This is a genomic window from uncultured Tenacibaculum sp., from assembly GCF_947499065.1.
Taxonomy (GTDB): domain Bacteria; phylum Bacteroidota; class Bacteroidia; order Flavobacteriales; family Flavobacteriaceae; genus Polaribacter.
Window position 1 is genome coordinate 1 of sequence record NZ_CANMMT010000006.1, and the last position, 57671, is coordinate 57671.

48 protein-coding genes and 5 tRNA genes (1 of these 53 running past the window's edge) are annotated in these 57671 nt (G+C 31.3%); 41 read left to right on the plus strand and 12 right to left on the minus strand.

The window, feature by feature from the left end:
* Nucleotides 1–309 precede the first annotated feature (309 nt).
* Both Q0958_RS12615 and Q0958_RS12620 read right to left on the minus strand, forming a co-directional pair.
* The gene (locus Q0958_RS12615) at nucleotides 310–3027 is read right to left on the minus strand and encodes a CHAT domain-containing protein (protein ID WP_299124024.1); all 2718 of its coding nucleotides are present in this window, start codon (nucleotides 3025–3027) and stop codon (nucleotides 310–312) included.
* Nucleotides 2990–3469: a hypothetical protein gene (locus Q0958_RS12620; protein WP_299123625.1), complete on the minus strand. Its 480-nt coding sequence runs from the start codon at nucleotides 3467–3469 to the stop codon at nucleotides 2990–2992. Before Q0958_RS12620 ends, Q0958_RS12615 begins: the two co-directional genes overlap by 38 nt.
* Nucleotides 3470–3575: 106 nt before the next feature.
* Here Q0958_RS12620 and Q0958_RS12625 point away from each other — a divergent pair, with 106 nt between their 5' ends.
* Both Q0958_RS12625 and Q0958_RS12630 read left to right on the plus strand, forming a co-directional pair.
* The gene (locus Q0958_RS12625; protein ID WP_299123629.1) at nucleotides 3576–4133 is read left to right on the plus strand and encodes a sigma-70 family RNA polymerase sigma factor; all 558 of its coding nucleotides are present in this window, start codon (nucleotides 3576–3578) and stop codon (nucleotides 4131–4133) included.
* Nucleotides 4130–4924 carry a hypothetical protein gene (locus Q0958_RS12630; RefSeq protein ID WP_299123631.1) on the plus strand — a complete coding sequence of 265 codons (795 nt, stop codon included), beginning with the start codon at nucleotides 4130–4132 and terminating at the stop codon, nucleotides 4922–4924. Before Q0958_RS12625 ends, Q0958_RS12630 begins: the two co-directional genes overlap by 4 nt.
* Before the next feature lie 4 nt (nucleotides 4925–4928).
* Here Q0958_RS12630 and uvrA read toward each other — a convergent pair whose 3' ends face one another.
* Nucleotides 4929–7751, minus strand: coding sequence for an excinuclease ABC subunit UvrA (uvrA, locus tag Q0958_RS12635; protein ID WP_299123633.1), 2823 nt, complete (start codon nucleotides 7749–7751; stop codon nucleotides 4929–4931).
* Between the two features lie 110 nt (nucleotides 7752–7861).
* Between uvrA and Q0958_RS12640 the strand changes: the two genes are divergently transcribed.
* The 24 genes from Q0958_RS12640 (at nucleotide 7862) to Q0958_RS12755 (ending at nucleotide 30038) form a co-directional block, all read left to right on the plus strand.
* The gene (locus Q0958_RS12640) at nucleotides 7862–8089 is read left to right on the plus strand and encodes a PspC domain-containing protein (RefSeq protein WP_272150231.1); all 228 of its coding nucleotides are present in this window, start codon (nucleotides 7862–7864) and stop codon (nucleotides 8087–8089) included.
* Nucleotides 8086–9090: a potassium channel protein gene (locus Q0958_RS12645; protein WP_272150232.1), complete on the plus strand. Its 1005-nt coding sequence runs from the start codon at nucleotides 8086–8088 to the stop codon at nucleotides 9088–9090. Before Q0958_RS12640 ends, Q0958_RS12645 begins: the two co-directional genes overlap by 4 nt.
* 158 nt (nucleotides 9091–9248) lie before the next feature.
* Complete coding sequence (locus Q0958_RS12650) at nucleotides 9249–10847, plus strand: alanine/glycine:cation symporter family protein (RefSeq protein ID WP_272150233.1); 1599 nt, start codon at nucleotides 9249–9251, stop codon at nucleotides 10845–10847.
* A gap of 12 nt (nucleotides 10848–10859) precedes the next feature.
* Nucleotides 10860–11771: a helix-hairpin-helix domain-containing protein gene (locus Q0958_RS12655; RefSeq protein WP_299123642.1), complete on the plus strand. Its 912-nt coding sequence runs from the start codon at nucleotides 10860–10862 to the stop codon at nucleotides 11769–11771.
* Between the two features lie 17 nt (nucleotides 11772–11788).
* The gene (locus Q0958_RS12660) at nucleotides 11789–12955 is read left to right on the plus strand and encodes an acyl-CoA dehydrogenase family protein (RefSeq protein ID WP_299124025.1); all 1167 of its coding nucleotides are present in this window, start codon (nucleotides 11789–11791) and stop codon (nucleotides 12953–12955) included.
* A 406-nt stretch (nucleotides 12956–13361) separates the two neighbouring features.
* Nucleotides 13362–14744, plus strand: coding sequence for an alpha-amylase (locus Q0958_RS12665; RefSeq protein WP_299123644.1), 1383 nt, complete (start codon nucleotides 13362–13364; stop codon nucleotides 14742–14744).
* Between the two features lie 95 nt (nucleotides 14745–14839).
* Nucleotides 14840–15037, plus strand: a complete 198-nt coding sequence (gene rpsU / locus Q0958_RS12670) for a 30S ribosomal protein S21 (protein ID WP_150900580.1) — start codon at nucleotides 14840–14842, stop codon at nucleotides 15035–15037.
* Between the two features lie 82 nt (nucleotides 15038–15119).
* A complete protein-coding gene (locus Q0958_RS12675; protein WP_299123647.1) occupies nucleotides 15120–16007 on the plus strand; it encodes a tyrosine-type recombinase/integrase in 888 nt (295 codons plus the stop codon).
* Nucleotides 16008–16019: 12 nt separating this feature from the next.
* The gene (locus Q0958_RS12680; protein ID WP_272150237.1) at nucleotides 16020–16328 is read left to right on the plus strand and encodes an HPF/RaiA family ribosome-associated protein; all 309 of its coding nucleotides are present in this window, start codon (nucleotides 16020–16022) and stop codon (nucleotides 16326–16328) included.
* 97 nt (nucleotides 16329–16425) lie between these two features.
* Nucleotides 16426–16499 (plus strand) — tRNA-Thr (locus Q0958_RS12685).
* A 43-nt stretch (nucleotides 16500–16542) separates the two neighbouring features.
* Nucleotides 16543–16625 (plus strand) — tRNA-Tyr (locus Q0958_RS12690).
* Nucleotides 16626–16692: 67 nt separating this feature from the next.
* A tRNA-Gly gene (locus Q0958_RS12695) sits at nucleotides 16693–16765 on the plus strand.
* Nucleotides 16766–16777: 12 nt separating this feature from the next.
* Nucleotides 16778–16850, plus strand: a tRNA-Thr gene (locus Q0958_RS12700).
* Between the two features lie 77 nt (nucleotides 16851–16927).
* A complete protein-coding gene (gene tuf, locus Q0958_RS12705) occupies nucleotides 16928–18115 on the plus strand; it encodes an elongation factor Tu (protein WP_150900585.1) in 1188 nt (395 codons plus the stop codon).
* Between the two features lie 68 nt (nucleotides 18116–18183).
* A tRNA-Trp gene (locus Q0958_RS12710) sits at nucleotides 18184–18256 on the plus strand.
* Between the two features lie 56 nt (nucleotides 18257–18312).
* Nucleotides 18313–18507: a preprotein translocase subunit SecE gene (secE, locus tag Q0958_RS12715; RefSeq protein WP_272150239.1), complete on the plus strand. Its 195-nt coding sequence runs from the start codon at nucleotides 18313–18315 to the stop codon at nucleotides 18505–18507.
* Between the two features lie 16 nt (nucleotides 18508–18523).
* On the plus strand, nucleotides 18524–19078 hold the full coding sequence (gene nusG, locus Q0958_RS12720; RefSeq protein WP_150900588.1) for a transcription termination/antitermination protein NusG: 555 nt from the start codon (nucleotides 18524–18526) through the stop codon (nucleotides 19076–19078).
* A 66-nt stretch (nucleotides 19079–19144) separates the two neighbouring features.
* Entirely contained in the window at nucleotides 19145–19582 is a 438-nt protein-coding gene (rplK, locus tag Q0958_RS12725; protein ID WP_150900589.1) for a 50S ribosomal protein L11, read from the plus strand.
* Nucleotides 19583–19602: 20 nt separating this feature from the next.
* Nucleotides 19603–20292: a 50S ribosomal protein L1 gene (gene rplA, locus Q0958_RS12730; RefSeq protein ID WP_272150240.1), complete on the plus strand. Its 690-nt coding sequence runs from the start codon at nucleotides 19603–19605 to the stop codon at nucleotides 20290–20292.
* 21 nt (nucleotides 20293–20313) lie between these two features.
* Nucleotides 20314–20829, plus strand: a complete 516-nt coding sequence (rplJ, locus tag Q0958_RS12735) for a 50S ribosomal protein L10 (RefSeq protein ID WP_272150241.1) — start codon at nucleotides 20314–20316, stop codon at nucleotides 20827–20829.
* Between the two features lie 50 nt (nucleotides 20830–20879).
* Nucleotides 20880–21251, plus strand: coding sequence for a 50S ribosomal protein L7/L12 (rplL, locus tag Q0958_RS12740; protein WP_150900595.1), 372 nt, complete (start codon nucleotides 20880–20882; stop codon nucleotides 21249–21251).
* 235 nt (nucleotides 21252–21486) lie between these two features.
* Nucleotides 21487–25299 carry a DNA-directed RNA polymerase subunit beta gene (gene rpoB / locus Q0958_RS12745; protein WP_272150242.1) on the plus strand — a complete coding sequence of 1271 codons (3813 nt, stop codon included), beginning with the start codon at nucleotides 21487–21489 and terminating at the stop codon, nucleotides 25297–25299.
* 105 nt (nucleotides 25300–25404) lie between these two features.
* Nucleotides 25405–29676, plus strand: coding sequence for a DNA-directed RNA polymerase subunit beta' (gene rpoC, locus Q0958_RS12750; protein ID WP_299123653.1), 4272 nt, complete (start codon nucleotides 25405–25407; stop codon nucleotides 29674–29676).
* A 53-nt stretch (nucleotides 29677–29729) separates the two neighbouring features.
* Nucleotides 29730–30038 carry a DUF3467 domain-containing protein gene (locus Q0958_RS12755; protein WP_150900598.1) on the plus strand — a complete coding sequence of 103 codons (309 nt, stop codon included), beginning with the start codon at nucleotides 29730–29732 and terminating at the stop codon, nucleotides 30036–30038.
* 56 nt (nucleotides 30039–30094) lie between these two features.
* Here Q0958_RS12755 and Q0958_RS12760 read toward each other — a convergent pair whose 3' ends face one another.
* Complete coding sequence (locus tag Q0958_RS12760; RefSeq protein WP_299123656.1) at nucleotides 30095–30802, minus strand: Crp/Fnr family transcriptional regulator; 708 nt, start codon at nucleotides 30800–30802, stop codon at nucleotides 30095–30097.
* An 83-nt stretch (nucleotides 30803–30885) separates the two neighbouring features.
* Between Q0958_RS12760 and Q0958_RS12765 the strand changes: the two genes are divergently transcribed.
* The 4 genes from Q0958_RS12765 to hemN all read left to right on the plus strand — a co-directional run bounded on the left by Q0958_RS12765 (nucleotide 30886) and on the right by hemN (nucleotide 36083).
* Nucleotides 30886–33258 carry a heavy metal translocating P-type ATPase metal-binding domain-containing protein gene (locus Q0958_RS12765; RefSeq protein ID WP_299123658.1) on the plus strand — a complete coding sequence of 791 codons (2373 nt, stop codon included), beginning with the start codon at nucleotides 30886–30888 and terminating at the stop codon, nucleotides 33256–33258.
* A gap of 95 nt (nucleotides 33259–33353) precedes the next feature.
* The gene (gene deoC, locus Q0958_RS12770) at nucleotides 33354–34019 is read left to right on the plus strand and encodes a deoxyribose-phosphate aldolase (protein WP_299123660.1); all 666 of its coding nucleotides are present in this window, start codon (nucleotides 33354–33356) and stop codon (nucleotides 34017–34019) included.
* A gap of 1 nt (nucleotide 34020) precedes the next feature.
* The gene (gene deoD, locus Q0958_RS12775; protein WP_299123662.1) at nucleotides 34021–34719 is read left to right on the plus strand and encodes a purine-nucleoside phosphorylase; all 699 of its coding nucleotides are present in this window, start codon (nucleotides 34021–34023) and stop codon (nucleotides 34717–34719) included.
* A complete protein-coding gene (gene hemN / locus Q0958_RS12780) occupies nucleotides 34719–36083 on the plus strand; it encodes an oxygen-independent coproporphyrinogen III oxidase (protein WP_299123665.1) in 1365 nt (454 codons plus the stop codon). Before deoD ends, hemN begins: the two co-directional genes overlap by 1 nt.
* Here hemN and Q0958_RS12785 read toward each other — a convergent pair.
* Nucleotides 36080–36781 carry a DUF3667 domain-containing protein gene (locus tag Q0958_RS12785; protein ID WP_299123667.1) on the minus strand — a complete coding sequence of 234 codons (702 nt, stop codon included), beginning with the start codon at nucleotides 36779–36781 and terminating at the stop codon, nucleotides 36080–36082. The two genes, hemN and Q0958_RS12785, sit on opposite strands and share 4 nt — an antisense overlap.
* A 209-nt stretch (nucleotides 36782–36990) precedes the next feature.
* On the opposite strand from Q0958_RS12785, the gene ccoS reads away from it, so the two are divergent.
* From ccoS to Q0958_RS12825, 8 genes are all read left to right on the plus strand, one after another.
* Nucleotides 36991–37152 carry a cbb3-type cytochrome oxidase assembly protein CcoS gene (gene ccoS / locus Q0958_RS12790; protein WP_150900605.1) on the plus strand — a complete coding sequence of 54 codons (162 nt, stop codon included), beginning with the start codon at nucleotides 36991–36993 and terminating at the stop codon, nucleotides 37150–37152.
* Nucleotides 37153–37185: 33 nt separating this feature from the next.
* A complete protein-coding gene (ccoN, locus tag Q0958_RS12795) occupies nucleotides 37186–39387 on the plus strand; it encodes a cytochrome-c oxidase, cbb3-type subunit I (RefSeq protein WP_299123669.1) in 2202 nt (733 codons plus the stop codon).
* 5 nt (nucleotides 39388–39392) lie between these two features.
* Entirely contained in the window at nucleotides 39393–39560 is a 168-nt protein-coding gene (locus Q0958_RS12800; RefSeq protein WP_150900607.1) for a CcoQ/FixQ family Cbb3-type cytochrome c oxidase assembly chaperone, read from the plus strand.
* A gap of 11 nt (nucleotides 39561–39571) precedes the next feature.
* Entirely contained in the window at nucleotides 39572–40489 is a 918-nt protein-coding gene (locus Q0958_RS12805) for a cbb3-type cytochrome c oxidase N-terminal domain-containing protein (RefSeq protein WP_299123671.1), read from the plus strand.
* Nucleotides 40490–40531: 42 nt separating this feature from the next.
* Complete coding sequence (ccoG, locus tag Q0958_RS12810) at nucleotides 40532–41953, plus strand: cytochrome c oxidase accessory protein CcoG (protein ID WP_299123673.1); 1422 nt, start codon at nucleotides 40532–40534, stop codon at nucleotides 41951–41953.
* Nucleotides 41954–41994: 41 nt separating this feature from the next.
* The gene (locus Q0958_RS12815; protein WP_299123675.1) at nucleotides 41995–42441 is read left to right on the plus strand and encodes a FixH family protein; all 447 of its coding nucleotides are present in this window, start codon (nucleotides 41995–41997) and stop codon (nucleotides 42439–42441) included.
* A complete protein-coding gene (locus tag Q0958_RS12820) occupies nucleotides 42441–43139 on the plus strand; it encodes a sulfite exporter TauE/SafE family protein (RefSeq protein WP_299123677.1) in 699 nt (232 codons plus the stop codon). The genes Q0958_RS12815 and Q0958_RS12820 overlap by 1 nt, the downstream gene beginning before the upstream one ends.
* Nucleotides 43140–43222: 83 nt before the next feature.
* Entirely contained in the window at nucleotides 43223–44056 is an 834-nt protein-coding gene (locus Q0958_RS12825) for a universal stress protein (protein ID WP_299123679.1), read from the plus strand.
* Nucleotides 44057–44104: 48 nt separating this feature from the next.
* Here the strand turns inward: Q0958_RS12825 and Q0958_RS12830 are convergent, their stop codons facing one another.
* Nucleotides 44105–46477 carry an outer membrane beta-barrel family protein gene (locus Q0958_RS12830; RefSeq protein ID WP_299123681.1) on the minus strand — a complete coding sequence of 791 codons (2373 nt, stop codon included), beginning with the start codon at nucleotides 46475–46477 and terminating at the stop codon, nucleotides 44105–44107.
* Nucleotides 46478–46674: 197 nt separating this feature from the next.
* Between Q0958_RS12830 and Q0958_RS12835 the strand changes: the two genes are divergently transcribed.
* The 3 genes from Q0958_RS12835 to Q0958_RS12845 are packed head-to-tail and all read left to right on the plus strand — an operon-like array spanning nucleotide 46675 to nucleotide 50285.
* On the plus strand, nucleotides 46675–47694 hold the full coding sequence (locus Q0958_RS12835) for a histidine kinase (RefSeq protein ID WP_299123684.1): 1020 nt from the start codon (nucleotides 46675–46677) through the stop codon (nucleotides 47692–47694).
* 3 nt (nucleotides 47695–47697) lie between these two features.
* Complete coding sequence (locus tag Q0958_RS12840; RefSeq protein ID WP_299123687.1) at nucleotides 47698–48405, plus strand: LytTR family DNA-binding domain-containing protein; 708 nt, start codon at nucleotides 47698–47700, stop codon at nucleotides 48403–48405.
* 53 nt (nucleotides 48406–48458) lie between these two features.
* Complete coding sequence (locus Q0958_RS12845) at nucleotides 48459–50285, plus strand: DUF885 family protein (protein ID WP_299123688.1); 1827 nt, start codon at nucleotides 48459–48461, stop codon at nucleotides 50283–50285.
* A gap of 74 nt (nucleotides 50286–50359) precedes the next feature.
* On the opposite strand, the gene Q0958_RS12850 is transcribed toward Q0958_RS12845, so the two are convergent.
* The 6 genes from Q0958_RS12850 to Q0958_RS12875 all read right to left on the minus strand — a co-directional run.
* Nucleotides 50360–51064, minus strand: a complete 705-nt coding sequence (locus Q0958_RS12850; RefSeq protein WP_299123690.1) for a DUF4369 domain-containing protein — start codon at nucleotides 51062–51064, stop codon at nucleotides 50360–50362.
* Nucleotides 51065–51176: 112 nt separating this feature from the next.
* Nucleotides 51177–52487, minus strand: a complete 1311-nt coding sequence (locus Q0958_RS12855) for a DUF819 family protein (protein ID WP_299123693.1) — start codon at nucleotides 52485–52487, stop codon at nucleotides 51177–51179.
* Between the two features lie 36 nt (nucleotides 52488–52523).
* On the minus strand, nucleotides 52524–53189 hold the full coding sequence (locus Q0958_RS12860; protein ID WP_299123694.1) for a DUF2490 domain-containing protein: 666 nt from the start codon (nucleotides 53187–53189) through the stop codon (nucleotides 52524–52526).
* A gap of 149 nt (nucleotides 53190–53338) precedes the next feature.
* On the minus strand, nucleotides 53339–56533 hold the full coding sequence (locus Q0958_RS12865; protein WP_299123696.1) for a hypothetical protein: 3195 nt from the start codon (nucleotides 56531–56533) through the stop codon (nucleotides 53339–53341).
* Nucleotides 56534–56622: 89 nt separating this feature from the next.
* Nucleotides 56623–56790 (minus strand): Arc family DNA-binding protein, encoded by a 168-nt coding sequence (locus tag Q0958_RS12870; RefSeq protein ID WP_150900622.1) that lies wholly within the window; start codon nucleotides 56788–56790, stop codon nucleotides 56623–56625.
* A gap of 5 nt (nucleotides 56791–56795) precedes the next feature.
* A protein-coding gene (locus Q0958_RS12875) for an alpha/beta hydrolase (protein WP_299123701.1) crosses the window boundary here: on the minus strand, nucleotides 56796–57671 show its 3' portion. 54 nt of this gene lie beyond the right edge of the window; the window shows 876 of its 930 coding nt (coding positions 55–930); the start codon falls outside the window, past its right edge; its stop codon occupies nucleotides 56796–56798.

A 57671-nucleotide genomic window follows, 5' to 3' on the forward strand; every position in this document is an offset into this window, starting at 1 on the left:
TGTCAAAGGATATGCGATTTTTTCGTAATAATCTTTGTACTAAATTGATTAATGTGTCTTTCAAAAGTTATATTTTTATATGTTAAAGCAAAATTATATAGCCTGTAGTATCACTAAAAAAGATATGGTAGTCTTTTTTAGTAATCTTTAATTTTTTTGAACTAAAACGAAATTGAATTATTTAATTTAAGGTTTTGTTTTTCATAGCAATTTTTTTCAAATTTCTTTCATAGTAATATTCCCAATATATAACGATGTTTTTCTTTTCTTAAGTGTTATTTTCAATACTGTTCATCGTTTTTAAATTTGTTACCCCCTTTTTTTTAAAAAAAATAAAATTAATAGTAAAACTAAGATAGTAGGGACTATGTAGTAAAAATAATGATTGCTAAAAGTTTCAGTAGTATCGCCAATTAAAATAAATGAAGCCCAATAATAAGGAGACTTTTCAGATAAGGTATGTGTTTGTAAATAAGATCTTTTAGCATTATTTAATGCAAGAACTTTAGATTGTCCTTTGTTCAGGTTAGCGTAAAATTTTTCCATTAAGAAAGAGGTAGAAGAGTCATTAACATTCCAAAGAGACGAAATAACAGAGTTAGCTCCTGAATAAAAGAAGCCTCTAGCTAAACTTAGTACGCCTTCACCTTCTTTGATTTCTCCTAAACTAGTTTCGCAAGCACTTAAAACAACTAAGTCAGCATTATTTTTATAAGTATATAACTCATGTAATTGAATAGAATCCTTTCTAAAAAAAATACTAGGGTTATAAGATGATTTAGCATGGGTTGCTAGATGGATGATTTTTGATTTAGAAGAGGTTTTTAAGAAATGTTCTTTAGTGGCTTCTTCATCAAAAAAAGGTTCTCCTTTAAGTATTTTATTAATCTCTGTTAGTTCATTTTTAGAATATTTAAGAGGAGATAAATTATTGGTGAAAGTAACTGGAGCATAACCGGTAAAATTTATTTCTTGTTCTCTTTTAACTGAATTATTAAAATTTAAAAAAGATAAAGAATAAACATAACTAATATTATTTTTTTCAATAAGGTAGTTTAAATTTTCTTTGGAGGTGTTTAGTGCTTCAAAAGGTATGTTTTGAATAATCCCATCTGTAGTTATTATAAGATCTTTATGTGTAGTAAGTTTTTTTATTTCTTCTGTAGCAAATAATAGATTGTATAATTGATATGAGTAAGATTGGAATTTTTTAAAATCAGAGGCTTTTGTTAAAGGTTGAGAAATAAACTTCGTATAATTTTTTATAATATCAAGGTGTTGGTTGGTTAATAACGAGTTATGAGAAATAACAGTGTCTTTTGAAATTACTAATGCCGATATTTTTGTGTTGTCACTTGCGATATTATAGGATAATATAACGGAGTTTTTTGCTAAATTAACTTGAGCTTGTTTAAGAGTTATAAGCTCAATATTATTCCTGTTTTCAAAATATTCTGGAGAGGTAATAAGTAAAGAGTCTCTAAATTTATTATAGGAAAACTTTAAATCCAGTAGAGAATCATTTAACGTAGTGTTTTTAGATTTTAATACAGTTTCTAAAGCATAAATTTTTTTACGGAACTTAATATCTCTGTCTGAAACTTTTTTAGATAAAGATGCACTTTTATTATTACTTGTAATGTCTTGTGTTAAAATAAAAGCCCTATCACTTTCAATAAATTTGAAGATTGATTTTTTGTCGTTTAAAATTTCAGCAATTTCAATTCCCAAATCTAAAGTTTCAGCAACTTCTTTTCTCCAAAGAAATTTTGTGTTTGAAGCAAAGTGAGAATGTAAAATTGTATTTATTATTTTGTTAGATAAATGAATGTTGGTTATCCCTTTTTTTAGAAAATCAATATTCTTTGTTTGGTGATAGAAGTTTAAAAGAATTTTACTTTTTAGTTTAAGAGCACTGAATAATGACCTCTTATCTTGTGATAAAATTGTACTATATTGATTTGAATCATCAACCTCATTAAGACTATCAATTTTTAAATTATTAATAATTGATAGATTAATGTTTTTTAATGCTTTTTTATAGTTTCTTTTATTGTTATAATATCTAGCAATGTTTCTATAAACTTCAGCATAATTTATTTTATCAAATTGATCATAATTAATACTCTTTCTTAAATAAAAAAGACAGCTGTCAGCTTTTTTGTTTAGGTAAAGTTCACCAATATTTAGGTAAGTATAACTTAAAGAAAAAGAATCTTTTTCTTTAAGAGCATTAGTTAGATTTTGTTTATAATAAAAGTTGGCTTTTTTGAAATCGAATTGATGTTTTAAAGAGTATAAATTAGCAAGTCCATTATTAACAGCATAAACATACCGATTATGAATTTTTTTTTCAGAATTCTTAATTATACTGTCACCTTTATGTAAGTATTTTAAACCTAAATGAGTAGCATATTCATTATTCATTTTGTTACAGTTGTTTGAAAACCTTACATATTGAACAATTTTACTTACATCTAGATTGGTTTTCTCAATTATAGGAATACCTCGAGTATAATATTCAATAGATTTGAAAAAGTCACCTTTCCTAAAATAACATTCGCCTATTTGACAATAAGATTGAGCAATTTTGAGAGGGAAAATATTAGTTTGTATAGCCTTGTTATAATACTCAATAGCCTTATTATAATTTTCATTTTCATGATAAAACCGTCCCATATTATATAAGGCATTGGTGTATTCTTTTGTGAAAATATTTTCTTTAGTTAATATGTCTATTTCAATAGCTCCATATTTAATGGCTAAATCATATTTTTTTTTATTTCTATATAAGTAAAATGAAAAGTTATGGGCAACTTTAGCATATGTTTTAGGTTCAGAAATAGTATTTAATATACTATCAATCTTTTGTTCATTGAAATTGATTGTTTTAGCAAGAGAGACTATTTTTTTATAACTAAACTGAGCTCTAATCTTATGTGAAGATAGGATTAGAGCTAGAAATAATAAGGGTGATAAATATTTTAATTTAGAACCCACCACCAATTTGAAATTGACTAAATCCATCACAATCAACAAATATAGAAGCGGTATTTATACCACATTCATTAGCTTTCACTTCTAAATCAATAGAGCTAATAAATTGGGAGTTAAAAACACTACCTTCATTAGGGTCATTAACATTTGCTCCGTTGGTAGGACGTAAAATTATAACTCCAGAAAATCTAACTAACTCTGCATTTGGATTTGAACTACATTGTTCTAGTACAGTAACGCTTGATTTAAAATTACTAAGTTTATTAGCTAAACAATTTCTTCTATTTTTTTTTTCTGCTGCTGTTAAACCAAAAGGGTAAACTAATAAGGCAATTGAAGTTCCTGCTGTACTTTTAATATTTGTTTTTGTAACGTTACTTTTAGGTTTTTCGTGGTTATAAGTAGTAAAACTGAATATTAAAATACTTAAAGAGATTAAAATAATTAATTGTGTAAGTTTTTTACTTTTCATAATTTGTTATATTTTGTTTTCTTACCTCTCTGTTCCTAAGAACAAAAAATGTTACCCGTTTCAAATATAAAAGTTTATTTTAGCCTATCAATAATTATTTAAAATAATGGGAGACGTTTTTTTAAAAGCACTTGTTGATGGGGACTCTAAAAAAATAATTGTTATTTATCAAGAGAATTTTACTTCTGTAAAAAAGTTTGTGCTTCAAAATAAAGGAGGAGTTGCAGATGCTGAAGATATTTTTCAGAAAGCATTACTCCAAATTGCTGTTAGATATAAGAAAGAGAAATTTGAAATAAAATCTAGTTTTAATGCGTATTTGTATACCGTATGTAAAAATTTATGGCGTAGAGAGCTAAATAAACATAAAAATAAGGTAACAAATGATGAAGTTATTGAACTAGCAAGTGAAGAACGAGATAATTCATTAGCATACTTAGAATTGAAAAGGCAAGAGTTGTTTATAGAAAAGTTAAATATGATTTCGGAAAATTGTAGAAAAATATTATCTTATTTTTTTGCAAAAGTCCCTTATTCTGAAATAGTAGAGAGCACAGATTATAACTCTGAAACTGTAGTAAGGCAGCGAGTTTTTAAATGTAAAAAAAAGCTTACAGAGTTAATTAAAAATGATATTAGATATAATTCATTAATAGAATTATGAGTTTAGAGGAAGACATATTAGTAGAGAAGTACTTAAAAAATGAACTTTCTGATTCTGAAAGAAAAAGTTTTTTAGAAAGAATGTCTAGAGATTTGACTTTTAAAGAGAAAGTGGTTTTTGAAAAACAACTTTTTGAAACATTAAATGAAAACGATTGGAGTTTTTCTGAAAATGTAAATTTAGATGAATTTGAAGAGGTTGAGAGTATTTTTAGAAGTGATGAAATAAACAAGATTAAAGAGTCAATATCAATAGCTCATAATGAGTATAAGAAGCCTAGTAGAAATACAGTAAAGTTAGTTTATTTTGCGGCTGCCAGTATAGCGCTGCTTTTTGTGGGGTATAGCTTGTTTTTTACGGTTAAATCTACACCAAATGAGTTGTATACGGAGTATATTCAGCAAAATGAAATATATTCAACTGTAACCAGAGGAGAAGAAGAATCTGTTAAAAGGTTAGTAGAAGCTGAAGCTTATTTTAAAGGGAAAAAGTATACTGAAGCTTTACCTATTTTTATAAAAGAATTAGCAAGTAACAAAAATACCGCATCTATTTATTTATATACAGCTGTTTGTCAAATAGAAGTTCAAAAATTTCAAGAAGCAGAAGAAACTTTGAATAGTTTAATAAATGGTGATTTATTAGATGCTCAAAAAGGATATTGGTATAAAAGCTTGTTATTTATAAAAGCGAACCAATTAAATAAAGCTAAAAAAGAGTTGAAATTCATTATAGAAAACAACTATTTTAAACATAAAGAAGCGAAAGAATTATTAACTAAACTAGATTAACAATCTAGTTTAGTTCTTTCTTTAAAAACTTGGCGGTATAACTAGTTTTATGTTTTGCTACTTTTTCAGGAGAACCTGTGGTTAAAATTTGTCCACCACCTTTACCACCTTCCATACCAACATCAATAATATGATCGGCAAGTTTAATAACATCAAGGTTATGCTCAATAATTAAAACAGTATTTCCTTTGTCGGTTAATCGGTTTAATACATCCATTAAAACACGAATATCTTCAAAATGTAAACCAGTTGTTGGTTCGTCTAGAATATAGAAGGTATTACCTGTATCTCTTTTAGATAATTCAGTAGCTAGTTTTATACGTTGTGCTTCTCCACCAGAAAGTGTAGTAGATTGTTGTCCTAGTGTAATATAGCCTAAACCAACATCTTTAATAGTTTTTAATTTTCTGAATATTTTAGGAATGTGTTCGAAAAACTCAGTAGCTTCATTAATGGTCATCTCTAAAACATCAGAAATAGATTTTCCTTTATATCTAATTTCTAAAGTTTCTCTATTAAAACGTTTTCCTTGACAAGTTTCGCATTCTACATGAACATCTGGTAAAAAGTTCATTTCAATAACACGTACTCCACCACCTTGACAAGTTTCACAACGACCACCTTTTACATTAAAACTAAAGCGACCAGGTTTATAACCTCTAATTGAAGCTTCAGGAGTTTTTGCAAACAAACTTCTAATTTCTCCAAAAGTACCTGTATAAGTGGCGGGGTTAGACCTTGGGGTTCTTCCAATTGGTGATTGGTCAATATCAATAACTTTATCAATATGCTCTAAACCTTCAATCTTTTTATAAGGCATAGGTTTTTTTACACCACGATAAATATGAGCATTTAAAATAGGATAAAGGGTTTCGTTGATTAAGGTAGATTTTCCACTACCAGAAACACCTGTAACACAAATCATTTGTCCAAGAGGAAAAGTAACACTAACATTTTTTAAGTTATTACCCGTAGCTCCTGTAAGCTTGATAAAGTTCCCGTTTCCTTTTCTTCTTTCTTTAGGAACAGCGATTTCTTTTCTTTCAGTCAAATAATCTGCAGTTAAAGTACTATGAGATTTTAAATCGTCAAAAGTTCCTTCACTAACAATTTCACCTCCATGACGTCCGGCACCAGGGCCTATGTCTAATACGAAGTCGGCTTGTTCAATCATGTCTTTGTCGTGTTCTACAACTAAAACAGAATTTCCAACATCTCTTAATTTTATAAGAGATTGAATTAACTTTTCGTTATCTCGTTGATGTAACCCAATACTAGGTTCATCTAAAATATATAATACACCTACAAGTTGAGAACCAATTTGCGTTGCTAAACGAATACGTTGCGCTTCGCCACCAGATAATGATTTAGATGTTCTGTCAATGGTTAAATAATCAAGACCAACATCCAATAAAAACTGAACTCTAGTTCTAATTTCTTTTAAAATTTCTGATGCGATGGTTAGTTGTTTTTCTGTTAACTTATCTTCTATGGTAGAAAACCAATTCGCTAATTCAACAACATCCATTTGTGCTAAATCACTAATGCTTTTATCAGTAATTTTAAAGTGAAGGGCTTCTTTTTTTAATCGCTTACCTTCACAAGTTGAACATTTAACTTCGTCCATAAAGCCTTTAGCCCATCTTTTTATAGTTGAACTTTCAGCGTTTTTATATTGATTTTGGATAAAAGAAATAATCCCTTCAAAATCAATTTCATATTTTCTAGTAACCCCAGCAGCTTTAGATTTTATTTCAAATTTTTCCTTGCCACCATTTAAAATAATTTCCATGGCCTCTTTAGGAATTTTATTAATAGGGTCGCTTAATTTGAACTTATATCGTTCAGCAATACTTTGTAGTTGCTTAAAAATCCAACTATTTTTTTGTTCTCCTAAAGGAATAATTCCACCATTCTTTATTGAAATGCTAGCATCTGGAATTATTTTTAATTGATTGATTTCATTCGTAATTCCTAGTCCATTACAATGAGAACAAGCTCCTTTTGGTGAGTTAAAAGAAAATGTGTTTGGTTCTGGGTTTGGGTAAGCAATTCCAGATGTAGGACACATCAACTCTCTACTAAAATAACGAGGCTTTTCATCATCAACATCAATAACCATTAAAATATTATTACCAGTATATAATGCTGTTTTAATAGTTTCTTCAAGTCTTTTATCGGCAGAAGGATTAACAACTAATCGATCAATAACTACTTCAATATCGTGAGTTTTGTACCGATCTAGTTTCATTCCTTTTTCAATTTCTCTAATTTCACCATCAACGCGAACACGAACAAAACCTTGTTTAGAAATTTGTTCAAATAACTCACGATAATGTCCTTTTCTAGATTTAATTAAAGGAGCAAGAATAGCAATACGTTTATCGGCAAAATCTTTAAGAATCAGATCTTTTATTTGTTGGTCAGAATAACTCACCATTTTTTCTCCAGTATTGTAAGAATAGGCATCGGCAGCACGAGAGAAAAGTAAACGTAAAAAATCGTAAATTTCAGTAATAGTACCTACAGTAGAACGAGGACTTTTGTTAGTAGTTTTTTGTTCAATCGAAATAACAGGAGAAAGACCATCTATTTTATCTACATCAGGTCTTTCTAATCCGCCCAAGAATTGACGAGCATAAGCAGAAAAAGTTTCAATGTATCTACGTTGGCCTTCAGCATAAATAGTGTCAAATGCTAAAGAAGATTTACCACTACCACTCAAGCCAGTAATAACAACTAGCTTTTCACGTGGTATTTTTACGTCGATGTTTTTTAAGTTGTGAGCCCTAGCTCCGTATACCTCAATATATTCTTGTTCTTTCAAAGTGCCTATTTTTCAGAAAAAAGCAAAGTTACCAAAACCAAACTTATTTTAATACCGATGTTATTAACAAATCGCTGTAAATTGGTATCTTGCCATAAAAACGGATTAATATGAAATTAATTGACTCGGTACGTCATTTTTTTGAACGACATGGTTTTGCTGTATCTTCAAGGTTTGCAGATCGTTTAGGAATCAGAACGAGTAATGTACGTTTGTTTTTTATTTATATGTCTTTTGTAACAATAGGATTGTCTTTTGGAGTCTATTTAATTCTAGCATTTTTATTAAGATTAAAAGATATGATTTATACAAAAAGAACTTCGGTATTTGATTTATGATAAAAAGGGTATTTCGGTCAAGGTTATATAAAGCCATCTTTTTCTCAATACTAATTTTAGCAATTGGTGTAGTTGGGTATACTTTGTTGTTTAATTACTCTTTTATTGATGCTTTGTATATGACTGTAATAACCATAACTACCATTGGTTTTGGTGAAGTACATCCATTTGGAACAGGAGAAAAGGTTTTTACAATAGGATTAATATTATCGAGTCTTTTTATTTTCGGATATGCGGTATCGTCATTTTCAGAATATTTAATAAGTGGGCAATTTTTTCACCGTTTAAAAATAAAAAAAGTGCAAAAAAAAATAGAAAAATTACAAGGGCATACAATAGTTTGTGGTTTTGGAAGAAATGGAAAACAAGCAATTTCAAAACTAAATAGTTATAAGAAGGATTTTGTAGTAGTAGAGAAGGATGAGAGTATAATTAAATTACTTGATGAAAAAGGAGTCTTGAATATTGAAGGAGATGCAACTACAGATGAAACGCTAATACGAGCAGGAATTTTAAATGCTAGTAACTTAATTACGGCTTTGCCTTCGGATGCAGATAACTTATTTGTTGTGTTAACTGCAAATCAACTAAATAAAAATTGTAAAATAATAAGTAGAGCTTCTAAGGAAACCTCTTACAATAAACTTAAGATAGCTGGGGCAGATAATGTAATTATGCCAGATAAGTTAGGCGGAGCACATATGGCTTCTTTGGTAGTTACTCCAGATGTTATTGAGTTTGTAGACAGGCTAACAATAGAAGGAGATACTACAGCGAATTTAGAAGAAATAGCTATTGATAATTTACCTCATGAATATTTAGATAAGACTATTTTAGATTTAGATTTACGAAAAAAAACAGGTTGTACTGTGATAGGGTACAGGACTTTAGAGAAAGAATATATTATTAACCCAGAAGCTTCTGTAAGATTAACAGCAGGAGCAAATTTGATTGTATTAGGCCGTCCAGAACAAATTATAAAACTTAGAGAGTTGTTCTAGTAAATTGATATGAGTTTTCTTAAAAATAAATAAATAAAAACCGTTAAAATTTTAAATAAATCTTAAGTAAAAATTACATTTAACGATTAAAACTTGTTGAAAGTACATTTTTTTAAGATATTGCGGGCTACTAATTCAAAAAAACCAACACAAAAATCATGAATAAAAAACTTCTCACGTTACTACTAATGATAGTACCGATGTTAACATTTGCACAAGAAAAAGGTTTAGACCAACAAATTGATGAAGCGTTTCAACCAATTGCTGATACTTTTTTTAACGCTATTTTCTTTCAAGTTTTTGGAATTCCTTTTGTATTAATATTACTAGTAGGAAGTGCGTTATTTTTTACAATATATTTTAAATTTCCAAATATCCTTCACTTTAAAACAGCTATTAATGTTGTAAGAGGAAAATATGATGAAGTAGATCATGCAGTAGTAGAACCAGCTTATGGGGATGTTACTCCAGGTGGAGATTCAATTGAAACAATTAGAGATGAGAGTGAAGAAGGAGAGGTTTCGCATTTCCAAGCACTAGCAACAGCAGTTTCAGGTACAGTAGGAAACGGAAATATAGCAGGAGTTGCTTTAGCAATTGCTTTAGGAGGGCCTGGAGCTACATTTTGGATGATTGTTTGTGGATTATTAGGAATGTCTACAAAATTTGTAGAGTGTACTTTAGGAGTTCAATATAGAGATGTAGGTAGTGATGGTACTGTATATGGAGGACCAATGTACTATATAAGTAAAGGTTTAAAAGAGAGAGGTTTCGAAATGTTAGGAAAGGTAGCAGCTATATTTTTTGCTATTTTCTGTATTGGAGGTTCTTTTGGTGGTGGTAATGCAGCACAGTCAAATCAAGCTACAATTGTTTTAAAAGAATTATTAGGGTTAGAAAGTACTAGTGCTGGAGCTATCATTGGAGTAGTTTTAGCTGTTTTAGTAGGTATTATTATTATTGGAGGTATCAAAAGAATTGCTTCAGTAACAGAGAAGGTTGTACCTTTTATGGCAGTAATGTACTTAATAGCTTGTTTATATATTATATTAAGTAACTTTAGTTTTATCGATGATGCTTTTGGATTAATTTTTAAAGAAGCATTCAGTCCTACTGCAATGGGAGTAGGTACTATAATGGGAGTGTTATTAGTAGGATTCCAAAGAGCTGCATTTTCGAATGAGGCAGGAGCTGGTTCGGCTTCAATTGCACACTCTGCTGTAAAAACTAAGTATTCTGCTTCAGAAGGATTAGTAGCATTATTAGAGCCATTTATTGATACTGTTGTTATTTGTACTATGACAGCTTTAGTAATTATTATCTTTAACTTCGGAGGTGGAGATGGTGCTGTATTTCAATATGGAGGAAACGGTTCTGGAGCAGTATTAATTGATGGAGTAGCATATGAAGGAGCAGGAATTACATCAAAAGCTTTTGCTCAATATATACCTTATTCTAATGTGTTCTTAACAATAGCAGTAGTGTTATTTGCGGTTTCTACAATGATTTCTTGGTCTTACTATGGATTACAATCTTGGAAATTCTTATTTGGTAGAGGTAAGGCTGCAGATTTAACATATAAAGTATTGTTCTTAATTTTTGTAATTATTGGAGCAGCAGCAAGTATGGGATCTATCTGGAAATTCTCAGATGCAATGATTTTTGCGATGATTTTCCCTAATATGGTAGGATTATATTTCTTATTCCCAATTGTAAAAAAACAATTAAAACGTTATCTTGATGCGATAAAAAGCTAAAAAAGAAAAACGATGAAAAATATTAAATCCCATTTCTGGTATAACAAACGCCAAAGAAATGGGATTTTCTTTTTAATAATACTTATAGTTGTATTGCAAAGTATTTATTTGTTTGTAGACTTTTCTTCAAGCAATATAATTAACGATGATACAGAGGAGTTATTAGTTTTTAAAAATAAGATTGACAGCTTAAAAAGAGTAGCTATAGAAAAAAGAAAGTTTAAGTTATACCCTTTCAATCCAAATTACATTACCGATTACAAAGGATATCAGTTGGGAATGTCTATAGAAGAAATAGGTAGGTTACATGCTTATAGAGGTTTAAATAGGTATGTGAATTCAAAAAAAGAGTTCCAAAAAGTAACTGAGGTGTCCGATAGTCTGTTAAATAAGATAGCTCCATACTTTAAATTTCCAGATTGGGTTATTAATAGAAATAAACGGGGAAAAGAAAAGAAAGCTTTGTTTGTTAATAGAAGTAAGATAGAATCTAATATTATTGAAAATAAAGTGAAATTAGTTTCAACTAATGATATAAATAAAGCAACAAAAAAAGATTTTGAAACAGTAAATGGAGTTGGTGAGATTATTGCTGAACGTATTTTAAAATATAGAAAGAAAATACAAGGCTATACTTATAAAGAGCAATTGAATGAAGTTTGGGGGTTAGATAAAGAAATAATCAATGATATTTTATCAAAGTTTAAAATAGATAGAAAACCCACTATTGAAAAAATAAATGTAAATACGGCTACGTTTAAAGAAGTGCTTAAAAACCCATATATAGATTACGATTTATGTAAAAAGATTTTTGAATACAGAGATGAAGTAGCAGAATTACAAGATATATCAGAATTAAAAAATATAGATGGATTCCCAGTAGAGAAATACGAGAGAATAGTTTTATATTTGGAAGCAAAATAAACAAACAACAACAAAATATATACAGTATGTATTTTACTGAAGAACACGAGGCGTTTCGTCAAAGCTTTAAGGAGTTTTTACAAAAGGAGGTTTCTCCTTATATAGATAAATGGGAAAAAGAAGGAACAGTTGAACGTTTTATTTGGAAGAAATTCGGAGAAATGGGATACTTTGGTTTAAATCAACCAGAAGAATATGGAGGATTAAACCTTGATCTTTTTTATACCGTAATCTTTTTAGAAGAGCTGCAAAAAATAAACTCAGGAGGTTTTGCAGCAAATATGTGGGCGCATGCATATTTGGCAATGACACATTTAAATAAAGAGGGAGATGATAGAATTAAGAGAGAATATTTAACTCCAAGTATAGATGGAGAAAAAATAGGATGTTTATGTATATCAGAACCATTTGGAGGAAGTGATGTGGCAGGAATGAGAACTACAGCCATAAAAGATGGAGATACTTATGTAATAAATGGATCAAAAACGTTTATTACAAATGGGGTGTATTCAGATTACTTAGTTGTGGCTGCAAAAACAAATCCAGAAGATAAGCATAAAGGGATGAGTATTTTTGTTGTAGATAGAGATACACCAGGGATATCATCAACAAAATTAGATAAATTAGGATGGAGAGCATCAGATACAGCAGAAATAGCTTTTGATAATGTAGTGATACCAGCAGAAAATTTAATGGGAGAAGAAGGAAAAGGTTTTCCTTACATTATGCAGCACTTTGCTTTAGAACGTCTAGTAATGGGAGTTAATGCTCATGCAAGAGCAGAGTATGCTTTAGATTATGTAGTGCAGTATATGAGCGAAAGAGAAGCTTTTGGAAAAACATTAGATAAGTTCCAAGCATTACGTCATAAAGTTGCAGAGATGGCAAGTAGAATAGATATGTGTAAAGAATATAACTATTCAATTACAAAGAGGCTTAATGATGGTAATTATGTGGTAAAGGAAGCTAGTATGAGTAAATTATTATCGACTAAAATGGCTGACGAAGTAATTTATGATGCATTACAATTGTTAGGAGGTTACGGTTATATGGAAGAATATCCTTTAGCACGTTTGTTAAGAGATAGCCGATTAGGACCAATAGGAGGTGGTACCTCTGAAATCTTAAAAGAGATTATCGCAAAAATGGTAATCGATAAGAAAGAATATAAGCCAGCGACTTAAAACTGTTTTTAGATTGACTTTTTTGCGAAAATACTTTCGGTATCGCAAAAATGGTAATCGATAAGAAAGAATATAAACCAGCGACTTAACACTGTTTTTAGATTAGCTTTTTGCGAAAATACTTTCGGTATCGCAAAAATGATAATCGATAAGAAAGAGTATAAGCCAGCGACTTAATTGTTTTTTTATAGAGTCGATTGATTTTGAAAATATAGCCTTTGAAACGAAAAAGGTAAAAAATAATAACCACTCATTTATTGAGTGGTTTTTTATGGAATTAACTTTTTGAGAGGTAAAAAAATTAAAAGTCAATAAGTTTTCAACACGAAAACGATTTCGGAGCTATAACGATTTCGCGGTCTGAAATTCAATGTATAACTTGAAACCAAATTTAAAAATATATTAAATGAAAACTCTTCAAAAAAAGCATTGGTTTCTTGTGCCAATCATAACAGTTTTCTTAGGATGTTCAGGAGAATTATCAGAAGAATTAGATGTAAAATCACAAGAAAAAGAAATAATACAAGCATCAGCAAGACCAGGGTTAAAACCAATAGGTACTGGAGTAATGATGCAAGCATTTTATTGGGATGTACCAGCAGGAGGGAACTGGTGGAATACCGTTAAAGGTAAAGTACAAGACTGGAGTAATGCAGGAATGGATGCAATTTGGTTACCACCAGCAACAAAAGCGCAAAATGGGGCTTTGTCTATGGGATATGATCCATTTGATTATTTTGATTTTGGAAAGTATAATCAAATGGGAAGTGTTGAAACAAGGTTTGGTTCAGAAGATGAATTAAAGAGTTTGATTTCAACTGCACATGGGGCACAGTTAAGTGTAATAGCGGATATTGTTATTAATCATAACAGTGGAGGGCAAAGTGAACATAATCCAGTGAATAACCAAAGCTATTGGACAAAGTTTACACCGCTTTCAGGAAAATTTCATCGAACGTATAATGACTTTCATCCAAATCATAACCATACAAGTGATACAGGAGTATTTGGAGGTTTTCCAGATTTATGCCATCACCAAGTAAGGGTTCAAAATGAATTATGGAAAAACCCAGAGTCAGTTGCTAAATATTATAAGAATGTAATGGGATTTGATGGTTGGCGTTTTGATTATGTAAAAGGTTTTGAACCATGGGTTGTAAAAGATTGGAAAAATGAAGTAGGAGGATTTACAGTTGGAGAATATTGGGATGGAAATGCAGGTACTTTAGACTGGTGGTCAGGACAAGCAGAAGCAAGCGCATTCGATTTTGCATGTTATTATAGAATGAAAGATGCATTTGATGGTAATAACTTAAATAAGTTAAACGAAGATATGTTATGGAAGAGAAACGCTAGTAAAGCAGTAACATTTGTAACAAATCATGATACCAATGAAATTTATGGAGGTAAAATGTTAGCCTATGCATATATATTAACGCATGAAGGATATCCAACAATGTTTTATAGAGATTATGAAGAATGGTTAAATAAAGAAAGGTTAAATAATTTAATTTGGATACATAATAACTTAGCAGGTGGAAGTACTACAAACTTATATACTGACAATGATGAGTACATTGCAAGAAGAAATGGACACAATAATGCAGGTTTAGTAGTGTATATTAACAATGCAAATCATTGGCAAGAGCGTTGGATAGAAACCAATTGGTCAAATACTCGAATTAAAGATTATACTGGGCATTCTTCATGGGAGCCAGTAACACAAGGAGGAAAGTGGGTTAAAATACAAGTGCCACCAAAAAGTTACTCAGTTTGGGCTCCAAAATAAAATAATTTTTTTGCAGGTTAATTAAAAAATACTCAGTATCTTTGCAGTCCTAAAATAATAAATTTAGAGACTACAATGAAAGGAGGTGCTAACAAATGTTAATTATTCCAGTAAAAGAAGGAGAGAATATCGATAGAGCGTTAAAACGTTATAAGCGTAAATTTAGTAACACTAAAACGTTAAAACAATTACGTGACAGAAAGCAGTTTAATAAGCCATCTGTTGTAAAGCGTGCTCAGAAGATAAAAGCATCTTACGTTCAGAGTTTAAGAACAAAAGAAGAAATAGGTTAGTAATAAGCTATTTTAAAGATATAAAACCTGTGTTGATTTCAATACAGGTTTTTTTGTACATTTATTTTAAATAAACTTACCAATGTTATTAGAAGCTTTTCTAGAATACTTAACTCATGAGAAAAAGTATTCAAAACATACAATTCAAGCATATAAAACTGATTTAATTGCTTTTAGAGATTTTTGTGTGGTTGAATATGAAGAAGAAGAACTAACAGAAATTCATTATAATCAAATTAGACCTTGGATGGTGAGTTTGATAAATGAAGGTATTTCAAATAGGAGTGTGAATAGAAAAATGAGCTCTTTAAAAACGTTCTATACTTTTTTACAAAAAATAGGAGAGGTTAAAATAAATCCTTTGGCAAAGCACAAAGCATTAAAGATTCAAAAAAAAATACAAGTACCTTTTGATCAAAAGGAGGTGGGAGAAGTTTTAGATATTATGAAGGAAGGTGTCGATTTTGAATCGGTAAGAGACCGCTTAATAGTAGAATTGTTATATTCAACAGGGATAAGAAGAACAGAGTTGATAAATATAAAAGAGAAAGATGTTGATTTTGTTAAGAAAGTTATAAAGGTTTTAGGAAAAAGAAATAAAGAAAGATATATAATGTTGTTGCCAACGGTGTTAGATACTTTGAATCAGTATATTGGTCTAAAAAAAGACTATGAGTTGGAAAATGTAACTGAACTTTTGATAACTAAAAAGGGAGTTAAAATTTATGAAACTCTTGTTTACCGAATAATAAATACGTACTTTAGTAGGGTGTCAACTAAAGCAAAAAAAAGCCCACATATCTTGAGGCATGCTTTTGCTACACATTTACTTAATAATGGTGCGTCATTAGATTCGGTTAAAGAATTACTAGGGCATTCAAGTTTAGCCTCCACTCAAGTTTATACGCATAATAGCTTGGAGCAAATAAAGAAAGTATATAACAGTGCTCACCCTAGGGAGCCTAATTAAAGATTGAAAATTATGAAAGTATTCACGCAGTCAGTAAACTTTACAGCAGATAAAAAGTTGATAGATTACATTGAAAAGAAAGTAGGAGGTTTAGAAAGGTTTCATGATAAGATAGTAGATGTAGAAGTTTTTTTAAAAGTTCAAAATACTAGTGAAAAAGAAAATAAAATATCAGAAATTAAAATTAACATCCCAGGAAATGAATTGATGGTAAAAAAACAAACAAAAACCTTTGAAGAGGGTGTCAGTATTGCGATTGAATCATTAAAAAGAAGCCTGAAAAAATCAAAAGAAAAACATAGAGATTCGTTGGTTTCATAAAAAGATAAAAAATATTTCAAAAAAGTTTTAAAAATTAAAAATTACTTTATACATTTGCAGTCCGTTAGAAATAGCGGATTGTTTTTTTATAACAATTGCCGATGTAGCTCAGCTGGCTAGAGCAGCTGATTTGTAATCAGCAGGTCGGGGGTTCGAGTCCCTTCATCGGCTCAAGTTCTTAAACAAAAACGGATAAGATTTTATTGAAAATCTTGGGGAGATTCCAGAGCGGCCAAATGGGACGGACTGTAACTCCGTTGTCTTACGACTTCGCAGGTTCGAATCCTGCTCTCCCCACTTTTTTAAAATTGAAAATTTGATTTTTAAATCTAGGTTTAATTGTTAAATTAGCGGTTTTAAATAGGCGAGAGTAGCTCAGTTGGTAGAGCGTCAGCCTTCCAAGCTGAATGTCGCCGGTTCGAACCCGGTCTCTCGCTCTAAAATTCCAAGCCGGTGTAGCTCAGTTGGTAGAGCGCATCCTTGGTAGGGATGAGGTCACCGGTTCAAATCCGGTCATTGGCTCTTTTTTAGTGAAAAGAGTTTAAAAGAGTTTTAAAATAACACTAAATATATTTAACTAAGAATTAAAATTAATAATCATGGCAAAAGGAACTTATGATCGTTCGAAACCGCATTTAAATGTTGGTACTATTGGTCACGTAGATCACGGTAAAACTACTTTAACTGCTGCAATTACTAAAGTATTAGCTGATGCAGGATTTTCTGAACAAAGAGCTTTTGATCAAATCGATAACGCTCCAGAAGAAAAAGAAAGAGGTATAACAATTAACTCTTCTCACGTAGAGTATGCAACTGCAAACCGTCACTACGCGCACGTAGATTGTCCAGGTCACGCCGATTATGTAAAGAACATGGTAACTGGTGCTGCTCAAATGGATGGAGCTATCTTAGTAGTAGCTGCAACAGATGGTCCAATGCCACAAACTCGTGAGCACATCTTATTAGGACGTCAGGTAGGTATTCCACGTATCGTTGTTTTCTTAAACAAAGTTGATATGGTTGATGATGAGGAGTTATTAGAGTTAGTAGAGATGGAAGTTAGAGATTTATTATCTTTCTACGAGTACGATGGAGATAATGGTCCTGTTGTTGCTGGTTCTGCTTTAGGAGCTTTAAATGGAGAGCAAAAGTGGGTTGATACAGTTTTAGAATTAATGGAAGCTGTTGATACTTGGATTGAAGAGCCACCAAGAGATACTGAAAAAGATTTCTTAATGCCAATCGAGGATGTATTCTCAATTACAGGTCGTGGTACTGTTGCTACTGGTCGTATTGAAACAGGAATCATCAACTCTGGAGATCCAGTAGAGATTATCGGTATGGGTTCTGAGAAGTTAACTTCTACAGTAACTGGTATTGAAATGTTCCGTCAAATCTTAGATAGAGGTGAGGCTGGAGATAACGCAGGTATCTTATTAAGAGGTATTGCTAAAGAAGATATTAAAAGAGGTATGGTAATCTGTAAGCCAGGTTCAGTAACTCCACACGCTAAATTTAAAGCTGAGGTATACGTTTTAAAGAAAGAAGAAGGTGGACGTCACACTCCATTCCATAATAACTACCGTCCACAATTCTACGTACGTACAACAGACGTAACTGGTAACATTAACTTACCTGATGGAGTAGAGATGGTAATGCCAGGAGATAACTTAACTATTACAGTTGATTTAATCCAACCAATCGCATTAAACATTGGTTTACAGTTCGCAATCCGTGAAGGAGGTAGAACAGTAGGTGCAGGTCAGGTAACTGAAATCTTAGACTAATTAATAATTAGTTTACAGCATAAAAAAAGGAGTCTCTTTAAATAGAGAGGCTCCTTTCAAAATGAAATACGGGTTTAGCTCAGTTGGTAGAGCACTGGTCTCCAAAACCAGGTGTCGGGGGTTCGAGTCCCTCAATCCGTGCAAAAATCAAAGCGAGTTACGGTTTAAATACTGTAGCTCGTTAAAAGGATAAAAACATGAATAAATTTATACAATACATCAAAGATTCTTTTGAAGAATTAAATACAAATATGACTTGGTCATCTCGTGAAGAAGCTCAAAAGTCAACTGTAGTGGTTGCTGCATTTACAATTGTTTTTGCATTAGCAGTAGCAGGTATTGATAAAGTTTTTCATACTGGATTAGACTGGTTTTTTAACCAATTTAACTAGATATAATTTTTAGATTATGGCGGCAGATAATTCAGTAATGAAGTGGTATGTTGTAAGAGCTGTTGGAGGTCAAGAGAATAAGGTTAAAACTTATATTGAGACTGAAATTGCTCGTTTTGGATTATCAGATTATGTTAATCAAGTAATAGTCCCAACAGAAAAAGTTATCCAAGTAAGAAACGGAAAGAAAATAAATAGAGAAAGAGTTTATTTTCCAGGATACGTAATGGTTGAAGCTAACCTAGCTGGAGAGGTTCCTCACGTAATTAAATCAGTAACCGGAGTTATTGGTTTTTTAGGTGAAACAAAAGGAGGAGAGCCTGTGCCAATGCGTAAATCGGAAGTAAACAGGATGTTAGGTAAAGTAGATGAACTTTCTGTGAGAGATGAAAATGTCGCAATTCCTTATTCAGTTGGAGAAACTGTAAAAGTAATCGACGGACCTTTTAATGGATTTGACGGAACAGTTGAAAAAGTTAATGAGGAAAAACGTAAATTAGAAGTGATGGTTAAGATTTTCGGAAGAAAAACACCATTAGAGCTAAATTACATGCAAGTAGAGAAAATATAATTGTTACACCTATATTTAGAGATATTTGAAGCTTCCAATTTAAATATCTTGATTAAATCTTAAACAATGGCAAAAGAAGTAAGTAAATTAGTTAAACTACAAGTTAGGGGAGGTGCTGCGAATCCGTCGCCACCAGTTGGACCCGCTTTAGGTGCTGCCGGGGTTAATATCATGGAGTTCTGTAAGCAGTTTAATGCTCGTACACAGGACAAGCAAGGTAAAGTATTACCTGTTGTGATTACAGTTTATACAGACAAATCTTTCGAGTTTGTTGTAAAAACACCACCAGCTGCAGTACAATTATTAGAAGCGGCCAAAATTAAGAAAGGTTCAGGAGAGCCTAATAGGAAAAAAGTAGCAAGTGTTTCTTGGGATCAGATTCGAGGAATTGCAGAAGACAAAATGCCTGATTTAAATGCATTTGAAGTTGAGTCTGCAATGAGAATGATTGCTGGAACTGCTCGTTCTATGGGATTAACAGTAACAGGTGATGCACCTGCTTAAACTTTAAAAGATATTTAGAAATGGCAATTACTAGAAAGCAAAAAGAAGCTCGTGCTAAGATAGATAGATCTAAAGTTTATAGCTTAGAAGATGCATCAGCTTTAGTTAAAGAAATTACAAATGTGAAATTTGACGCATCTGTAGATTTAGCAGTACGTTTAGGAGTAGATCCTCGTAAAGCAAATCAAATGGTACGTGGAGTTGTTACATTACCACACGGAACAGGAAAGGACGTAAAAGTATTAGCATTAGTTACTCCAGATAAAGAAGCAGAAGCTAAAGAAGCTGGCGCAGATTATGTTGGATTAGATGAGTACCTTCAAAAGATTAAAGGAGGTTGGACTGATGTTGACGTTATTATTACTATGCCTAGCGTTATGGGTAAATTAGGTCCTTTAGGTCGTGTTTTAGGACCAAGAGGTTTAATGCCTAACCCAAAGACAGGAACAGTAACTATGGATGTTGCAAAAGCAGTACAAGAAGTAAAAGCTGGTAAGATTGACTTTAAAGTTGATAAAACTGGTATTGTACACGCTGCAATTGGAAAAGTATCTTTTGATGCTAAGAAGATTGAAGAAAATGCAAATGAGTTATTACAAACATTAATTAAATTAAAGCCAACAGCGGCTAAAGGTGCTTATATTAAGAGTATTTTTATGTCTTCTACTATGAGTCCTAGTGTTGCTGTAGATGAAAAATCTGTATCATAAGGCAGTTAAAACTTTTTAATTATGACTAGAGAAGACAAATTACAAGTAATAGAAGATTTAACAGCACAATTAGGAGATACTAGTACTATCTATTTAGCAGATATTTCTGGATTAGATGCAGTAACTACATCTAACTTACGTAGAGCTTGTTTTAAGGCTAACGTTAAATTGGCTGTTGTAAAAAACACAATGCTTTCTAAAGCAATGGAGGCTTCAGATAAAGATTTTGGAGACTTACAAAGTGTTTTAAAAGGTAATACTTCTATAATGATTGCTGAAGCTGCTAATGCACCAGCAAAAGTTATAAAAGAGTTCAGAAAAAAATCAGATAAGCCTTTATTAAAAGGAGCTTTTGTTGAAGAGGCTGTTTACATTGGAGATGACCAATTAGACGCTCTTGTTAACATTAAGTCTAGAGAAGAGCTTATTGGAGATATCATTGGATTATTACAATCTCCAGCTAAAAATGTTGTTTCAGCTTTACAATCAAGTGGAAACAAACTTTCAGGTATTCTTACAACGTTATCTGAAAAATAATTACGCGCACTAATAAACTAAAATAAATAAAATTTCAAAAAACAATTAAAATGGCAGATTTAAAAGATTTCGCAGAACAATTAGTTAACTTAACAGTAAAAGAAGTTAATGATTTAGCTACTATCTTAAAAGAAGAGTATGGTATTGAGCCAGCAGCAGCAGCAGTAGCAGTAGCAGGTCCAGCAGCAGGAGGTGATGCAGCAGAGGAAAAAACTGAATTCGATGTGATCTTAAAAGCAGCAGGAGGTTCTAAATTAGCAGTTGTAAAGTTAGTTAAAGAATTAACTGGATTAGGATTAAAAGATGCTAAAGCAATCGTTGATAGCGCTCCAGCACCAATAAAAGAAGCAGTATCTAAAGATGAGGCAGAAGGTCTTAAGAAGTCTTTAGAAGAAGCAGGAGCTGAGGTAGAGCTTAAGTAAGCTATACTCCCGATTTAAAACGGGAAAAAACAATTAAGGTTTAGGTACTAGAAACTCATGTTTTTAGTCCTAAACCATTTTGTGTATATATTCGTTCTTTATTTATCACAATTCGAAATTGTGATTTTACGACTATAAAGTGTTGGTTTTTAACCATCAAAAGCAATTAAAATTGCATTATTGAAACAGATAAGTTTCAAAAAATAATATTTTTAATTTAAAAATAGCATCTCTTTTGGCAACGATAAACACTACTGAAAGAATTAACTTTGCATCATCGCAGTTAGGAACTGATTATCCAGATTTTCTAGATATTCAGGTAAAGTCTTTCCAAGACTTTTTCCAATTGCAAACCAAAGCCGATGAGCGAGGTGAAGAAGGTTTGTATAAAACCTTTATGGATAACTTTCCGATTACTGATACCCGTAATCAATTTGTATTAGAATTTTTAGACTACTTTGTAGATCCTCCAAGATATAGTATTCAAGAATGTATTGAAAGAGGTTTAACACATAGTGTACCTTTAAAAGCTAGGTTAAAGCTTTATTGTACCGATCCTGAACACGAAGATTTCGAAACTATAGTTCAAGATGTTTATTTAGGTACTATTCCTTATATGACTAATTCTGGAACTTTCATTATTAATGGAGCAGAAAGAGTTGTAGTGTCTCAATTACACCGTTCACCAGGGGTGTTCTTTGGACAATCTTTCCACGCAAACGGAACCAAGTTATACTCAGCAAGAGTTATTCCTTTTAAAGGGTCTTGGATAGAATTTGCTACAGATATCAATCAAGTAATGTATGCTTATATTGATAGAAAGAAAAAATTACCAGTAACAACGTTATTCAGAGCCATAGGTTTTGAAAGAGATAAAGATATATTAGAGATCTTTGATTTAGCTGAAGAAGTAAAAGTTTCTAAAGCAGGATTAAAGAAAGTATTAGGGCGTAAATTAGCAGCAAGAGTATTAAAAACTTGGCATGAAGATTTCGTAGATGAAGATACGGGAGAAGTAGTATCTATTGAACGTAACGAAATTGTTTTCGACCGTGATACAATTATAGAGAAAGAACACATTGATGAAATAATCGACGCAGGTACAAAAACTATCTTATTACATAAGGTAGATAATGACATGGCAGATTATGCAATCATTCATAATACATTACAAAAAGATCCTACAAACTCAGAGAAAGAGGCAGTAGAGCACGTATATAGACAATTACGTAATGCTGAACCGCCAGATGAGGAAACAGCAAGAGGAATTATTGAAAAATTATTTTTCTCAGAACAACGTTATAGTTTAGGAGAAGTAGGGCGTTTTAGAATGAATACCAAACTAGGTCTTAATGAAGATATAGATCAAAAGGTATTAACTAAAAACGATATTATTACAATTATCAAATACTTAATTGAGTTAATTAACTCAAAAGCAGAAGTAGATGATATTGATCACTTATCAAACCGTCGTGTAAGAACTGTAGGAGAGCAATTAGCAGGACAGTTCGGTGTTGGTCTAGCTCGTATGGCTCGTACAATTCGTGAAAGAATGAACGTACGTGATAACGAGGTATTTACTCCAATTGACTTAATTAATGCGAAGACATTATCTTCAGTAATTAATTCATTCTTTGGTACCAACCAATTATCTCAGTTCATGGATCAAACAAATCCATTAGCAGAGATTACTCATAAACGTCGTTTATCAGCTTTAGGACCTGGAGGTTTATCTAGAGAAAGAGCAGGATTCGAGGTTCGTGATGTTCACTATACACACTATGGTCGTTTATGTCCAATTGAAACTCCTGAGGGACCGAATATTGGATTAATTTCATCTTTAGCAGTATTTGCAAAAGTTAATAATCTTGGTTTTATTGAGACTCCTTATAAAAAAGTAGTTGATGGAAATATAGATTTAAAACAAGAGCATATATATTTAAGTGCTGAAGAAGAAGAAGGAATGAAATTTGCTCAATCTAATTTAAAAATTGATGAGCAAGGAGACTTTGTTGAAGATAAAGTAATTTCACGTGAAGGTGGAGATTTCCCAGTAGTTACTCCAAATGAAGTAGACTATATGGATGTTGCGCCAAACCAAATTGCATCTATATCAGCATCGTTAATTCCTTTCTTAGAGCATGATGATGCCAACCGTGCATTAATGGGATCGAATATGATGCGTCAAGCAGTTCCATTATTACGTCCAGAATCTCCAATTGTAGGTACAGGATTAGAGCGTAGAGTAGCAAAAGATTCTCGTATCTTAATCAATGCAGAAGGAGCTGGAGTTGTTGAGTATGTTGATGCAAATAAAATTACAATTAAGTATGATAGAACTGAAGAGGAGCAAATGGTAAGCTTCGATTCAGATGAAATTTCATATAACTTAATTAAGTTTAGAAAAACTAACCAGGGTACAAATATTAACTTAAAGCCAATTGTAAAAGTTGGAGATAGAGTTGAAGAAGGACAAGTACTTTGTGAAGGTTATGCAACACAAAAAGGAGAATTAGCTTTAGGAAGAAACATGAAAGTTGCCTTTATGCCTTGGAAAGGGTATAACTTTGAGGATGCGATTGTGATTTCTGAAAAAGTTGTTCGTGAAGATATCTTTACTTCTATACATATTGATGAATATTCATTAGATGTTCGTGATACTAAATTAGGAGCAGAAGAATTAACAAACGATATTCCAAATGTTTCAGAAGAGGCTACTAAAGACTTAGATGAAAATGGAATGATTCGTATTGGAGCAGAAGTTAACCCAGGAGATATCTTAATTGGTAAGATTACACCAAAAGGAGAATCTGATCCAACACCAGAAGAAAAGTTATTACGTGCTATTTTTGGAGATAAAGCAGGAGATGTAAAAGATGCATCATTAAAAGCTTCACCATCATTAAGAGGAGTAGTAATTAATAAAAAATTATTCAAACGTGCAGTAAAAGATAAGAATAAGCGTGCTAGAGATAAAGAGGCGATTGCAACTTTAGAAGCATCTTACGTATCTAAGTTTGAAGGATTAAAAGATAGATTAGTAGAGAAGTTATTTACTTTAATTACAGGTAAAACTTCACAAGGTGTATTTAACGATTTAGGAGAGGAAGTATTACCAAAAGGTAAGAAGTTTACTCAAAAAATGTTGAATTCAGTAGAAGATTTTACACATTTACATGGTACTTGGACTACAGATAAAGACTTAAACAAGTTAGTTGTAGAATTAGTACATAACTATAAGATTAAAGTAAACGATTTACAAGGAGTTTTACGTCGTGAGAAGTTTACAATTTCTGTAGGAGACGAGTTACCAGCAGGAATCTTAAAGCTTGCAAAAATTTACGTAGCTAAAAAACGTAAGTTAAAAGTAGGAGATAAGATGGCAGGACGTCACGGAAATAAAGGTATTGTAGCACGTATTGTACGTCAAGAAGATATGCCTTTCTTAGAAGACGGAACACCAGTAGATATAGTATTAAATCCATTAGGGGTACCATCTCGTATGAATATTGGTCAGATTTATGAAACAGTTCTTGGTTGGGCTGGAGAAAAATTAGGTCAAAAATATGCAACACCAATTTTTGATGGTGCAAATATTAACGAGATTAATGATTTAACAGATCAAGCAGGTATTCCTCGTTACGGACATACATACTTATATGATGGAGGTACAGGAAAACGTTTCGATCAGCCAGCAACAGTGGGTATAATTTATATGATTAAGTTAGGTCACATGATTGAAGATAAGATGCACGCGCGTTCTATTGGACCTTACTCATTAATTACACAACAACCATTAGGAGGTAAGGCACAATTTGGAGGTCAACGTTTCGGAGAGATGGAGGTTTGGGCACTTGAAGCATATGGTGCATCAAGTATCTTAAGAGAAATCTTAACTGTAAAATCGGATGACGTATTAGGTAGAGCTAAAACATACGAAAGTATTGTTAAGGGTGAATCTATGCCAGAACCAGGATTACCAGAATCATTTAATGTATTAATGCACGAACTGAAAGGTTTAGGATTAGACGTTAAATTAGAGGAATAATAAACAGTGAAATATCATTAGGTAGGATGTTTTCTACCTAATGATAAATCATTTTAAATATACGTCTTAAAGAGGCAAATTTTTAATTCGAATCCATTAGTTATTATGGCAAGAAAGAACGAAAAATACACTGTTAAAAAGTTTAACAAAATTTCAATTGGTTTAGCATCACCTGAATCTATTTTAGAGGCATCAAGAGGTGAGGTTTTAAAACCAGAAACTATTAACTACCGTACACACAAACCAGAAAGAGATGGTTTATTTTGTGAGCGTATTTTTGGTCCTGTAAAGGATTATGAGTGTGCGTGTGGAAAATATAAGCGAATCCGATATAAAGGAATCGTTTGTGATCGTTGTGGTGTTGAAGTTACTGAGAAAAAAGTACGTAGAGATAGAGTAGGTCACATTAATTTAGTAGTACCAGTTGCTCATATTTGGTACTTTAGATCATTACCTAACAAAATGGGATACCTTTTAGGGTTACCATCTAAAAAGTTAGATATGATTATTTACTACGAGCGTTACGTAGTAATTCAACCAGGAGAAGCTAAAAATGCAGAAGGAGAACCATTACAAAAAATGGACTTCTTAACGGAAGAAGAGTATTTAGATATTTTAGATACACTTCCACAGGAGAATATGTATTTAGATGATTCAGACCCAAACAAGTTTATCGCTAAAATGGGAGCTGAATGTTTAATTGATTTATTAGAAAGAATCGATTTAGACACGTTATCATTTGAATTACGTCATAAAGCAAATACAGAAACTTCTAAGCAACGTAAAAACGAAGCATTAAAGCGTTTAAATGTTGTTGAAGCATTTAGAGATTCTCAAAAGAACAGAGAAAACAACCCAGAGTGGATGATTATGAAAGCGGTTCCAGTTATACCGCCAGAGTTACGTCCATTAGTACCATTAGATGGAGGTCGTTTCGCTACTTCAGATTTAAATGATTTATACCGTCGTGTTATTATCCGTAACAACCGTTTAAAGCGTTTAATGGAGATTAAAGCTCCTGAAGTTATTTTACGTAACGAGAAACGTATGTTACAAGAATCAGTAGATTCATTATTTGATAACACACGTAAATCATCTGCAGTAAAAACAGAATCTAACCGTCCATTAAAATCATTATCTGATAGTTTAAAAGGTAAGCAAGGACGTTTCCGTCAAAACTTATTAGGTAAGCGTGTTGATTATTCTGCACGTTCTGTAATTGTTGTTGGACCAGAGTTAAGATTATTTGAATGTGGATTGCCAAAAGATATGGCAGCAGAATTATACAAGCCTTTCGTTATTCGTAAGTTAATCGAAAGAGGTATTGTAAAAACTGTAAAATCTGCAAAGAAAATTATAGATAGAAAAGAACCAGTTGTTTGGGATATCTTAGAAAACGTAATTAAAGGACACCCAGTTTTATTAAACCGTGCTCCAACGTTACACCGTTTAGGTATTCAAGCATTCCAACCAAAGTTAATTGAAGGAAAAGCAATACGTTTACATCCACTTGCTTGTTCTGCCTTCAATGCCGATTTTGATGGGGATCAGATGGCGGTTCACTTACCATTAGGACCAGAGGCTATTTTAGAAGCTCAGTTATTAATGTTAGGATCTCATAATATCTTAAACCCTGCAAATGGTGCACCTATTACGGTACCATCTCAGGATATGGTATTAGGATTATACTATATGACTAAAGAAAGAAAGTCAACTCCAGAAGTACCTATTAAAGGAGAAGGGTTAACTTTCTATTCACCAGAAGAGGTAATTATTGCCTTAAACGAAGAAAGAGTAGACTTAAATGCTGGAATCAAAGTTCGTACTAATGACGTAGAGGATGGAGAACCAGTTGTTAAGATTATACAAACAACTGTTGGTAGAGTTTTATTTAATGAAGTTGTACCAGAAGCAGCAGGATATATTAATGAAGTCTTAACAAAGAAATCATTAAGAGGAGTTATTAGTGGTATTTTAAAAGTTACTGATATTCCTGCAGTTGGAAAATTCTTAGATGAGATTAAAAATATGGGATATAAATACGCCTTCGAAGGTGGTTTATCATTCTCATTAGGAGATATCATTATACCAGAAGAAAAGCACTCTATGATTGCTGAAGCAAACAAAGAGGTAGATGGTATAATCATGAACTATAACATGGGTATGTTAACGCAGAAAGAGCGTTATAACCAGGTAATTGATGTTTGGGGATCTACAAACAACAGATTAACTGAATTATCGATGAAGCGTTTACGTGAAGACCAACAAGGATTTAACTCAGTATTTATGATGTTAGATTCTGGAGCGCGTGGGTCGAAAGAGCAGATTCGTCAGTTAACAGGTATGCGTGGATTAATGGCAAAGCCTAAGAAATCTACAGCAAGTGGTGGAGAAATTATTGAAAACCCGATTTTATCTAACTTTAAGGAAGGATTATCGATTTTAGAATACTTTATCTCAACGCACGGTGCTCGTAAAGGACTTGCCGATACCGCATTAAAAACAGCCGATGCAGGATACTTAACACGTCGTTTAGTAGATGTATCTCAGGATGTTATTGTAAATGAAGTAGATTGTGGTACATTAAGAGGATTAGAAATTACTCCATTAAAGAAAAATGATGAAATCGTTGAGCCTTTAAGTGAAAGAATTTCTGGTCGTACATCATTACATAATGTATACGCTCCAAAAACTGATGAATTATTAATTGAGTCAGGAGAGTTAATTACACCAATTATAGCTGAAAGTATTGAGGCTGCTGGAGTAGACAAAGTAGAAGTACGTTCAGCATTAACTTGTGAATCTGAAAGAGGTATTTGCGAGAAATGTTACGGACAATCTTTATCTACAGGAAAGAAAGTACAAAGAGGAGAAGCAGTAGGTGTAATTGCCGCACAATCAATTGGAGAGCCAGGTACACAGTTAACGTTACGTACATTCCACGTTGGAGGGGTAGCAGGAAACATTTCAGAGGAGAACAAGTTAATAGCTAAGTTTGATGGAAATGTTAAGATAGAAGATTTACGTACTGTTAAAGGTAAAGATAACGAAGGTAAAGAAGTAGATATCGTAATCTCTCGTACAGCTGAAATTAAAATTATTGATAAGAAGACTGATATAGTATTAAGTACTAATATTATTCCTTATGGTTCGATTATATTTGATAAAGATCTTAAATCAATCAAAAAAGGAGATGCAGTTTGTCAATGGGATCCATTTAATGGAGTTATTGTTTCAGAATTCAACGGAAAAGTTAAGTTTGACAATTTAGAGCAAGGTATTAACTATACTGTTGAAATTGATGAGCAAACAGGTTTCCAAGAAAAAGTAATGATTGATTCTAAAAATAAGAAAATTATTGCTTCATTAATTATTGAAGATGCAGATGGTAATGCTTTACGTTCGTACAGTTTACCAGTAGGTGCACACTTAATGGTAAATGATGGTGATAAAGTAGAATCAGGTCATACATTAGTTAAGATTCCACGTAAGTCTGGTAAAGCAGGGGATATTACAGGAGGTTTACCACGTGTAACAGAGTTATTCGAAGCACGTAATCCATCGAATCCAGCAGTAGTTGCTCAAATTGATGGAGTTGTATCTTTCGGTAAAATTAAGCGTGGTAATCGTGAGATTATTATTGAATCTAAAACAGGAGAGATTACTAAATACTTAGTGAAGTTATCTAACCAAATTTTAGTTCAAGAGAACGATTTCATTAAAGCAGGTATGCCTTTATCTGATGGAGCTATTACTCCAATAGATATCTTAAATATCAAAGGACCTTCTGCTGTACAAGAATACTTAGTAAACGAAATTCAAGAAGTATATCGTTTACAAGGGGTAAAAATTAACGACAAGCACTTCGAGGTAGTAGTACGTCAAATGATGCGTAAAGTTAGAGTTATTGATTCTGGAGATACTTTATTCTTAGAAAATCAATTAATTCACAAAAACGACTTTATCAAAGAAAATGACGCTATTTACGGAATGAAAGTTGTTGAGGATGCAGGAGATTCTGAGAACTTAAAACCAGGACAAATAGTTTCAGCTCGTCAATTAAGAGATGAGAATTCATTATTACGTAGAGCAGATAAAGAATTAGTAGTAGCAAGAGAAGCACAACCAGCAACTGCAGAGCAAGTATTGCAAGGTATTACAAGAGCTTCGTTACAAACTAAATCATTTATTTCAGCTGCGTCGTTCCAGGAGACTACTAAAGTATTAAACGAAGCTGCAGTAAACGGTAAAGTTGATACATTAGAAGGATTAAAAGAAAATGTAATTGTTGGTAAGAGAATTCCAGCAGGTACAGGAATGAGATCTTACGATAGTCAAATCGTAGGGCCTAAAGATGAAATTGAAAAAAGTTTATAAATTTCAATACAAAGACCTCTAAAAATTTAGAGGTCTTTTTTTTAAATTTTAATATGGAAGATCATAAAGAACCACAATTAAATATAGAACTAGATCAAGATATTGCTGAAGGAACTTATAGTAATTTGGCTATAATTAACCATTCAGTATCTGAATTTATAGTTGATTTTATTAATATAATGCCAGGTGTACCTAAGGCTAAAGTAAAATCAAGAATAATTTTAACACCACAACATGCTAAAAGATTATCTAAAGCATTAGCAGAAAATGTTCGAAAGTTTGAACAAGCACATGGTGAAATAAAAGATTATGAGCAAGTTCCTATTCCAATGAATTTTGGAGGTACAACAGGAGAAGCATAAAACAAAAAAATCGTCTTAATTAAGACGATTTTTTATTTTTATAAGATATTAATTGTTTAAAACCCTTGGGAAATTTGTTGAAGTCCAGGAATATTTAAAACAAAGATTTGTTTGCCTTTTAAATTAATTAGTTTTTTCTTTTTAAAGTCAGAAAGTAAACGAATGGCGCTTTCAGTAGCTGTACCTATAATATTAGAAATATCTTCTCTAGTTAAAAGTATACCTATAGAACCATCTTCATTTTTTTCAAATTCACTATCTAAAAAAATAAGAGTATCTGCCAAACGTTGTTTTACGGTTTTTTGAGCCATGTCAACAATAACGTTATCTGCATTTTTAAGAGAAGAAGCCATTTTTTTAAGCATATCCATAGAGAAGTTAGAATTATTCTGTAAATCCTTTATTATTTCTTCTTTAGGGATAAAACAAACTTCCATATCGTTCACAGCTACTGCTTTTAGATTTGAAACTTCATCATTAATTAAACTACGTTCACCTATAATATCACCTTTTCTGATTAAGTGTATAATTTGATCTCTACCATTATCACTCATTTTAGAAACTTTACAGAGGCCATCTTTAATACAAAAAATACCGTTTATGTGCTCACCTTCTTGAAAAAGAGGCTCACCTTTTTTGATGATTTTCGACGTTTTACACCCAGAAATCCTAATCAATTCACTTTTTGTTAAGGACTTTAATGAGTTGAATTGCCTAATAATACACTGTTCACATTTAGTGTGAGTTTCTGAGTTTTGTAGCATACTTCAAAGATAACGAAAACTGATAAATATCATGTTTATTACTTGCATAAAAAACGACCTTTGTATCAGGCAAATGAGTAAATATGGAAAGCAAGATATGTTTTCATTGTGGTAACGAGTGCGATACTGATAAAATTAGAGTAGAAGAAAAGTTTTTTTGCTGTAATGGATGTAAGACAGTATTTGAAATTTTTTCAGAAAATGATTTAACTTGTTATTACGATTTTCAGAACAATCCAGGAGCAATTCCTGAAGAGATTCAAGGGAAATATGATTTTCTTGAAAATGAATCTATTGTAAATAAATTATTAGAGTTTAACGATGGAAATACTCAAGTCGTTAATTTATATATTCCGCATATACATTGTAGTTCATGTATTTGGGTATTAGAAAATTTACATAAACTTCAAAAGAGTATAATAAACTCACAGGTTAACTTTCCAAAGAAAACGGTACGAATTACGTATAATTTAGAAGAGACATCGTTACAAGAGGTTGTTTTATTATTGAGTTCCATAGGGTATGAACCATATATTTCTTTGGAAGATTATGAAGTAGGAAAGAAAAAGGTTGATAGAAGCTTAATTTATAAATTAGGAATAGCTGGATTTGCCTTTGGAAATGTAATGTTTCTTTCATTTCCAGAGTATTTTGAAGTATCAGAATTTTGGTTAGAACAATACAAAGGAGTTTTCCGTTGGTTAATGTTTTTCTTTTCATTACCAGTAGTTTTTTATGCCGCACAAGATTATTTTATTTCAGCATATAAAGGATTACGTTCAAAAATCCTGAATATAGATGTTCCTATTGCTTTGGGAGTTTCTGTTTTATTTATTAGAAGTTCTGTTGAAATTATTTTTGATTTAGGAACTGGTTTTTTTGATTCTCTAACTGGTTTGGTATTTTTCCTATTGTTAGGAAAGTTTTTTCAGCAAAAAACATATAATTTTTTATCATTTGAACGGGATTATAAGTCCTATTTTCCAATTGCAGTTACTAGGCTTACTTCAGAAGGAAAAGAGGAAAATGCACAAATATATGATGTAAAAAAAGGAGATAGATTATTAATAAGGAATCAAGAATTAATCCCAGTTGATGGAATTTTAATAAATGGTGAAGCAGAGATAGATTATAGTTTTGTTACAGGAGAAGCAATTCCAGTTTCAAAAAAGTCAGGAGATAAATTATTTGCAGGAGGAAAACAATTATCAGGTATTATTGAAATGGAGGTTTTAGCGTCAGTTTCACAAAGTTATTTAACACAGTTGTGGAGTAATGATGTATTTCAAAAAGATAAAAACTCATCATTTAAAACACTAACAGATAAGATAAGTCAACATTTTACCATAACAATTTTAATTATAGCTATTATAGCAACTGGTTTCTGGTGGTTTTATGATGCATCTAAGGCATTAAATGTATTTACAGCAGTATTAATTATAGCTTGTCCTTGTGCTATAGCATTAGCAGCTCCATTTACCTTAGGAAATATGTTACGTATTTTAGGTAAGAAAAAGTTTTATATAAAAAATGCTACTGTATTGGAGCAATTAGCCGCAACCGATTCAGTAATTTTTGATAAAACAGGTACTCTTACTACAAACAAGGAAAATAAAATTGAGTATCAAGGAACAGATTTAGAGGAGTTAGAAAAAACAGTATTGAAAAGTACACTTAGAGCTTCAAATCATCCTTTAAGTAGAATGTTATATAATTCATTAAAAGAAGAAACAATAACGATAGAAAATTTTAAAGAGCATACTGGAAAGGGGATTGAAGCTAATTATAAACAAATAAAAATAAAAGTAGGTTCATCATCTTTTGTGAATAATATAGAAGAGCAGATAAATTTAGATACTTCAGTACATATTAGTATAAACGATGCATATAAAGGAAAGTATGTTTTTAAGAATGCATATAGAAAAGGAGTGAATAATTTATTCTCAGAATTAAAATCGAATTATGAATTAGCGGTTGTTTCTGGAGATAATGAAGGAGAAAAAAAGTATTTGCAAACTATTTTACCAGAGAGGACTACATTTTTATTCAATCAGAAGCCAGAAGATAAATTGTCTTATGTAGAAAAATTACAACAAAAAGATAAAAGTGTAATTATGATTGGTGATGGATTAAATGATGCTGGAGCATTGGCACAAAGTAATGTTGGTATAGCATTGTCAGAAAATATAAATGTATTTTCTCCTGCTTGTGATGCAATTTTAGATGCTTCAAAGTTTAATCAAATAGCAAATTATATCAAGGTATCTAAAAAAGCAATTCAAATCATAAAATATAGTTTTTTATTGTCTTTATTATACAACGTTATCGGATTGTATTTTGCAACTACAGGGCAATTAAAACCGGTAATAGCTGCAATTTTAATGCCTTTAAGTTCTATTAGTATCGTAGTGTTTACAACAGTGGCAACAAATTTAATAGGAAAGAAAATTAAATAAGGCTTTTGAGAAGTTTTAAAATTCAAAGAAAGAAAAAAGAGTACAGTTATCTTTGTATGTTTTAAAGAAGATAACAAGAATAAAAATAAAATATTATGCAAATAAATAAATATATAGATCACACATTATTAAAAGCAGTAGCAACAAAAGGAGATATTGTAAAGCTATGTGAGGAAGCCAAAGAATATGATTTTTGTGCAGTTTGTGTAAATGGTTCATATGTAACCTTAGCAAAAGAAGAATTGAAAGATTCGTCTATAAAAATAGCAGCAGTAATAGGTTTTCCATTAGGAGCTATGGATACAGAATCTAAAATTTTTGAAGCAAAAAAATGTATTGAAAAAGGAGCTTCAGAAATAGATATGGTTATCAATATAGGAAAATTAATAGATGGAGAAAATGAATATGTAGAGAATGAAATTAGATTGATAAAAGAAGCAATAGGAGAAAATATTTTGAAGGTAATATTTGAAAATTGTTACCTAAGAAAAGAACAAATAAAAATTGCCTCGCAATTAGCGGTAAATGCAGGAGCAGATTTTGTTAAAACATCAACAGGTTTTGGAACAGGAGGAGCAACCTTTGAAGATGTTAAAATAATGAAAGAAGTAGTTGGAGATAAGGCTCAAATAAAAGCAGCAGGTGGAGTAAGAGATACTGCTACTGCAGTTGAGTATATTGAGATGGGGGTAACTCGTTTAGGAACATCATCAGGAGTTTCTTTAGTAACAACAGGAGTTTCAGACAAAAACAAATATTAAGATGAGTGTACATATAGCGGCCATAAAGGGAGAAGTAGCAGAAACGGTATTATTACCAGGAGATCCAATGAGAGCTAAATGGATTGCTGAAACATTTTTAGAAAATCCTGTTTGTTATAATGATGTAAGAGGAATGCTAGGATACACTGGAGAGTATAAAGGAAAGAGAGTTTCGGTACAAGGAACAGGAATGGGAATACCAAGTACATTAATTTATGCTCATGAATTGATTACCGAATACGGTGTAAAGAATTTAATCCGCGTAGGTTCGGCAGGTTCGTATCAAAAAGAAGTAGGTATTAGAGATATTGTAATAGCAATGGCAGCATCAACTAATTCTGGATTAAATACAATCCGATTTAATGGGGCTGATTATGCCCCGACTGCTAGTTTTGAATTATTTCAAAAAGCATTAAATACAGCTAATGAAAAAGGAATTGCTATAAAAGCAGGAAATATTTTAAGTTCAGATGAGTTTTATGCAGATGAATTTGAAAGCTATAAAAAGTGGGCAGACTACGGTGTTTTATGTGTAGAAATGGAAACAAATGGTTTGTATACAGTGGCAGCTAAACACAAAGTCAATGCATTGTCAATATTAACCATATCTGATAGTCTGGTTACAGGAGAAAGAACCACAGCTGATGAAAGAGAGCAAACGTTTAAAGAAATGATAGAAATCGCATTAGGAACTTTATAATGAAAAACTCACTAATTCAAAAATATAATATACCAGGTCCAAGATATACAAGTTATCCAACTGTACCTTATTGGGATGAAAATACTTTTTCAAAAGAAAAATGGATCGAAACTTTTAAGAAATCGTTTATAGAAAGTAATTCAACTGAAGGAATTAGTTTATACATTCATTTACCATTTTGTGAAAGTTTGTGTACGTTTTGTGCATGTCATAAACATATAACAAAACGTCACGAAGTTGAAGAACCATACATAGAAACCGTATTAAAAGAATGGAATTTATATGTTGATTTAGTTGATGAAGTACCATTAGTAAAAGAAATTCATTTAGGAGGAGGTACACCAACGTTTTTTTCAAAAGAACAATTAAAAAAGTTAATTGATGGAATCTTTTTAAAAGCAAGAAAACATCCTAATCACGAGTTTAGTTTTGAAGGACACCCGAATAATACGACCAAAGAACAATTACAAACTTTATACGATGTAGGTTTTACTAGAGTAAGTTTTGGAGTACAGGATTATAATTTAAAAGTACAAGAAGCAATTCATAGAGTTCAGCCATTTGAAAATGTAGAAAGAGCACATCGATTAGCAAAAGAAATAGGATATACATCAATTAGCCACGATTTAGTTTTTGGACTTCCATTTCAAACAAAAGAAAATGTAATTCACACTATTAATAAAACAAAAGAATTACAACCAGATAGAATTTCATTTTATAGTTATGCACATGTACCTTGGGTAAAAGGAGTGGGGCAAAGAGGTTTTAATGAACAAGATTTACCAAAGAATGAGGAAAAGCGAGAGCTATATGAAATAGGGAAAGAGTTATTTGCAGAGATGGGCTATATAGAAATAGGAATGGATCATTTTGCATTACCAACCGATAGTTTGTATAAAGCAACAGAAGAGAAAACATTGCATAGAAATTTTATGGGATATACCGCTAATAAAACTCAATTAATGATTGGTTTAGGAATGTCAGCAATTTCAGATTCATGGTATGGTTTTGCTCAAAATGTAAAAACTGTAAAGGAATATCAAAAAGTTGTAAATGGAGGTGAGATTCCAGTTTTTCGAGGACACATTTTATCTAAAGAAGATTTAGTAATAAGAAAACATATTTTAAATATTATGTGCCATTTTTCTACTTCATGGGAAGAAGAAAATTTACAAATAGAAAATGTAAATGAGCATTTAAATAAACTGGATGAAATGATTGAGGATAAGCTAGTTTTTATAGAAAATAAAAAACTAACAGTCCCTGAAGAAGCAAGACCGTATGTGCGAAATATTTGTATGGCGTTTGATAAAAAACTACACAAAAAACAACCAGAAACGAAACTGTTTTCTATGACTATTTAACTTAGATAACCTAGTATAAAAATAATCCCCATCATTATAAGTATAAATAAAAAAATGGTGAGAAATGATAAAATGGCAACTTCCATTTTATCATTTTTATTTTTAAAGATAATATAAATATAAAGTATTAAAGCAATGTATATAAAAGGGTCTAGAATAATTATAGGTATTCTAAAAAATAAATGAGTTAATATTCCTATTAATGTTACTTGACCTAGAATAAAAGAGTTGATAGCTAGATGTTCAGAGTAATTATATTTCTGAAAAAGAATTCTAGTTAAAAAACTCAAAGGAATTAAAGCAAAAATCCAAAAATATTTAAAATATATTCTAATAAACCGTCCTCCAAAATAAGCTATTTTTTCAAGCCCTTCCTTATCAACATTTGTAATAGTACTTTTTTTAACAGGCACTTTCAGTAAAGCTTCAATGATTAAATATATAGTTATAGAAAAAATTAAAAATGAGATGGGATTTAAAATATTTTTTCTTTTCCCAAGAATATAATTTGTGATTATTTTTTTGGGGTTTGTAAAGAGCGATTTTACGTTAAATAAAAAACCTTTATCCATACCTACAATAGAGGATAAAGTATATTGAAACATAGAAGGGAAAGTAATCCTTTTTACATTTTTCTTTTCTCCACAATGAGGGCAATAATTTTCCTCATGCACATTATTACATGAAATACATTTCATTTATAATAAATATTTAATTCATAGCTTATTTTAATTAAGCACTTCTAAAAATAAATAAAATTGAAATAGTTACAAGTTTTAAAAAATAGAAGAGCTATTTATTTGAAAAAAAAGTAAATAAATCTCTAATAAAAGTTTGAAATATGACAAATATCATGTTTTAAGAAAAGCTTCAAATCTACCTTTGTACTATAATTATCAGGCAAGATATGAGCGTTATTTACTTACTACTTACACTAAGCATCTTAGTGGCAATTGTTTTTTTTATTGCATTTATCGTTTCGGTAAAAAAAGGGCAGTACGATGATTCGTATACGCCTTCTGTTCGTATGCTTTTCGATGATGAACTGGTTAAAGAAAACAAAAATTAACAACTAACAATAGATATTAAATTTAGATAAATTATGGAGATGCAACAATTTTATTACGATAATAAAATCGTAAAAAAGTTCATTTACGCCACGCTACTCTGGGGGATTGTAGGTTTCTCGGTAGGATTGTTGCTGGCTTTTATGTTTTTATTCCCAAATATTACTGATGGGATTTCATGGTTAAGTTTTGGTCGTTTACGTCCATTACATACCAATGCAGTAATTTTTGCCTTTGTAGGTAATGCAATATTTGCGGGGGTTTATTACTCGTTACAAAGATTGTTAAAAGCCCGTATGGCAAGTAACTTCCTGAGTAATTTTAACTTCTGGGGATGGCAATTAATTATTGTTGCAGCTGCTATAACATTACCTTTAGGGTATACAACCTCAAAAGAGTATGCAGAATTAGAATGGCCTATTGATATAGCCATTGCTTTAGTATGGGTAGCTTTTGGTGTTAACATGATTTGGACAATTTTACAAAGAAGACAACGTCACTTATATGTTGCTATTTGGTTCTATTTAGGAACATTTGTAACTGTAGCTGTATTACACATTTTTAACAGTTTAGAGTTACCAGTTAGCTTCTTAAAATCATATTCAGTTTATGCAGGAGTTCAAGATGCATTAGTACAATGGTGGTACGGGCATAATGCCGTAGCATTTTTCTTAACAACACCTTTCTTAGGTTTAATGTATTATTTTGTACCTAAAGCTGCAAATAGACCAGTATATTCATATAGGTTATCGATAGTACATTTTTGGTCTTTAATATTCATTTATATCTGGGCAGGACCTCACCACTTATTATATACTTCGTTACCAGATTGGGCTCAAAATTTAGGAGTTGCGTTTTCAGTAATGTTAATAGCACCATCTTGGGGAGGTATGATTAATGGATTATTAACATTACGTGGAGCATGGGATAAGGTACGTACAGATCCAGTTTTAAAGTTTATGGTAGTAGCTATTACAGGATATGGTATGGCAACTTTTGAAGGGCCAATGTTATCGCTTAAAAACGTAAATGCAATTGCTCACTTCTCAGATTGGATTATTGCCCACGTTCACGTAGGAGCATTAGCATGGAATGGTTTCTTAACATTTGGTATGTTATATTGGTTAATACCAAGAATGTTTAAAACAAAATTATATTCTACAGCATTAGCAAATTTCCATTTCTGGATTGGTACTTTAGGTATTATTATGTATGCTTTACCAATGTATGTAGCTGGATTTGTTCAAGCATCAATGTGGAAACAGTTTAATCCTGATGGAACTTTAACTTATGGTAACTTCTTAGAAACTGTAAATGAAATTATACCTATGTACTGGATGCGTGCTATTGGAGGTAGTATGTTCATCCTTGGTGCCATTGTAATGTTATACAATGTTGTAAAAACTGTAAAATCTGGAAGTAATGTAACAGATGAGTTAGCAGAAGCACCAGCATTAACAAAAGTATCTAAGTACAGAACTAAAGGAGAAACATGGCATACTTGGTTAGAAAGAAAGCCAATCAAATTAACAATTTATGCTACGATAGCAATTTTAATAGGTGGTGTTGTACAAATAGTACCAACGTTATTAGTAAAATCTAATATTCCAACAATTACTAGTGTAAAACCATATTCACCATTAGAATTAGAAGGGCGAGACATCTATATCCGTGAAGGATGTGTGGGATGTCACTCACAAATGATTCGTCCATTCAGATCAGAAGTTGAGCGTTATGGAGAGTATGCAAAAGCAGGAGAATTTGTATATGATCATCCATTCCTATGGGGGTCAAAACGTACAGGACCAGATTTATTAAGAATAGGAGGTAAATATTCTGATAGTTGGCACTTAAATCATATGTATGATCCACAAAGTACTTCACCAGGTTCTATCATGCCAGCTTATAAATGGCTAGTAAGAAATAAATTAGATAAGAGCAGTACTGAAGGAAAAATGAAAGCTATGGTTAGTTTAGGAGTTCCGTATACTGAAGAAGATATTACGAATGCACAAGCAAGTATGGAAGCTCAAGGTGCTAAGATTCAAGAGAATTTACACCAAGATCCAGATTTTGCAAAGAATTATGCAGCAGATAAAAAATATGCGGCAGATAATGGACAAACTTTCATAGAGATGAAAGATAGAGAGATTGTTGCCTTAATAGCTTATTTACAGCGTTTGGGTACAGATATAAAGGTAAAAGATGTAGAAGATCAATTAAGTGCTAAAAACTAGAAATTATGTTGAAGTTCGTAAAAAATCACATGGAGACTATTGCAGGTATTGAAATATATCCAATTATCTCGTTAACTATATTCTTTACATTTTTTGTAGTACTGTTTTGGTGGGTATATACAGCCAAGAAAGATTACATAAGTAAAGTGAGCAATTTACCGTTAAACGATTAAAATAAAAGAAGATGAAAAAATATTTTCAATCAGCAGCATATATCACTTTTATAGGAATTACGCTTTTTGCATTGATGATTGCAATAAAGTCGTATGAAAATCCATTTAGCTTGTATGAAAATCCATTAGTATGGATAGCTATTGTAGCATTGATTTTAGTAATTCTGATGAAAGAATTAGTAAATATAGTTGCACAACAAAAGGCTGAACAGCTCCAAATGGAAAAGGATGGAGTGAATCTAGAAGAAGTAGATCATTGGGCTTGGGCTAAGAAATTAATCAATAAATGGACAGAAGCCAAAGCAGTAGAAGAGGAAGAAGAAATAATTCTGGATCATAATTATGATGGAATTAAAGAGCTGGATAATAACTTACCGCCATGGTGGTTGTATATGTTCTATGCAACAATCATTTTTGGATGTGTATATTTAGTAAGGTACCATATGTTAGGAGCTGATAATCAAGAGATGGAATATGCACAATCTGTTGAGCAAGCTAAAAGAGAGCTAGCAGCTTTTAGGTCAACTTCAAAAGAAGCAGTAATTGATGCAGAAACTGTAACAGTATTAACATCAGAAAGCGATTTAAATAGAGGAAAAGCTGTTTATAATTTAAACTGTGCTGCCTGTCATATTGCTGATGGTGGAGGAGGTATAGGTCCTAACTTAACAGATGAATATTGGATTTTAGGTGGTGGAATTAAGAATGTGTTCAACACTATTACCAATGGAGGTAGAGATGGAAAAGGAATGGTTGCTTGGGGTAAAACATTAAAACCAAAAGACATTCAAAAGGTTGCTAGTTATATTTTGAAATTTCAAGGTACAACACCAGCAAAACCTAAAGCTCCTCAAGGAGAAAAATATGTAGAAGAAGGAACAACTGCTGAGGTAAAAGTAGAAGAACAAGCAAAAGACAGTATACAGTAAAATAATACTCTTAATAACAAATTTGGTTTTTAATTGGAGAAAATGGAGACACCCAAGAACGAACAATTTAGAGATAGTATTGGTACCATCAACGAAGAAGGTAAGCGTTCTTGGGTATATCCTAAGAAACCAAGTGGTAGGTTTTATAAATACAGAACCTATGTGAGTTATTTTTTACTAGCATTTTTATTGCTAGCTCCATTTATAAAAATTAAAGGAAATCAGTTTTTACTATTTAATGTACTAGAGCGTAGGTTTAATATTTTCGGATTTCCATTTTGGCCACAAGACTTTCATTTGTTGGTGGTTTCAATGATAATTGGAGTTGTATTTATAATACTTTTTACAGTAGTTTTTGGGCGTATTTTTTGTGGATGGATTTGTCCACAGACCATTTTCTTAGAAATGGTTTTTAGAAAAATAGAATATTGGATTGAAGGAGATAGAGGAAAACAAATACGTTTAGAAAAACAAGCATGGAATGCTGAGAAAATTAAAAAGAGAGTTTTAAAGTGGTTCATCTTTTTTATTATCTCATTTATAATAGCAAATGTTTTTTTAGCTTATCTGATAGGAGGAGATACTGTTATAGATTATGTAACAGGCAATCCATTTGATAATATTAGAACACTTATTTCGCTATTAATTTTTACAGGAGTATTCTACTTCATCTTTGCTTGGTTCAGAGAACAAGTGTGTATCATCGCTTGTCCCTATGGTAGGTTACAAGGAGTTTTATTAGATAACAAAACTATTAATGTAGCATATGATCATGTTCGAGGAGAAGGTGAGAAAGGAAGAGGGAAATTTAAGAAAAAAGAAGATAGAGCAGCATCTGGAAAAGGAGATTGTATTGATTGTTTCCAATGTGTAAATGTATGTCCAACAGGAATTGATATCCGAAATGGAACACAGTTAGAGTGTGTAAACTGTACAGCTTGTATAGATGAATGTGATCACATGATGGAAAAGGTGGGATTACCAAAAGGACTTATTCGTTATGCAAGTGAAGAGAATATAGTGAAGAAAGCTCCTTTTAAGTTTTCAGCAAGAATGAAAGGGTATTCTGCAGTATTGGGAATTTTAATAGCGGTTTTAATAGGAATGTTGTTTTTAAGGAACGATGTTGAAGCTACTATTTTAAGATTACCAGGACAGTTATATCAGCATAAAGAGAATGGAGTTATTAGTAATATTTACACATACAAAGTAATTAATAAAACAACAAAACAGATTGATGATGTTAGTTATAAGTTACTATCTCATAAAGGAAAAATAGAAACGGTAACACATCAAAATTTTGAAGTTCCAAAGCAAGGATTAGCCGAAGGAACACTATTTATAGAATTGCATCAATCTGAAATGAAAAAAGAAAAGGTAACACTAAAAATAGGAGTGTTTAGTGGAGATAAATTAATAGAAACCACTAAAACAAATTTTTTAGGACCAAGAAGTTATAGATAATAATAACGTCATTGGGAACAATGACACTAAAAACAATAAAAATGAAACTAAACTGGGGCACGGGCATAGTAATCGCAATTATTGGATTTATAGGTTTTATCATGTATTTCGTAATAACCATGAGTACAGGAAAAAGTTATAATCACGATTTGGTATCTGATAAATATTATCAAAAAGAATTAGCATATCAAAACAGTATAAATGCGACAAAGAATGCGAAAGCATTAAAAGAGAATGTAAGAGTTGAAAAGAAAAAAGAAGGATTAAAAATCTATTTTCCAACAGAATTTAATCCTAAGGATATAACAGGAAAAGTGTTCCTATATAGACCATCTAATAAGCAACTGGATTTTGAAATGCCTATTTCACTTTCCAATACATATTTGCTCGTGCCTGAGAAACGTTTGTTAGGTGGTCGCTGGAACATAACTGTTTCCTGGAACTGCAAAAATAAAGATTATTTATATCAGAAAGAACTAATTTACTAATGCTTATTTCTGCAATCATATTAGGTTTATTGGGAAGCTTTCACTGCATAGGCATGTGTGGTCCAATTGCTTTTATGTTACCTGTAGATAGGACTAATAAAGTAAAACAGTTTTTTCAAATTACAAGTTATCATTTTGGAAGACTATTTACCTATAGCCTAATAGGTTTGTTGTTTGGTTTTTTGGGAAAAGGATTTTATTTCTTCGGCTTTCAACAACAACTTTCTATTGTTGTTGGTATTGTAATGATTTTGATAATTTTACTTCCCAAAACCTTCCAAAAATATAATTTTTCAAAACCAATAAGTAGATTGGTTATGAAAGTAAAATCGGCTTTAGGAAAAGAACTTAAAAAGAAAGGAAATGATACTTTTTTTACCATAGGTTTTTTAAATGGATTTCTTCCATGTGGATTGGTTTATATGGCTGTTTTTGGAGCTTTAACTACTACAAGTTCACTTTCTGGAAGCTTATATATGTTTCTTTTCGGATTAGGAACTATACCTTTAATGACTACAATGGTATATATAGGGAATTTTGCCAACGTACTTGTTCGAAAAAGAATTCAACAAGCTATTCCTTACGTGGTTGTTTTTATTGGAGTATTATTTGTTTTAAGAGGTTTAGGACTTGGAATACCTTATGTTTCTCCATTGCCAGTCAATGAAATAGTGTCATCTGTAAAAGGTTGTCATTAAAAACTATACATGATAAAAATCATAATTTTCTTGGTGTATGTTTTGTAATTTAGATATGAAGTTAAACCTTAAATATCTTACTTATGAAAAAAATAATTGTACCAGTTGATTTTTCAAATCATTCAGAATATGCCCTAGAAACAGCTTCTTTTTTAGCAAAACAAGCAAATGCAGAAATTATAGTTGTACACATGTTAGAATTGTCTAATGCTATCGTTAGTAAGTCGGAAAGTTATGCTCAAAATGAAACCTTCTTTTATTTAAAATTGGCAGAAAAAAAGTTTCACAATTTTTTACAAAAAGATTATTTAAAAGGCATAAAAGTAACACCAATAATAAAGCATTTTAAAATTTTTAGCGAGTTAGATCAATTAGCGAGAGAAGAAGATGTAGACTTAATTGTAATGGGATCTAGAGGAGCAAGTGGATTAAAAGAAATGTTCATAGGTTCTAATACAGAAAAAGTAATACGTTATGCACATGTACCAGTATTGGTTATTAAAGAAAAACCAATAGTAGAGAATATTGAAAAAGTAGTTTTTGCTTGTGATTTCTCTGACGATGATATAGCTCCATTACTAAGAGCAAAGTTGTTTTTTGAAGATTTAGATACTAAAATAGATTTAGTATATGTACAAACTCCTTCAACTAAGTTTAAAAGTACTTCAGAGTTAAAAGAAAAGATTCAGGGATTTTTAGATAAATTAGGAGAAGTAAGTTTTAGTAAAGAACAAATTCATATTGTATCAGATTATACTGTAGAAGATGGTTTACGTTACTATGTGAATGCAAATGATGTAGAAATGTTAGTTATTGCTACAAAAGGAAGAAAAGGAATGGCTCGTTTCTTTGAAGGAAGCATAACAGAAGATGTAGCTAATCATAGTAGTTTTCCGTTACTAACCTTTAAAATATAAAAGAAGAAAAGTTAGCCTTTAATAGGCTAACTTTTTTATTTAAAGTATTTAAAATCTTTTCTGACCAGAAAATTCCATAGCTTCTCCTTTACCAAAACCGAAGCTAATTCCTAAGGTAACAAAACGTCCTCTTTGACTAAAGGCAGTTCTGTTAAAGTTATTTTGAACAGTTACTTCTTCGTAGTTTCTTGAAGCAAATACATCACGAACACTTAAACTAGCATTTAGTCGACCTTTTAGCATTTTTTTACGAATACCTAAATCCATAAAAAGATTATCAGATATGGTACTTTGAGCAGTTTTAAATTTAGAACGATAATTTCCTGTAGCTTCTAAAGTAAATCCAGCAGGAAACTTAATTTTACCAGTTCCTCTTAAGCTCCATCTATTTCCTGTGAAATCAAAATTATTGTTTAATAATTGTCCTTTCCTTACAAAAGTATTGTAGTTAAAATCTGACGTAAAACTAAACCAAGAAATAGGAGAATATTTAGTATTTACTTCTATACCTGTAGCACGATTAGTACCAATGTTTTGAGGTTGAGAAGTTGTTACGTTGTTATTAATTGTGGTGATGTCTTCAATTACATCAGTTGTTGCTCTATGGTATATTCCTGCATTAATAGATGCTTTTGATAATTTATAAATAGTGGTTATTTCAAAAGAATCGGTAAATTCAGGAGTTAAATTAGGGTTTCCAACATTAAGATTAAAGTTATCTCTAAAAGAAACAAAAGGATTTAAATCCCATAAACTAGGTCTAAAAATACGTTTAGAATATCCAGCTTGTAATGATAAATCATCATTTATTTTGTAGGAACTATGAAAGCTAGGGAATAGGTTGCTATAGTTTTGTTTATTGTTCTGATTTGTGGTAATTAACTTTGTAGTAAGGTTCGTTGTTTCTAAACGTAAACCTCCTTTTAATCCCCAAGTATCATTTTCATAGGCAAAAGTAGCATAAGTACCTAAAACCCCTTGGTTATAATCAAATACGTTGCTAAATCCAGTGTTGGTAACCCAATTGTTATTGATAAAATCACGAACGGTATAAGTATTGGTTACTTTGTCTAATAAATATTGAGCTCCGATTTCTAAGATATAGTTATCGCGAATAGGACGTGTATAATCTAATTTGAAAGTATATTCATTTTGAGCAAAGTTAGTTTTTGCTTCCTGAATAGCATTAGTCATACTACCTATAAGCACATTATTATTAAAGTTTGAAATTTTATCTTTAGAGAAAGAAGTACCTAAAGCACTAAATAATAAATTATGTTTTTTATAATCTGTGAAATCCTTTTTATATTGTAATTCATATTCCCATTTAGGATTTGTAGCTCTAGTGTCTTCTAATCGATTCCAAGAATCGGTAGTAGCCAAAGAAGCATCTTGTAAATTGTAAAGTTGACTTGCACTTTCTTTTTCATTTTCGAAAGCATAATGACCAGATAAGGTAAGAATATTATGTTCGTTGATATGATAATCAGTACCTAAAATTAGGTTAAAGAAGTTTTCGTTTTTATCACTGTCGCTAGTGGTACTTAATCGAGTATTGCTTGTAGTATTAGTACTAGAACTATTTCCTTCTCTAGGAAAAGTACGTCTACCATAAGCTATTTGGCTAAATAAGTTGAATTTTTCAGTACGTCTATTTAAACTTAAACCTAAACTATGATTATTAGGAATACCAGTATTTAAAGATATCGAACCATTTAATCCTTTTTTTTCTGATTTTTTTAAAATGATGTTTAAAATTCCACTAGTTCCAGAAGCGTCATATTTTGCAGAAGGATTGGTAATTACCTCAATACTTTCAATCATATCAGCAGTAATACTTCCTAAAGCATTTCCTTCTTCACTAGCTAAAACAGATGGCTTTCCATTTATAAGTATTTGCACTCCTTGACTACCTCGTAAGCTAATTTGTCCTTCGATGTTAACTGTTACAGAAGGAACATTATTTAATACTTCTAAAGCACTAGCTCCTGTACTACTTAAATCTTTACCAACATTAAAAACACGTTTGTCTAATTTAAAAACAGTTTGAGATTTTTCAGCACGAACAATAACTTCGTCTAGTTTATCAGAGTCTTCTTCTAAAGTAATGGTTGGTAGTTTAATAATTGAAGCATTACGATTAAATTGAGTTATTTTTTTTGTTTTGAAACCAATAAAACGAGCTTCTATATAAAAATTAGAAGCGGTTGTTTTTAAACTAAAAGCTCCAGTTTCATCGGTAGTAGTACCAGAAATAGGAGTATTCTTTGTAGAGTCCATTACAATTACAGTAACAAACTCAAGAGGTAATTGGTTATTACTTTCTATAACTTTTCCATTAATTGTTTTGGTATCTGTTTGCCCATATGTTTTTGAAAAAGCGAAAACCAATAAGCATAGGAGTATTCCAAATTGTTTCATGATTTGTATTTTAAACTTTAGAATAGCAAATTTTCAAAGAAACAGGTAGTATGAAAAATAAAATCGGTAAACAACCAATACTAACCTCTAAACAACTTAGGTATTGATATTTTTTATATTTTGTTGTTTATCGGTAATATTTAACCGTTTATAGGAAACTTGTATGTAACTATATGAGATTCATTTATTTTTGAGTTATGAAACACCTATTTAGTAAGATTGAACGTAAAGAATGGCTTTTTCAAATATCATTATTGATAGTTATTTTTTTTCTGTTTTCATTTGATAAGCATAGTCCAGATATTAGTTTAGATAGATTAGTGTTTTTTACACATTATGCACTAGTATCGTTTATTATAAGTTATATTTTTATTCCTACATTATTTTATAAGAAAAGATATAAGGAGTTTGGAATAGCTATTGTATTAACATTAGCCTATTTATATATATCAGAAGAATTTGTATTAGAAAAAATATTTTATGCAGGTGAAAGAGGTAAATATATTTCAAATGTATTCTTTACGCTTCTCGATATTTTACCAATTATAGTAATATTAGTAAGTTTTAAATTAGGATGGGATGCACATAAAAAACAAGGCTTGGTAGATAAATTAGAATCTACAGTAAAAGAGAGTGAATTACGTTTTTTAAAGTCTCAAATAAATCCACATTTTCTATTTAATAATTTAAATAATTTATATGCTTACGCTATAGAGCAATCACCAAAAACACCATCAATTATTTTAGAGCTTTCATCAGTATTGCGTTATATGTTATATGATTGTAAGGAAGATTTTGTGTTACTTCAATCGGAAATAGAACATTTAAAACATTTTACAGCTTTAAATGAATTACAGATAGAAAATAGAGGAGAAGTTCGTTTTAATACATCAAAGATTCCTGCTAATTATGTAATAGCACCCTTAATTTTATTAATGTTTATAGAAAATGCATTTAAGCATAGTACAGCTAGTCAAAGTACAGATATTCGCATTAATGTAGATATACAGGTAAATTCAGAAGGAGTATTAGATTTTGTTTGTGAGAATAGTTTTTTGTCTAGTTCGAATAATCAAAACTTATCCCAAGGAATTGGTTTAGCAAATGTAAAGAAGCGATTAGAAATTTTGTATCCTGATAAGTATTCACTAAAAATTGATGACAGTAATCAAACATATAAAGTGAACTTACAATTACAACTTTCAAAAAAAGAATAGTCTATGAGAACATGTATTATAGTGGAAGATCAACCACCTGCTCAACGTATTTTACAAAAGTATATTAACGATGTAGGTTCCTTAAAATTGTTAAAAACTTTTTCTGATGGTATAGAGGCGTTGTCTTTTTTACAAAATGAAGAAGTAGATTTAATTTTTTTAGATATTCACTTGCCTAAAATATCGGGTATCGATTTTTTAAAAACACTAAAAAATAATTCGCAAGTAATTTTAACAACAGCCTTTTCTGATTATGCTTTAGAAAGCTATGAATACAATGTTGTAGATTATTTATTAAAACCTTTTTCATTTCAACGTTTTGTTCAGGCTATTCATAAAAGTACCTCAATGTTATCAACAAAATCAGAAGGAAAAGAAAGTAAAATAGTAGAAGTAGCTGATACTTTTTTATTGAAATCTGGTTATGATTTTGTAAAAGTTAGCAGCAATGATATCATATTTATAAAATCAGATGCAGATTACACAGAGATTGTTACTACTGAAAAAACATATTTAAGTTCAGAGTCAATGAAAAATTGGTTAACCAAATTACCTGTGTCTTTCGTACAAATACATAAATCGTATATAGTTAATACTAGTTATTTAGAAAAAGTTTCTGGGAATCAGGTATATATTTCAAATGAAGAAGTTTTACCTCTAGGAAGAGCTTATAAAGAAGACTTTTTGCAGAAGTTTGTAAAATATAAATAACCAATTTTCATGAAATAGTTATTTTGTATCTTCCGCGTATTAAACTATTAATCATGAAAATAAAAACATATTCAGTCTTAGCATTATTTGTAGGAACAATGTTAGTGTCCTGTAAAAAAGAAGAAAAAGCTGAGGTTCTTAGTAAGGCAGATATTGCTGCTGAATCTAAAAAAGTAAATACTTTTTTTGATAAACAATTTAAGGAAAGTTTAGATAGGCATCCGATGTATCAAACTTATTTAGGTATAAAAAAAGATGCAGATAAATGGAATGATATTTCTGATGATTTTGCAAAAAAAGAATTAGAACATGCAAAGAAAGCTTTACAATGGATGAACGATTCTGTTAATGTAAAAGCTTTAGATAAGGGAGCTAAATTAAGTTATGATTTATTCAAACAACAATTAGAAAATCAAATAGCTGATTTTAAATACCGTTTCCATACGTATCCAGTAAACCAAATGCATGGGATGCAAGCAGAAATACCAGCATTTTTAATCAATATGCATCAAGTATCTGATGTTAAAGATGCAGAGAATTATATAGCTCGATTACATAATTTAAAACCTTTATTTGCTGAGTTAGTAAAAGGCTTAAAAGAAAGAGAGTCTAAAGGAATAATGCCTCCGAAGTTTGTATTTGCAAAAGTTTTGGATGATTCTCGAAACCTAATAAAAGGAATTCCATTTGATAATTCAGGTAAACCAAGCACCTTATTTAACGATTTTACTAATAAAGTTAATGCATTAAAAATAGATGAAGCACAAAAAAAGGAGCTTATAGAGAAAGGTACGACTGCTTTAAAAGAAAGTGTTTTACCAGCTTACGAAAACTTAATAGCTACATTAGAAGCACAAGAAAAAGTTGCGAGTACAGATGATGGAGCATGGAAATTACCTGAAGGGTCAGCGTTTTTTAATAATGCATTAAAGAGAACTACTACTACTGATTTGACTGCTGAAGAGATTCATGAAATAGGGTTAAAGGAAGTAGCTAGAATTCACGAAGAAATGCGTGCTATTATGAAAAAAGTAGGATTTAAGGGGACTTTAAAAGAGTTTTTCGAATTCATGAAAAAGGATCAACAGTTTTATTACGAAGATTCTCAAAAGGGTAGAAAAGAGTACATGGATGAGGCAACTTTTATTATTGATAGCATGAAAACTCGTTTAGATGAATTGTTTATCACAAAACCAAAAGCGGCTTTAATAGTAAAAGCAGTAGAGCCTTTTAGAGAAAAATCGGCAGGAAAAGCATTTTACCAGCAACCAGCATTAGATGGTTCTAGACCAGGAACATATTATGCAAATATGTATGATATGGAAAGTATGCCATCATATCAAATGGAAGCTTTGGCTTATCATGAAGGAATACCAGGGCATCATATGCAAATTGCTATTGCACAGGAGTTAAAAGAAGTACCAATGTTTAGAAAATTTGGACGTTATACAGCTTATGTTGAAGGATGGGGACTGTATTCTGAGTTTATACCAAAAGAAATGGGCTTCTATGCAAACCCTTATTCAGATTTTGGACGTTTAGCAATGGAATTATGGAGAGCTTGTCGTTTAGTAGTAGATACAGGAATTCATGCTAAAAAGTGGACTCGTGAAGAAGGAATAAAGTATTATACAGATAATACACCTAATGCAGAGTTGGATGCTATTAAAATGGTAGAACGTCATATTGTAATGCCAAGTCAAGCTACTGCTTATAAAATAGGAATGCTTAAAATATTAGAATTACGTAAAAAGGCAAAAGATGCTTTAGGTGATAAGTTTGATATTAGAAAGTTTCATGATGTAGTTTTAACTAATGGTCCATTACCATTAAATGTATTAGAAACTATGGTAGATGAATATATAGCTTCTGAAAAATAATACAAGGTTATTTAAATAAACAAAAAACTCGATACAAATTGTATCGAGTTTTTTATAACTATATTTTGTTGAAATTATTTAGTTTCTTTCGCTTTGATGTCATCAACAAATTTCTGTAAACGCTTTCCGTAATCAGATTTTTTAACTTTATCAGTTAAGCTTTTATTAATAGTATCTAATAAATGAATATTTGCATTGTATAATTCAGATAAAGCTATGTAAGGAGCAGCTTCACTATCAGCATTGGTAACAGCAAAGTTTGTTGAAAATAAAAAACGACGACGAATCATTTTTTTATAATCAGCTTCTACTTGTTTGATTAAATCTTCATCTTGAGATTTACGTGCTTCTAAATTTTTCTGTATAAATTCTAAATTTTGCTCTTTAAATCTCTGGTCAATTTCACGGAATTGATCCATTACTTCTTGATTTTTTGATCCTTTTATTTCTGGTTTAAAACCAAATTCTTCAATATTATCATTGATGGTAATATTACCTTTTTCTCCAAAAAACATGATGTGCTCATCTTTAGCATTACCATTAAAAGTTAAATAATACATTACAGGAGAATCAACATTGTCGGTTAACATAAATTTATCGTCACCTAACAAAGTCATAGAGTCAACTGCAACTAGTACAGTATCTTTCATTTTTTGAAGATATAACGTACCTTTTTTCAACCCTTTAATTTGACCTTTCACAACCATGTTACCTTCTTTTTTTGAAGAACAAGCCAAAGCCATTATTGAGAACGCACAAATAGCGATAAGTTTTTTCATTGGTTTATTTTGTTTTATTTGTTAGGTTAAATGTAATTAAAACAAAACCCGAAATAGATTATAATCTATTATAATAGGTTTAAATTTTAGATTGCAAATATGCAGAATTCTCTTATAATGTAGCTGATAATTCCATTAAAATTGTACATAATATAGCGCCAACTGTACCAATAGCATAACCAAATACGGCTAATAATACACCAACTGTTGCTAGAGAAGGGTGGAAAGCAGATGCAACAATAGGAGCAGAAGCAGCTCCACCAACATTTGCTTGACTACCTACTGCTAAAAAGAAATAAGGTGCTTTAATTAGTTTAGCAACTAAAATTAAAAGTCCAGCATGGATACTCATCCAAACCAAACCAATTGCAATTAAACCTAAATTGTCAAAAATCATGGTTAAATCCATTTTCATACCAATAGTAGCAACTAAAATATAAATGAAAATACTTCCTAGTTTACTAGCTCCAGCACCTTCATAGTTTTTAGCTTTAGTAAATGATAAGATAATTGCTACAATAGTAGAAATACTAATTAACCAAAAGAATCCAGAACCCAAGAAAGAAAATACATTTCTCCAAGTTTGAGATTCAATAGAAGCTACTAAATCACTAAAAAGTGTACTTAAAAATTTAGAAGCAAAATGACCAAAACCTACTGTACCAAAAGCAATAGCAAGCATAATCATAAAATCGGTAAGAGTAGGGTTTCTTTTAACTCCTTGAGTAAATGTAGAAACCTTTTCTTTTAGCTCCTCAATAGCTGAGGTATCAGCTTTTAACCATTTATTAATTTTATCTTTTTTACCAATTCCAATTAATAAAATAGCCATCCAAATATTAGCAACTACAATATCAACAAAAACCATCCCCCCATATTTAGCAGGGTTATATTTATAAATTTCAAACATAGCTGTTTGGTTGGCTCCTCCACCAATCCAACTACCAGCTAAAGTAGATAAACCTCTCCATACTGCATCAAAATCAGCCCCACCAACTGTTTCTGGAGAAAATATTGAAATTAATAAAATAGCTAAAGGCCCTCCAATAACAATACCTATAGTCCCTGTAAAGAACATAATTAAAGCTTTAGATCCTAAATTAGAAATAGCTTTTAAGTCGATACTTAGAGTCATTAATACTAATGCTGCTGGAAGTAAAAATCGACTAGCGATATGATATAATTGAGATTTTCCTTTAGTTATTTCCCCTGCTGCATTTGTAATTTGCCATTCATCTGGAGAAATAATTCCTAAAGATGTAAATACTGCAGGTATAAAATATGCCATGAAAAGACCAGGGACAATTTTGTAAAATTTATGCCAAAATCCAGATGTTTTAGATTCAGTGTAAAAAATAAAACCTAAAGAAATCATTAGGATACCAAATACAATTGCATCATTTGTAAAAAGAGGAGTGTTCATTTTAAATCAGTTTTTTGCTAAAGTATGAAAATAAGCTTATTTCTTTTTGAAGTGACTTGTATTGATAGCTACTCCAAGTTGAATTCGGTTAAAACTCTGACTTACATCATTTGAAATATTCATATAACCAACTTGAAGTTTTACAGCATTCGAAAGTTTGTATTTAACTCCAACTCCTAACCAATTCTGATTGTAAGCTTCTCCATCAAAGTCAAAAAAGATTTCATCATAGATATAAGTAGACCATTTTGATGATAAAGGATAACTTAATCCTAATTGGTAACGGATAAAATGTCCTGTTTGTGAATTGAAAAAACGTTGTTCAGCTCTAAATCTGTGAGCGAAACCTAACTTAGATATTTTATGCTTTACATTAAAATCTTCATAAATACGGTGCTCGTTAAAGTCTCCTCCATCTAATTTATAAGAATTAAGCCTATCCGTATTTAAAAAAGCGTAACCAATCGTAGCGCTTAAATTTTTATTTATTTTATAGTTTCCACCTAATCGTCCAATAAATTGTTGCATATCGTCACCAATTTCGAAAAAACGAAAATGTGCCATTGTTTTTAAGCTGAATTTTTCTGATAATTGATGAGAACCATTGTACATATACCAAGCACCTAGTTCTTTTTCAGGATTAGATTGAGCAACATTTTTTAGAGTAAATAGAATAATAAATAAAAAAGCGATTTTTTTCATGGTACTTAATTAATTGTTTTGTTTTCAGTTAGCGAAACTACAATTTTCTTGGTTATTTTTATAATCTAAACAGGAAGCTTAATTCTCTTAACAGATTAAGAGCATAGATCCTATAAAAAAAGCTACCGTTTTAAGGTAGCTTTTTTAGATTATTCTATTTTGAGAGTTTCTACTTTTTTAAATGGAGAAATTACAATTTTTTCTGTGTTTTCTCTATATGATTTCCATTCGTTATTGAAAAACTTGTTAGTACTGTTTAAAGCATCTTGTAAAGCATCTTTTGCTTGATTAATTAAAGTTCTTTCTGTACTAGTAATTTTAGGTTTACTACCTACATACCATCTTGCAGTACCAATTCGTTGATTAACATTTACTTCAGGACTTCTAACAATTCCTTGACGCTTGTCTACTTTACCTAGATATACATTTAAAAGCGTGTCTATTTTTTTTATGATATCAGTAGAAGTCTTAATTTCCTTTTTATATAGCTTTTTGTCCTTTTTAGTTAATTTACTTTTAAAACCCTTTGCTGTATTTTTACTTTCTACCAGTTGTTTTACTGCTTGAGCAATAGATTTTTGGTATCCTTCAAGCTTTTTACTTAGTCTATACTTTTCGTCAATGTTTTCTTTCAGTACAGGATATCTAGGGTCGCTTTTAACGATAATATTTTGCTCTGATGTTTGGTTGCCAAAAGTTGTTTTTATTCTATAAGTTCCTGGTTTTACACGAACACCACTAGGTTCTCTCTTAGACTTACGAATACGTCTAGATGGTCTATCTACGCCTTTTTCATCCATATACCAGGTTCCTTTTTGTAAACCGTTTTCTTTAGGAGCTTTTCTTTTTATAGTTCTAATAAGACGCGTACCATCAAATATTTCAAACTTAATAGAATCCCACTTAATAGTTGGTTTTTTCTCTTTTAATTCTTTTGTTTTTTTATCCTTTTTGTTTTCGTTTTTCTCTTGCTTTGGTTTGTTAACATAATAAGATACTAAAGCTCCACGAGATCTGTTTTCTCCATTGTAAATTGCATCTGCACCAAATCTACTTCCTGTAGGTTGTTGGTAACTAGCTTGGTAAGCAATAGGAGGTTCAAATAATACAATGTTTTTTTGTAACACATTGGTATTCATAGCCATTTCTCTTAAAGGTCTGATATCGTCTAAAACCCAAGCAGCTCTACCAAAAGTTCCAATAATTAAATCGTGCTCTCTAGGGTGTATTACTAGGTCTTTTACAGAAACTGTAGGAAATCCGTTTGTCCACTTAGCCCATTTTTTACCTGCATTTAAAGAAATGTATAAACCATCATCAGTTCCTAAGAATAAAAGATTAGGAGTAATTGGATCTTCAACAATTGAAAGTGTATAACTAACCACATCGTCTTTGTTTACAATTCGTTCCCAAGTTTTACCATAGTCTTTTGTTCTATATACATAAGGTGTATAGTTAAAACGTCTATAATCATTTGCTACAAGTAAAGCTTCTCCTTTGTTTTTATTGGAAGCTTTTATTTGAGTTATCCAGCTACCAGAAGGTAATCCTTTGATGTTTTTAGTAACATTAGTCCAAGTTTGGCCTCCGTTTTGTGTTATTTGAACATTACCATCATCAGTACCCACCCATAACATGTCTTTTTCTAGTGGAGATGGTTCAATAACTAAAATAGTACAATGATTTTCAGCTCCAGTTGCATCTAGTGTTAATCCACCACTTTCGCTTTGTTTTTGTTTACTTTTATCGTTAGTTGTTAAATCTGGAGAAATAACTTCCCATGATAAACCTTTATCAGTTGATTTATGTACAAATTGACTTCCAAAGTATAATGTTGAATTATTAAAAGGGTCTAAGTTAATAGCAGCATTCCAGTTAAAACGTAATTTTACTTTCGGGTCAGAATGTGTTGGTCGTACTGTATGATTATTTCCAGTTTTGTAATCGTAACGAGATACAAAACCTTGCTGACTCATAGACCAACCGTATTGAGAATCATCTTTATCAGGAATCACATCAAAACCATCACCAAAACTAATTTCTTGCCAATAAGAGTTTCTTATTCCTTGTGCTTTCCATACATAGGCAGGACCTCTCCAAGAACCATTGTCTTGCATTCCTCCATAAACGTTATAAGGAAATTCATTGTCTACATTAATATGATAAAATTGAGCAACAGGAAGGTTTCCAATGAATCGCCATGTTTTACCTCCATCTCTAGTAATATTTAAACCTCCATCGTTCCCATCAATCATGAAAGAGCCATCTTTCGGGTGAATCCACCAAGCGTGATGATCAGGGTGAACTCCATTAGAAACACCATAGGCAGGCATTAATTGTTTAAAGTTTTTACCTCCATCAATAGAGCTATTTACATAAGTAAAAACGGTATATAATTGATTCTCATTTACAGGATCGACATAAATTTCTGAATAATAAAAAGGACGATTACCAATTCCTTTTTTATCATTTATTTTTTTCCATTTAAAACCACCATCTTCACTTTTGTATAGAGCATTTTTCTTTGCTTCCACTAGTGCATAAATGGTATTAGGATTGCTTCTTGAAATAGCAACTCCAATTCTTCCTAAATCTCCTTTAGGAAAACCCTCTTTATCTGTTATTTTTTTCCAGTTTTCTCCACCATCGTGTGTAATGTATAAGCCACTTCCTTTTCCTCCTGATTTAAAAAACCAAGGGTCGCGTTTGTGTTCCCACATAGCAGCTATTAATTTATTAGGATTTGATGGATCCATTACTAAATCGGCAGCTCCAGTTTTAGTATTGTTATATAAAATTTGTTTCCAAGTTTTACCGCCATCAGTAGTTTTATAAACGCCACGTTCTTTATGTTCACCCCAAGGAGAACCAATTGCAGCTACATAAACAGTGTTTGGGTTAGTAGGATCAATAATAACACGGTGTATATGACGTGTTTTTTCTAATCCCATAGCTTTCCAGGTTTTACCAGCGTCTAAGGATTTGTAAATACCATAACCACCATTTAAACTATTACGAGGATTTCCTTCTCCAGTACCAGCCCAAATAACACTTGGGTTTGATTGCTGAATTGCTATTGCTCCAATTGAAGCAGTTAGCTCTTTTTCGAAAATAGGTTGCCATTTAATACCACCTGAAGTAGATTTCCAAATACCACCTGAGGCCGTACCTACGTACATAATATCTGGGTTGCTTAATACTACATCAATAGCAGTTACACGTCCGCTCATACCACCTGGTCCAATGCTTCTTGGTTTCATGTTTTTTACCAAATCCATTGAGAATTCTTGAGAGGATAGGGTAGTGACTAAAAATAAAAATAGAAAAGAAAATGTTTTTTTCATGCTTGGTTTAGTTAAAAACACAAAAGGTACAAAATAGAAAACTACCCAATATTATTGAGTAGTTTTTTAACTTTTTATTAAGAAATAATCTAGTCTTCTTCTTTCTTTTTTGGCTCTCGTTTAGCTTCTTTAAGAGCTTGCATAAGCATCCATTCGATTTGTCCGTTCGTTGAACGAAATTCGTCTGAAGCCCACTTTTCAATTGCTTTTAGCATGTCTTCATTAATACGGAGTGCAAATGCTTTCTTTTTAGCCATAATTATTATTTCGCAAATGTAACTATAGATTTTATCAATTCAGGAGAAATTATAAAATCTGATGATGTATATGATTTTAAATTGTCACTATCATTTTCTATGTGTTTTAAAACATGATTCATGCCGTTAATGATAGTTAATTTTGAATTAGTATTAGCCTTATGTAATGCTTCGGCATCTTTTACTAAAACTTGTGAGTCTTTAGTACCGTTAATTATTAGTATTGGAATACTTACTTTTTTAATTTCTTCAGTAGGGTCATACTTCATGTAGGACAATAGAAAGGGATGATTTCGTTTTGCAAATAAGGAAACTAAAAAAGGATTAACTTCTTTAATTGTCCCAGTATTTTTTAATTCATCTAAATGTTGTTTGGAAATTTTCCCTAAATCAGTACTTTGGGAAGTGATTTGTCTAATTATGGTTTTGTCCATGCTTTCGCCTAAGCCAGCTAGAGAAATATATTTGCTAACATTTTTATCTACTGCTAACATGGCAACAAGCGAGCCTTGACTGTGTCCTATTAAAATAATTTCAGAAAAACGTTTATCATCTTTAAAGTGATTAATAATAGTGGAAACATCAGAAACTAAATCTGTAAAAACGTATTTTTTTAATATATGTTGAATATTTTCTTTAGGAACATTTCGTTTATCATATCTAAAAAAGGCGATACCATTTTTAGTTAACTCATTTGATAATTGTTTAATGTAATTAGGTTTTATATTATAAATTGGTTGATTTCCATTCCTATCTGGGTTTCCGGAACCAGGAATAAAAATAACCAAAGGTTGCTTGGTGTTTTCATTATGGGTCAAGGTTCCTGGAAGTATAATGCTATCGTTATTAACAATGATATCTTCAGATTTTGTTTGTGAGTA

Bases quoted from the DNA above. Each gene is read 5' to 3' on its own strand.
- Q0958_RS12620 (WP_299123625.1), bottom strand. From the start codon at position 3,469: ATGAAAAGTAAAAAACTTACACAATTAATTATTTTAATCTCTTTAAGT.
- Q0958_RS12665 (WP_299123644.1), top strand. From the start codon at position 13,362: ATGAAAACTCTTCAAAAAAAGCATTGGTTTCTTGTGCCAATCATAACA.
- Q0958_RS12850 (WP_299123690.1), bottom strand. From the start codon at position 51,064: ATGAAAAAACTTATCGCTATTTGTGCGTTCTCAATAATGGCTTTGGCT.
- Q0958_RS12650 (WP_272150233.1), top strand. From the start codon at position 9,249: ATGAATAAAAAACTTCTCACGTTACTACTAATGATAGTACCGATGTTA.
- tuf (WP_150900585.1), top strand. From the start codon at position 16,928: ATGGCAAAAGGAACTTATGATCGTTCGAAACCGCATTTAAATGTTGGT.
- Q0958_RS12765 (WP_299123658.1), top strand. From the start codon at position 30,886: ATGGAAAGCAAGATATGTTTTCATTGTGGTAACGAGTGCGATACTGAT.
- Q0958_RS12860 (WP_299123694.1), bottom strand. From the start codon at position 53,189: ATGAAAAAAATCGCTTTTTTATTTATTATTCTATTTACTCTAAAAAAT.
- Q0958_RS12820 (WP_299123677.1), top strand. From the start codon at position 42,441: ATGCTTATTTCTGCAATCATATTAGGTTTATTGGGAAGCTTTCACTGC.
- Q0958_RS12835 (WP_299123684.1), top strand. From the start codon at position 46,675: ATGAAACACCTATTTAGTAAGATTGAACGTAAAGAATGGCTTTTTCAA.
- Q0958_RS12840 (WP_299123687.1), top strand. From the start codon at position 47,698: ATGAGAACATGTATTATAGTGGAAGATCAACCACCTGCTCAACGTATT.
- nusG (WP_150900588.1), top strand. From the start codon at position 18,524: ATGGCGGCAGATAATTCAGTAATGAAGTGGTATGTTGTAAGAGCTGTT.
- rplA (WP_272150240.1), top strand. From the start codon at position 19,603: ATGGCAATTACTAGAAAGCAAAAAGAAGCTCGTGCTAAGATAGATAGA.
- Q0958_RS12655 (WP_299123642.1), top strand. From the start codon at position 10,860: ATGAAAAATATTAAATCCCATTTCTGGTATAACAAACGCCAAAGAAAT.
- Q0958_RS12630 (WP_299123631.1), top strand. From the start codon at position 4,130: ATGAGTTTAGAGGAAGACATATTAGTAGAGAAGTACTTAAAAAATGAA.
- deoC (WP_299123660.1), top strand. From the start codon at position 33,354: ATGCAAATAAATAAATATATAGATCACACATTATTAAAAGCAGTAGCA.
- Q0958_RS12870 (WP_150900622.1), bottom strand. From the start codon at position 56,790: ATGGCTAAAAAGAAAGCATTTGCACTCCGTATTAATGAAGACATGCTA.
- Q0958_RS12815 (WP_299123675.1), top strand. From the start codon at position 41,995: ATGAAACTAAACTGGGGCACGGGCATAGTAATCGCAATTATTGGATTT.
- secE (WP_272150239.1), top strand. From the start codon at position 18,313: ATGAATAAATTTATACAATACATCAAAGATTCTTTTGAAGAATTAAAT.
- Q0958_RS12800 (WP_150900607.1), top strand. From the start codon at position 39,393: ATGTTGAAGTTCGTAAAAAATCACATGGAGACTATTGCAGGTATTGAA.
- Q0958_RS12865 (WP_299123696.1), bottom strand. From the start codon at position 56,533: ATGAAAAAAACATTTTCTTTTCTATTTTTATTTTTAGTCACTACCCTA.
- rplK (WP_150900589.1), top strand. From the start codon at position 19,145: ATGGCAAAAGAAGTAAGTAAATTAGTTAAACTACAAGTTAGGGGAGGT.
- Q0958_RS12640 (WP_272150231.1), top strand. From the start codon at position 7,862: ATGAAATTAATTGACTCGGTACGTCATTTTTTTGAACGACATGGTTTT.
- Q0958_RS12615 (WP_299124024.1), bottom strand. From the start codon at position 3,027: ATGGATTTAGTCAATTTCAAATTGGTGGTGGGTTCTAAATTAAAATAT.
- Q0958_RS12830 (WP_299123681.1), bottom strand. From the start codon at position 46,477: ATGAAACAATTTGGAATACTCCTATGCTTATTGGTTTTCGCTTTTTCA.
- Q0958_RS12785 (WP_299123667.1), bottom strand. From the start codon at position 36,781: ATGAAATGTATTTCATGTAATAATGTGCATGAGGAAAATTATTGCCCT.
- ccoS (WP_150900605.1), top strand. From the start codon at position 36,991: ATGAGCGTTATTTACTTACTACTTACACTAAGCATCTTAGTGGCAATT.
- Q0958_RS12845 (WP_299123688.1), top strand. From the start codon at position 48,459: ATGAAAATAAAAACATATTCAGTCTTAGCATTATTTGTAGGAACAATG.
- Q0958_RS12645 (WP_272150232.1), top strand. From the start codon at position 8,086: ATGATAAAAAGGGTATTTCGGTCAAGGTTATATAAAGCCATCTTTTTC.
- Q0958_RS12760 (WP_299123656.1), bottom strand. From the start codon at position 30,802: ATGCTACAAAACTCAGAAACTCACACTAAATGTGAACAGTGTATTATT.
- Q0958_RS12675 (WP_299123647.1), top strand. From the start codon at position 15,120: ATGTTATTAGAAGCTTTTCTAGAATACTTAACTCATGAGAAAAAGTAT.
- rplJ (WP_272150241.1), top strand. From the start codon at position 20,314: ATGACTAGAGAAGACAAATTACAAGTAATAGAAGATTTAACAGCACAA.
- ccoG (WP_299123673.1), top strand. From the start codon at position 40,532: ATGGAGACACCCAAGAACGAACAATTTAGAGATAGTATTGGTACCATC.
- Q0958_RS12680 (WP_272150237.1), top strand. From the start codon at position 16,020: ATGAAAGTATTCACGCAGTCAGTAAACTTTACAGCAGATAAAAAGTTG.
- hemN (WP_299123665.1), top strand. From the start codon at position 34,719: ATGAAAAACTCACTAATTCAAAAATATAATATACCAGGTCCAAGATAT.
- Q0958_RS12625 (WP_299123629.1), top strand. From the start codon at position 3,576: ATGGGAGACGTTTTTTTAAAAGCACTTGTTGATGGGGACTCTAAAAAA.
- Q0958_RS12825 (WP_299123679.1), top strand. From the start codon at position 43,223: ATGAAAAAAATAATTGTACCAGTTGATTTTTCAAATCATTCAGAATAT.
- rpsU (WP_150900580.1), top strand. From the start codon at position 14,840: ATGTTAATTATTCCAGTAAAAGAAGGAGAGAATATCGATAGAGCGTTA.
- Q0958_RS12855 (WP_299123693.1), bottom strand. From the start codon at position 52,487: ATGAACACTCCTCTTTTTACAAATGATGCAATTGTATTTGGTATCCTA.
- Q0958_RS12805 (WP_299123671.1), top strand. From the start codon at position 39,572: ATGAAAAAATATTTTCAATCAGCAGCATATATCACTTTTATAGGAATT.
- rpoC (WP_299123653.1), top strand. From the start codon at position 25,405: ATGGCAAGAAAGAACGAAAAATACACTGTTAAAAAGTTTAACAAAATT.
- ccoN (WP_299123669.1), top strand. From the start codon at position 37,186: ATGGAGATGCAACAATTTTATTACGATAATAAAATCGTAAAAAAGTTC.
- deoD (WP_299123662.1), top strand. From the start codon at position 34,021: ATGAGTGTACATATAGCGGCCATAAAGGGAGAAGTAGCAGAAACGGTA.
- Q0958_RS12755 (WP_150900598.1), top strand. From the start codon at position 29,730: ATGGAAGATCATAAAGAACCACAATTAAATATAGAACTAGATCAAGAT.
- rplL (WP_150900595.1), top strand. From the start codon at position 20,880: ATGGCAGATTTAAAAGATTTCGCAGAACAATTAGTTAACTTAACAGTA.